Source organism: Wolbachia endosymbiont (group A) of Andrena fulva, from assembly GCF_964026815.1.
GTDB classification, from domain to species: Bacteria; Pseudomonadota; Alphaproteobacteria; order Rickettsiales; family Anaplasmataceae; genus Wolbachia; species Wolbachia pipientis.
On record NZ_OZ034701.1, the window covers coordinates 1265472 to 1323142 of the forward strand.

Annotated in this window: 55 protein-coding genes, 1 other RNA gene and 5 pseudogenes (2 of these 61 cut by a window edge); 33 read left to right on the forward strand and 28 right to left on the reverse strand. The window is 34.8% G+C overall.

Annotated features, from left to right (window positions below; genetic code table 11):
• From AAGD84_RS06400 to AAGD84_RS06410, 3 genes are all read left to right on the forward strand, one after another.
• Positions 1-105 carry the 3' portion of a hypothetical protein gene (locus AAGD84_RS06400; RefSeq protein ID WP_265038075.1) on the forward strand. 360 nt of this gene lie to the left of the window's left edge, so the window shows 105 of its 465 coding nt (coding positions 361-465); the start codon falls outside the window, past its left edge; the stop codon is at positions 103-105.
• A gap of 238 nt (positions 106-343) precedes the next feature.
• Positions 344-1540 (forward strand): cell division protein FtsZ, encoded by a 1197-nt coding sequence (ftsZ, locus tag AAGD84_RS06405; RefSeq protein ID WP_010962790.1) that lies wholly within the window; start codon positions 344-346, stop codon positions 1538-1540.
• On the forward strand, positions 1540-1938 hold the full coding sequence (locus AAGD84_RS06410) for an EVE domain-containing protein (RefSeq protein WP_007549395.1): 399 nt from the start codon (positions 1540-1542) through the stop codon (positions 1936-1938). The genes ftsZ and AAGD84_RS06410 overlap by 1 nt, the downstream gene beginning before the upstream one ends.
• A 228-nt stretch (positions 1939-2166) precedes the next feature.
• Here AAGD84_RS06410 and AAGD84_RS06415 read toward each other — a convergent pair whose 3' ends face one another.
• A complete protein-coding gene (locus AAGD84_RS06415; RefSeq protein ID WP_255322244.1) occupies positions 2167-2298 on the reverse strand; it encodes a hypothetical protein in 132 nt (43 codons plus the stop codon).
• Between the two features lie 24 nt (positions 2299-2322).
• Between AAGD84_RS06415 and ybeY the strand changes: the two genes are divergently transcribed.
• The gene (gene ybeY, locus AAGD84_RS06420) at positions 2323-2775 is read left to right on the forward strand and encodes an rRNA maturation RNase YbeY (RefSeq protein WP_010082473.1); all 453 of its coding nucleotides are present in this window, start codon (positions 2323-2325) and stop codon (positions 2773-2775) included.
• An 86-nt stretch (positions 2776-2861) separates the two neighbouring features.
• A complete protein-coding gene (locus AAGD84_RS06425) occupies positions 2862-3650 on the forward strand; it encodes a succinate dehydrogenase iron-sulfur subunit (RefSeq protein WP_010082472.1) in 789 nt (262 codons plus the stop codon).
• A 3-nt stretch (positions 3651-3653) separates the two neighbouring features.
• Here the strand turns inward: AAGD84_RS06425 and AAGD84_RS06430 are convergent, their stop codons facing one another.
• Genes AAGD84_RS06430 through AAGD84_RS06445 form a run of 4 tightly spaced genes read right to left on the reverse strand, consistent with a single transcriptional unit; the run spans position 3654 to position 7087 of the window.
• Positions 3654-4790 (reverse strand): hypothetical protein, encoded by a 1137-nt coding sequence (locus AAGD84_RS06430; RefSeq protein ID WP_010962793.1) that lies wholly within the window; start codon positions 4788-4790, stop codon positions 3654-3656.
• A gap of 42 nt (positions 4791-4832) precedes the next feature.
• Complete coding sequence (locus AAGD84_RS06435; RefSeq protein WP_006280097.1) at positions 4833-5612, reverse strand: GNAT family N-acetyltransferase; 780 nt, start codon at positions 5610-5612, stop codon at positions 4833-4835.
• Positions 5602-6084 (reverse strand): phosphatidylglycerophosphatase A, encoded by a 483-nt coding sequence (locus AAGD84_RS06440; protein WP_006279290.1) that lies wholly within the window; start codon positions 6082-6084, stop codon positions 5602-5604. The genes AAGD84_RS06435 and AAGD84_RS06440 overlap by 11 nt, the downstream gene beginning before the upstream one ends.
• 19 nt (positions 6085-6103) lie before the next feature.
• Positions 6104-7087: an NAD(P)H-dependent glycerol-3-phosphate dehydrogenase gene (locus tag AAGD84_RS06445; RefSeq protein ID WP_006280098.1), complete on the reverse strand. Its 984-nt coding sequence runs from the start codon at positions 7085-7087 to the stop codon at positions 6104-6106.
• Between the two features lie 325 nt (positions 7088-7412).
• Between AAGD84_RS06445 and AAGD84_RS06450 the strand changes: the two genes are divergently transcribed.
• Positions 7413-8183, forward strand: coding sequence for a response regulator transcription factor (locus tag AAGD84_RS06450; protein ID WP_006280099.1), 771 nt, complete (start codon positions 7413-7415; stop codon positions 8181-8183).
• Between the two features lie 51 nt (positions 8184-8234).
• Here AAGD84_RS06450 and rnpB read toward each other — a convergent pair.
• The 3 genes and pseudogenes from rnpB to AAGD84_RS06465 form a co-directional block, all read right to left on the reverse strand.
• Positions 8235-8584: RNase P RNA component class A (gene rnpB / locus AAGD84_RS06455), an RNA gene on the reverse strand.
• Between the two features lie 157 nt (positions 8585-8741).
• Positions 8742-10769, reverse strand: a complete 2028-nt coding sequence (locus tag AAGD84_RS06460; protein WP_341817964.1) for a hypothetical protein — start codon at positions 10767-10769, stop codon at positions 8742-8744.
• Positions 10770-10784: 15 nt separating this feature from the next.
• Positions 10785-11643 (reverse strand): annotated as a pseudogene (locus tag AAGD84_RS06465) (IS630 family transposase).
• A gap of 376 nt (positions 11644-12019) precedes the next feature.
• Here AAGD84_RS06465 and nuoE point away from each other — a divergent pair.
• The 6 genes and pseudogenes from nuoE to AAGD84_RS06495 all read left to right on the forward strand — a co-directional run bounded on the left by nuoE (position 12020) and on the right by AAGD84_RS06495 (position 16445).
• Positions 12020-12520 (forward strand): NADH-quinone oxidoreductase subunit NuoE, encoded by a 501-nt coding sequence (nuoE, locus tag AAGD84_RS06470; RefSeq protein ID WP_010962799.1) that lies wholly within the window; start codon positions 12020-12022, stop codon positions 12518-12520.
• Positions 12521-13465: pseudogene (gene tgt / locus AAGD84_RS06475) on the forward strand (tRNA guanosine(34) transglycosylase Tgt); the annotation flags it as partial.
• A gap of 63 nt (positions 13466-13528) precedes the next feature.
• Positions 13529-14388, forward strand: a protein-coding gene (locus tag AAGD84_RS06480) for an IS630 family transposase (protein ID WP_341817957.1) whose coding sequence is annotated in 2 segments (ribosomal slippage) — positions 13529-13853 and positions 13853-14388 — 861 coding nt in all. Because the reading frame shifts where the segments join, the coding sequence is not laid out codon by codon here.
• 29 nt (positions 14389-14417) lie between these two features.
• Positions 14418-14684 (forward strand): annotated as a pseudogene (locus AAGD84_RS06485) (tRNA-guanine transglycosylase); the annotation flags it as partial.
• A gap of 73 nt (positions 14685-14757) precedes the next feature.
• Positions 14758-16083 (forward strand): IS4 family transposase, encoded by a 1326-nt coding sequence (locus AAGD84_RS06490; RefSeq protein WP_341817859.1) that lies wholly within the window; start codon positions 14758-14760, stop codon positions 16081-16083.
• Between the two features lie 224 nt (positions 16084-16307).
• Positions 16308-16445, forward strand: a complete 138-nt coding sequence (locus AAGD84_RS06495; protein ID WP_156518007.1) for a hypothetical protein — start codon at positions 16308-16310, stop codon at positions 16443-16445.
• A 227-nt stretch (positions 16446-16672) separates the two neighbouring features.
• On the opposite strand, the gene ffh is transcribed toward AAGD84_RS06495, so the two are convergent.
• The 7 genes from ffh to rseP form a co-directional block, all read right to left on the reverse strand.
• Positions 16673-18016, reverse strand: a complete 1344-nt coding sequence (gene ffh / locus AAGD84_RS06500; RefSeq protein WP_095742798.1) for a signal recognition particle protein — start codon at positions 18014-18016, stop codon at positions 16673-16675.
• Complete coding sequence (locus AAGD84_RS06505) at positions 18001-19560, reverse strand: proton-conducting transporter membrane subunit (protein ID WP_264723470.1); 1560 nt, start codon at positions 19558-19560, stop codon at positions 18001-18003. The genes ffh and AAGD84_RS06505 overlap by 16 nt, the downstream gene beginning before the upstream one ends.
• A gap of 303 nt (positions 19561-19863) precedes the next feature.
• Positions 19864-22767 (reverse strand): FAD-dependent oxidoreductase, encoded by a 2904-nt coding sequence (locus tag AAGD84_RS06510; RefSeq protein ID WP_341817965.1) that lies wholly within the window; start codon positions 22765-22767, stop codon positions 19864-19866.
• Between the two features lie 45 nt (positions 22768-22812).
• Positions 22813-23244, reverse strand: a complete 432-nt coding sequence (gene fabZ / locus AAGD84_RS06515) for a 3-hydroxyacyl-ACP dehydratase FabZ (protein WP_006279640.1) — start codon at positions 23242-23244, stop codon at positions 22813-22815.
• Between the two features lie 4 nt (positions 23245-23248).
• On the reverse strand, positions 23249-23800 hold the full coding sequence (locus tag AAGD84_RS06520; RefSeq protein WP_341817966.1) for an OmpH family outer membrane protein: 552 nt from the start codon (positions 23798-23800) through the stop codon (positions 23249-23251).
• On the reverse strand, positions 23801-26137 hold the full coding sequence (bamA, locus tag AAGD84_RS06525; RefSeq protein ID WP_341817967.1) for an outer membrane protein assembly factor BamA: 2337 nt from the start codon (positions 26135-26137) through the stop codon (positions 23801-23803). It lies immediately after the preceding gene.
• Positions 26138-26145: 8 nt separating this feature from the next.
• Positions 26146-27264, reverse strand: a complete 1119-nt coding sequence (rseP, locus tag AAGD84_RS06530) for an RIP metalloprotease RseP (protein ID WP_341817968.1) — start codon at positions 27262-27264, stop codon at positions 26146-26148.
• 99 nt (positions 27265-27363) lie between these two features.
• On the opposite strand from rseP, the gene AAGD84_RS06535 reads away from it, so the two are divergent.
• Positions 27364-27642, forward strand: a complete 279-nt coding sequence (locus tag AAGD84_RS06535; RefSeq protein WP_006279484.1) for a succinate dehydrogenase assembly factor 2 — start codon at positions 27364-27366, stop codon at positions 27640-27642.
• Here the strand turns inward: AAGD84_RS06535 and AAGD84_RS06540 are convergent.
• The 3 genes from AAGD84_RS06540 to AAGD84_RS06550 form a co-directional block, all read right to left on the reverse strand.
• Positions 27617-27943, reverse strand: coding sequence for a cell division protein ZapA (locus AAGD84_RS06540; protein ID WP_341817969.1), 327 nt, complete (start codon positions 27941-27943; stop codon positions 27617-27619). The genes AAGD84_RS06535 and AAGD84_RS06540 overlap by 26 nt on opposite strands.
• Before the next feature lie 72 nt (positions 27944-28015).
• The gene (locus tag AAGD84_RS06545; protein WP_010963035.1) at positions 28016-28294 is read right to left on the reverse strand and encodes an HU family DNA-binding protein; all 279 of its coding nucleotides are present in this window, start codon (positions 28292-28294) and stop codon (positions 28016-28018) included.
• A gap of 29 nt (positions 28295-28323) precedes the next feature.
• A complete protein-coding gene (locus AAGD84_RS06550; RefSeq protein WP_012673366.1) occupies positions 28324-29976 on the reverse strand; it encodes a 30S ribosomal protein S1 in 1653 nt (550 codons plus the stop codon).
• Positions 29977-30115: 139 nt separating this feature from the next.
• Here AAGD84_RS06550 and trmB point away from each other — a divergent pair, with 139 nt between their 5' ends.
• A complete protein-coding gene (trmB, locus tag AAGD84_RS06555; protein WP_012673367.1) occupies positions 30116-30781 on the forward strand; it encodes a tRNA (guanosine(46)-N7)-methyltransferase TrmB in 666 nt (221 codons plus the stop codon).
• Positions 30782-31239: 458 nt separating this feature from the next.
• On the opposite strand, the gene AAGD84_RS06560 is transcribed toward trmB, so the two are convergent.
• The gene (locus AAGD84_RS06560; RefSeq protein WP_151808123.1) at positions 31240-31887 is read right to left on the reverse strand and encodes a heme exporter protein CcmB; all 648 of its coding nucleotides are present in this window, start codon (positions 31885-31887) and stop codon (positions 31240-31242) included.
• 106 nt (positions 31888-31993) lie between these two features.
• On the opposite strand from AAGD84_RS06560, the gene AAGD84_RS06565 reads away from it, so the two are divergent.
• Both AAGD84_RS06565 and AAGD84_RS06570 read left to right on the forward strand, forming a co-directional pair.
• A complete protein-coding gene (locus AAGD84_RS06565) occupies positions 31994-32386 on the forward strand; it encodes a TraR/DksA family transcriptional regulator (protein ID WP_010963040.1) in 393 nt (130 codons plus the stop codon).
• A 296-nt stretch (positions 32387-32682) separates the two neighbouring features.
• A pseudogene (locus tag AAGD84_RS06570) lies at positions 32683-33818 on the forward strand (transposase).
• A 9-nt stretch (positions 33819-33827) separates the two neighbouring features.
• On the opposite strand, the gene AAGD84_RS06575 reads toward AAGD84_RS06570, so the two are convergent.
• The gene (locus AAGD84_RS06575) at positions 33828-34037 is read right to left on the reverse strand and encodes a hypothetical protein (protein ID WP_015589377.1); all 210 of its coding nucleotides are present in this window, start codon (positions 34035-34037) and stop codon (positions 33828-33830) included.
• A 131-nt stretch (positions 34038-34168) separates the two neighbouring features.
• Here AAGD84_RS06575 and der point away from each other — a divergent pair, with 131 nt between their 5' ends.
• The 5 genes from der (at position 34169) to AAGD84_RS06600 (ending at position 38693) form a co-directional block, all read left to right on the forward strand.
• Entirely contained in the window at positions 34169-35494 is a 1326-nt protein-coding gene (gene der, locus AAGD84_RS06580) for a ribosome biogenesis GTPase Der (RefSeq protein ID WP_012673406.1), read from the forward strand.
• On the forward strand, positions 35491-36012 hold the full coding sequence (locus AAGD84_RS06585; protein WP_015589379.1) for a disulfide bond formation protein B: 522 nt from the start codon (positions 35491-35493) through the stop codon (positions 36010-36012). The genes der and AAGD84_RS06585 overlap by 4 nt, the downstream gene beginning before the upstream one ends.
• Positions 35987-36529 carry a demethoxyubiquinone hydroxylase family protein gene (locus tag AAGD84_RS06590; RefSeq protein ID WP_006279362.1) on the forward strand — a complete coding sequence of 181 codons (543 nt, stop codon included), beginning with the start codon at positions 35987-35989 and terminating at the stop codon, positions 36527-36529. The genes AAGD84_RS06585 and AAGD84_RS06590 overlap by 26 nt, the downstream gene beginning before the upstream one ends.
• A 580-nt stretch (positions 36530-37109) precedes the next feature.
• A complete protein-coding gene (gene mraY / locus AAGD84_RS06595; protein ID WP_341817970.1) occupies positions 37110-38090 on the forward strand; it encodes a phospho-N-acetylmuramoyl-pentapeptide-transferase in 981 nt (326 codons plus the stop codon).
• A 6-nt stretch (positions 38091-38096) separates the two neighbouring features.
• A complete protein-coding gene (locus tag AAGD84_RS06600) occupies positions 38097-38693 on the forward strand; it encodes a ribonuclease HII (protein WP_341817971.1) in 597 nt (198 codons plus the stop codon).
• A gap of 3 nt (positions 38694-38696) precedes the next feature.
• Here the strand turns inward: AAGD84_RS06600 and virB9 are convergent, their stop codons facing one another.
• From virB9 to AAGD84_RS06615, 3 genes are all read right to left on the reverse strand, one after another.
• Complete coding sequence (virB9, locus tag AAGD84_RS06605) at positions 38697-39479, reverse strand: P-type conjugative transfer protein VirB9 (RefSeq protein ID WP_015589382.1); 783 nt, start codon at positions 39477-39479, stop codon at positions 38697-38699.
• Between the two features lie 185 nt (positions 39480-39664).
• The gene (gene mlaD / locus AAGD84_RS06610) at positions 39665-40120 is read right to left on the reverse strand and encodes an outer membrane lipid asymmetry maintenance protein MlaD (protein WP_341817972.1); all 456 of its coding nucleotides are present in this window, start codon (positions 40118-40120) and stop codon (positions 39665-39667) included.
• Between the two features lie 2 nt (positions 40121-40122).
• A complete protein-coding gene (locus AAGD84_RS06615; RefSeq protein ID WP_007548590.1) occupies positions 40123-40437 on the reverse strand; it encodes an NADH-ubiquinone oxidoreductase subunit NDUFA12 family protein in 315 nt (104 codons plus the stop codon).
• Positions 40438-40501: 64 nt separating this feature from the next.
• Between AAGD84_RS06615 and AAGD84_RS06620 the strand changes: the two genes are divergently transcribed.
• Genes AAGD84_RS06620 through purF form a run of 3 tightly spaced genes read left to right on the forward strand, consistent with a single transcriptional unit; the run spans position 40502 to position 44536 of the window.
• Positions 40502-41968, forward strand: a complete 1467-nt coding sequence (locus AAGD84_RS06620; protein ID WP_341817973.1) for a proton-conducting transporter membrane subunit — start codon at positions 40502-40504, stop codon at positions 41966-41968.
• Positions 41969-42021: 53 nt separating this feature from the next.
• Positions 42022-43125, forward strand: a complete 1104-nt coding sequence (gene rodA / locus AAGD84_RS06625; RefSeq protein WP_151807632.1) for a rod shape-determining protein RodA — start codon at positions 42022-42024, stop codon at positions 43123-43125.
• A 25-nt stretch (positions 43126-43150) separates the two neighbouring features.
• Positions 43151-44536, forward strand: coding sequence for an amidophosphoribosyltransferase (gene purF / locus AAGD84_RS06630; protein ID WP_264722942.1), 1386 nt, complete (start codon positions 43151-43153; stop codon positions 44534-44536).
• 19 nt (positions 44537-44555) lie between these two features.
• Here the strand turns inward: purF and AAGD84_RS06635 are convergent, their stop codons facing one another.
• Positions 44556-45065: a DNA-3-methyladenine glycosylase gene (locus AAGD84_RS06635; RefSeq protein WP_264339539.1), complete on the reverse strand. Its 510-nt coding sequence runs from the start codon at positions 45063-45065 to the stop codon at positions 44556-44558.
• A gap of 622 nt (positions 45066-45687) precedes the next feature.
• Here AAGD84_RS06635 and ltrA (AAGD84_RS06640) point away from each other — a divergent pair.
• Genes ltrA (AAGD84_RS06640) through AAGD84_RS06655 form a run of 4 tightly spaced genes read left to right on the forward strand, consistent with a single transcriptional unit; the run spans position 45688 to position 49670 of the window.
• The gene (gene ltrA, locus AAGD84_RS06640; protein ID WP_341817974.1) at positions 45688-47946 is read left to right on the forward strand and encodes a group II intron reverse transcriptase/maturase; all 2259 of its coding nucleotides are present in this window, start codon (positions 45688-45690) and stop codon (positions 47944-47946) included.
• A complete protein-coding gene (gene ltrA, locus AAGD84_RS06645; RefSeq protein WP_341817975.1) occupies positions 47931-48902 on the forward strand; it encodes a group II intron reverse transcriptase/maturase in 972 nt (323 codons plus the stop codon). The genes ltrA (AAGD84_RS06640) and ltrA (AAGD84_RS06645) overlap by 16 nt, the downstream gene beginning before the upstream one ends.
• A 4-nt stretch (positions 48903-48906) precedes the next feature.
• On the forward strand, positions 48907-49230 hold the full coding sequence (locus tag AAGD84_RS06650) for a hypothetical protein (RefSeq protein ID WP_264329539.1): 324 nt from the start codon (positions 48907-48909) through the stop codon (positions 49228-49230).
• 11 nt (positions 49231-49241) lie between these two features.
• On the forward strand, positions 49242-49670 hold the full coding sequence (locus AAGD84_RS06655; RefSeq protein WP_341817976.1) for a hypothetical protein: 429 nt from the start codon (positions 49242-49244) through the stop codon (positions 49668-49670).
• A gap of 6 nt (positions 49671-49676) precedes the next feature.
• On the opposite strand, the gene AAGD84_RS06660 is transcribed toward AAGD84_RS06655, so the two are convergent.
• The 3 genes from AAGD84_RS06660 to AAGD84_RS06670 all read right to left on the reverse strand — a co-directional run bounded on the left by AAGD84_RS06660 (position 49677) and on the right by AAGD84_RS06670 (position 52395).
• A complete protein-coding gene (locus AAGD84_RS06660; protein ID WP_265038356.1) occupies positions 49677-50948 on the reverse strand; it encodes a M16 family metallopeptidase in 1272 nt (423 codons plus the stop codon).
• Positions 50945-51565, reverse strand: coding sequence for a superoxide dismutase (locus AAGD84_RS06665; RefSeq protein WP_341817978.1), 621 nt, complete (start codon positions 51563-51565; stop codon positions 50945-50947). Before AAGD84_RS06665 ends, AAGD84_RS06660 begins: the two co-directional genes overlap by 4 nt.
• Positions 51566-52224: 659 nt before the next feature.
• The gene (locus AAGD84_RS06670) at positions 52225-52395 is read right to left on the reverse strand and encodes a hypothetical protein (RefSeq protein ID WP_213863146.1); all 171 of its coding nucleotides are present in this window, start codon (positions 52393-52395) and stop codon (positions 52225-52227) included.
• Positions 52396-52603: 208 nt separating this feature from the next.
• Between AAGD84_RS06670 and AAGD84_RS06675 the strand changes: the two are divergent.
• A pseudogene (locus AAGD84_RS06675) lies at positions 52604-53782 on the forward strand (cytochrome ubiquinol oxidase subunit I); the annotation flags it as partial.
• Positions 53783-53788: 6 nt separating this feature from the next.
• Here AAGD84_RS06675 and AAGD84_RS06680 read toward each other — a convergent pair.
• The gene (locus AAGD84_RS06680) at positions 53789-55114 is read right to left on the reverse strand and encodes an IS4 family transposase (protein WP_341817979.1); all 1326 of its coding nucleotides are present in this window, start codon (positions 55112-55114) and stop codon (positions 53789-53791) included.
• A gap of 87 nt (positions 55115-55201) precedes the next feature.
• Here AAGD84_RS06680 and AAGD84_RS06685 point away from each other — a divergent pair, with 87 nt between their 5' ends.
• From AAGD84_RS06685 to AAGD84_RS06700, 4 genes are all read left to right on the forward strand, one after another.
• On the forward strand, positions 55202-55450 hold the full coding sequence (locus tag AAGD84_RS06685; protein WP_341817980.1) for a cytochrome ubiquinol oxidase subunit I: 249 nt from the start codon (positions 55202-55204) through the stop codon (positions 55448-55450).
• On the forward strand, positions 55443-56465 hold the full coding sequence (gene cydB / locus AAGD84_RS06690; protein ID WP_341818175.1) for a cytochrome d ubiquinol oxidase subunit II: 1023 nt from the start codon (positions 55443-55445) through the stop codon (positions 56463-56465). Before AAGD84_RS06685 ends, cydB begins: the two co-directional genes overlap by 8 nt.
• A gap of 166 nt (positions 56466-56631) precedes the next feature.
• On the forward strand, positions 56632-57516 hold the full coding sequence (era, locus tag AAGD84_RS06695; protein ID WP_012673254.1) for a GTPase Era: 885 nt from the start codon (positions 56632-56634) through the stop codon (positions 57514-57516).
• On the forward strand, positions 57509-57671 hold the beginning of the coding sequence (locus AAGD84_RS06700; protein WP_065094884.1) for a 3'-5' exonuclease. 659 nt of this gene lie beyond the right edge of the window; 163 of the gene's 822 nt are visible here — the first part of the coding sequence; it begins with the start codon at positions 57509-57511; its stop codon lies beyond the right edge, outside the window. The genes era and AAGD84_RS06700 overlap by 8 nt, the downstream gene beginning before the upstream one ends.

Genomic DNA, 57671 nt, shown 5'->3' on the forward strand with positions numbered 1-57671 from the left:
GCTGCTGTTCTTTATGGAACATATCAAATTGCCTCAAAATTAAAAGATGTTGCGGTTGAAGCATTGAAAGGGGAAGAGAAAGATAAGGGAGCTAATGATCTTTAACAAAATAAAAAGGGATAGGTTTCTGTCCCTTTTTATAAACGTTTTCTATTTTTTGCATCGGTTAAGTGATGTCATCTAAGAATCTAGTTATTATAATTAACGGCACTTATTAGTATAAATGTTAAGAATAAGTAAATCCCGTTTACTGTTTACGCCTATAGAAGTGAAAAGTATTTGCATATTATTAAAAAAGCGGTAACTTATTATCAAGTGAATTCGCTAAATTTGAGTAATTTAAATGTCTATTGATCTTAGTCTGCCGGAGTTACCTATATTGCACCCAAGGATTACCGTTGTGGGAGTGGGTGGTGCTGGTGGAAATGCTGTGAATAACATGATCCAATCTAATTTGCAAGGAGTGAATTTTGTTGTCGCAAATACCGATGCTCAAGCACTAGAAAAGTCGTTATGTGATAAAAAAATTCAGCTTGGCATTAATTTAACTAAGGGGCTTGGTGCTGGTGCTTTGCCTGATGTTGGCAAAGGTGCAGCAGAAGAGTCAATTGATGAGATTATGGAGCATATAAAAGATAGTCATATGCTTTTCATCACAGCAGGAATGGGCGGTGGTACTGGAACCGGTGCAGCACCGGTAATTGCAAAAGCAGCCAGAGAAGCAAGAGCCGCAGTTAAGGATAGAGCGCCAAAAGAAAAAAAGATATTGACTGTTGGAGTTGTAACTAAACCGTTCGGTTTTGAAGGTGTGCGCCGTATGCGCATTGCAGAGCTTGGACTTGAAGAACTGCAAAAATACGTGGATACACTTATTGTCATTCCAAATCAGAATTTATTTAGAATTGCAAATGAAAAAACTACATTTTCTGATGCATTTAAACTTGCTGATAATGTTCTGCACATTGGCATCAGAGGAGTAACTGACTTGATGGTCATGCCAGGGCTTATCAATCTTGACTTCGCTGATATAGAAACAGTAATGAGCGAGATGGGCAAAGCGATGATCGGCACCGGAGAGGCAGAAGGAGAAGATAGAGCAATTAGTGCTGCAGAGGCTGCAATATCTAATCCATTGCTTGATAATGTATCAATGAAAGGTGCGCAAGGAATATTAATTAACATTACTGGTGGCGGAGATATGACTCTGTTTGAAGTTGATGCTGCAGCCAATAGAGTGCGTGAAGAAGTAGATGAAAATGCAAATATAATATTTGGTGCTACTTTTGATCAAGCGATGGAGGGAAGAGTTAGAGTTTCTGTTCTTGCAACTGGCATTGATGGTCGCAATAATAAATCAGAAACTTCACCTATAAGTCAGAGCGAAGACTCAGAGAAAGAGAAATTTAAGTGGCCATATAGTCAAAGTGAAAGTACACAAGACAAAACACTGGAAACAAAACCAGCTGAACAGGTAAGCGAAGGAGCTAAGTGGGGCAGCAATATCTATGATATACCAGCTTACTTAAGAAGAAAAAAATAATGCAATTTTGGCTACTTAAGTCAGAGCCAAGTGAATACTCATGGCAAAAAATGGAAAAGGAGCAGGTAGTTGAGTGGGATGGTGTGCGCAATTATCAAGCTCAAAATTACATGAAAATTATGAAAGCAAGCGATCTTGCGTTTTTTTATCATACAGGTAAAGAGAAAGCAATACTTGGAATCGTTGAAGTATTTAAAGAGTATTATCATGTTAATGATCCCAAGTTCGGATTAGTGAATGTAAAGTTTTTGAAACCTTTAAATAACCAAGTAACGTTAAATAATATAAAACAAAACCCACTTTTGAAAAATATGACTATATTAAAACAACCACGTTTATCAATTGCCCCAGTTTCGGAAATTGAATGGAATGAAATAATAAGGATGAGTGATGTGTAATACCTGTCATTTCAGTTCCTAAATGATGTCATCTCAGCACACAACGCACAGCTGTATGAATATTTGTCTCGAAGGCAGTGCATTAAACGTTATAGCCGATTTTGCATCAAACACAAAGGTGTCATTCCAGTGCTTGACACTGGAATCCAGCCTTAATGCAACCACATTAAAGCCGTTGTGTTTTAATATAAGATTAGCTACTTTTATATTCACTAACTTGATGTCTAATCAAAATTCCTGGATCCCAGTGCCTAGACACTGGGATGACATCCTTCTAGTGTACAATATTCGTACAGTTGTGTACATGACACAAGGGTCTATAACTCTTCTTTTTTGGATTCCAGTGTCAGCTATTTGCATGACACCCTTACTGATGTGTCACTCATGTTAGAAGTAAATATTCTTGACAAGAAATGGTGCAGCATTATAGAAAATCCTAAAAATTTTGTATTAGGTGTCATCAATGCTTCTCTAAAAGAATTAAAAATAGACCACTATAAACCAAATATATCAATAGCTCTGGCTGATGATGACTTGCTACATCAACTTAATTTAAAATTTAGAGAAATGGATAAGCCAACTAACGTACTATCATTTCCGTATGAACAATTGTCTAATGAGTGCGATTTAGGAGACATAGCAATTTCAATAGACACAATAAAAAGAGAATCGCATGAGTATTATATACCCATTCTTGCTCACATTGCACACATGTTAGTGCATGGATTACTGCATTTACTTGGTTATGATCACCAAAAAAAAGATGAAGAAATTATAATGAAAAATCTAGAAAGAGAGATTTTAGCTTCGCTTGGCTACAATATGTGTGCGATTTAAAAGGAATTTAATAAAAATATAGTAGATGATAATAAAATATGTTATCTACAAAGGGTTTTAGCTATAAACAATAAAAGGTAAGTGATATGGTTCAGTTTTCTTTGCCAAAGAATTCTAAAATTAATCAAAAGGGCAAAATTTATCCTATTCCTGCTAGAGCAAAAAACATCAGAAGATTTCAAATTTACCGTTGGTCTGCTGATGACGAGAAAAACCCTAGAATAGACACATTTTTTATTGATATGGATAGTTGTGGCCCTATGGTACTTGATGCATTAATAAAAATAAAGGATGAAATAGATTCGACTTTAACTTTCAGACGTTCTTGTAGAGAAGGCATATGTGGATCTTGTGCCATGAATATTGACGGAACCAATACTCTTGCATGTACTAGATCTATACATGATATAAAAGGTGACGTAAAAATATATCCATTACCTCACATGTATGTAATAAAGGACCTAGTCTCGGATTTGAGCCAATTTTATGAGCAATACAAATCAATTAAACCTTGGTTACAAGCAGATAAGCCTGCCCTACCAAATAAAGAATACTCTCAATCTTCTGAAGATAGAAAAAAATTAGATGGCTTGTCCGACTGTATATTATGTGCTTGCTGTTCGACTGGTTGCCCAAGCTACTGGTGGAATAGTGATAAATTTTTAGGACCAGCAATACTATTACAAGCTTACAGATGGATTGCTGACAGCCGTGATAATAAGACAGGTGAAAGACTTGATGTTTTAAACGACCCATTCAAGTTGTATCGTTGTCATACAATAATGAATTGCACAAAAACTTGTCCTAAAGGACTTAATCCAGCAAGAGCAATAGCGAAAGTAAAACAGCTCATGGTAGAGAGAGAAGGAGTTTAAGTATTATCTTTTGCATTCTTCGTAAGAGAACAGCAAACCTTCCGAAGCGTAGGGTATTGTTAATACCCTGAACGCTTTTCCGTTTGTGAAGTGCATCGTATCATCGTACGATTCAAATAATTTTTTGAACAACTCATGTCTTTGGTTACTAATAGTTTGAAAATCCTCTTTTTCTAAAAGCTTTTTAGATTCGAAGAGGTAAAGCATAACTTCGTGATAAGTTGGGTAAGATGCCAAAAATTTTGGGTCAAATTGAAAGGTTTTTATAAAAGCATTATTATAAAATTTTAGCTTTTGATTCTTACTATATATTACTATAGCAACCGGTAACCTCTCAAGCAAATTTTTCTGTGTAGCTAAATAACTGTTTAATTCAGTATATAATTTCTCTGCATCACTAACATCTTTCCCATACATTACTATGCTACCAGAACCTTGTATTGGAATTTTAACAAAATCGAAAACCTTAGGTTCGTTCTTATAAGTTATGACATGTCTTCCTGGTTTTGTGCTATGAGCGCTACCGGTAATAGCAAATTTCTTAGAACCATCTACATATTTATCATAAAACAAGTTATAAAATTCCACCTTTCTACTCTTGTTATATCTTAGTATTGGAAATGGTAAAGAGTTGAAAACGTTTTTATAGCTCTCCACTTCCTGTGTAAGCTTACTATTTTCTAACTCAAGTCCGTTAGCCTTTATCTTACAGTCTGAGACATTCCTTATCCATAACAGCACACCTATCACATTGTTAGAATCATCTATTATGCTTCTACCGTAACATATGCAATAAACCTCACTGTCTTTTGACTTTAAATCTAGAGTAAAAGATTTATTTATTTCCTTTGCCTCAACAAAATTTTTGATTAAGCTTTCTGATTGCTCAAAAAAATTCACAAACTCATTAAATGAGTAAAAAACAGTATTAAGCAAAATTAGTAAATTGGGAGAGAACTTTTCTATACGTTTTTTTGCATCCCAAATATAAAACCCATCATTCACAGTATCAATTAAATTATTTATGATAACATTTTGATGCTGTAAGTTCTTAATCTTATTACTAATTTTTAATTTAGAATAAGAGAGAAAGAATAATATTAGAATCAATATTAAAACCACTTCATACAAAAAAAACATAGCACTTTTAAAACAAATGTAAAAATTTGTAACCGCTCAGAATTATGCTGAAGAGGTATATAAGTAAAGATTGCCTAACATTTGAAAGCCCAATCTCTTATAAAGGTTCACAGAAGATTTCATACAATGTGCTACTATATATTTGCATTCAAGCTGTTTAGCTATCTTTATTCTTTCTAAAACCATTTGGGTACCTATTCCACGATTCCTGTAAATTGGTAAAACTCCATCACTATAAAAACCAGCTACGCTATCTTGAACATAAAGACCGCATGTCCCAATAATTTCATTATTTAGTGTTACAAGAAAAAATCTTAATCTTGAGTTCTTATCATCATAATTTGATAATCCGCGAAAAAATGTGCTGACAATTCCAACGCCATGATAAAAAATTTTAGAAGTGTGTAGATCTAACTGTTCTAAGAGGTTGCTACCATTCACAGCATTTAACCTCAAGTTTGGAATAACATCAGCAGGTAAAAAGTAATTTTTCATATTAAGTAAAGCTTTTTTTGGTGTGCTAACGTGTTTTATTTCACACTTTTCTAAAATATCTCTTATTTTCATATGTGAATTTATTACCCATGTTGCTTCTATATCTCTTGTTCTGAGATAATCTAGAGTTTTTTGTATAGAAAGCTCGGTACATTGATCTCCACAGAACACAAAATTAAATAATGACTCCCTGGTACCATTTATTGTAAATATGATGTTATCAAATTCATCGTGTACTTCCCACTCAGATAAATTCGCTGTGTACAGTATATAATCCTTTAGATTTTGAACAATTAAGCTTGAATAATAAATTTTTTTATCCTGCATACACCAACAATAAACAATAAAAGGCTCCTATAAGAACACAGGCTAAAATTGCAGCTATAACGTCATCTAGCATAATACCTAAAGGACCTTTGGTATTTTTATCGATTAAATTTATAGGCCACGTTTTTATTATATCAAAAAACCTAAAAGAAAAAAAGCACAACAACAATGAAGAACAATTCATCTCTTGGCTTAACAATATCGAAACTAAAAGTATCGTCAGCAATTGACCAACCACTTCGTCAATTACTACTTCTTTTGGATCACATGAAGTCTTGTAATGTTTTATATAATTACCTGTAGACCATAATCCAATTAAGAATAAAAAAGAAATAATTGCTGCACCTAAAATTTTGTTGCTCAGGATTACAGGAACAAGCGGAAAAGAAGCCAAACTACCCACAGTACCTGGCATTTTTTTTACTGTTCCAGACAGCCACCACGTTGATATTAATTTATATAAAAATTTCACAATATATCCAAATACAAAATTAACTTATAAGAACAGAAATAGTATCCTCTATAGAGGCGCTTTCATACAATAATCTATAGACCGCTTCACATATAGGCATTTTTATCTTTAGCTTTCCTGCTAAATTAAATATGGACTCAGCAGTGCTAAAACCTTCAATCACTGACTTGCCTTCTGACAAAATCTGCTGAACATTAAAGCCATTGTCACTATTACCTATTTTAAACCCAAAAGATAAGTTTCTTGAATTCAAGGATGTGCATGTCATAATTAGGTCACCCAGACATGCTGGCCCAAGTAGTGTATTTATATCCACACTACCGTCACCAATTTTTGCTGAGTATAAAGCCTTAATTTCGCTCATACTTTTCGTAATCAATGCTGCATGAGCATTAAACCCAAGTTTACTACCTAGAACAATCCCACACGCTATAGCAAAAACGTTCTTTAACGCTGCACAAATCTGTACTCCTATAATGTCGTTACTAAACTCCAATTTAACATTTTCTTGTTGCAGCTCTGATACTAGCTTTGAACCTAATGTGTTATTTTGGCATGCAAGAACCATTGAATAGGGTAATTTTCTTGCAACTTCTACAGCAAAGCTAGGACCTGAAAAAATAGCAATAGGATTGTTAGGTAAAATTTCATTTACTATTTCACTAGGTAATTTTAATGTAGACTTTTCTATTCCCTTACAAGCTAAAATTATTGCTACATCTTTTTTCAGATTACAATTATGCAATTGCTGACATACCTTCCTCAGAGACTGAGTGGGAACAGCGAGGATTGTTACTGAAGCATTAATTGTGTCTTCAATAGCCAATTTTACTGACACATTATCAGAAATTCGACAACCGGGTAGCTTGTCACTTTCTCTTTTCCCGTTGATTGATTCAAATGTAGTTTCATTGCGAGTCCACAAAATCACATCTTTCTTACTACCTAATGAAATTGCGATTGCTGTACCCCATGCACCAGCACCTAAAATTGATATTGCCACACAATATTCCTGAAAATATTACTTATACTTTAAAATAGTAGGATAAGTAAATTAAAAATATAACACAGACATATAGAATAGTTAAATATTTATTAACCGAAGTATTCTTTTAATAATAGTAACTTTAATTCAATATTTACTAAAAATATTATTACTATCATGGTATGTCTATTATATTTTAGATCTATTTATATAACTTTGGAACAATATATTTACTATTAATTAATAAGTGTAATTTTGATCATTTGTTAATAAAAATTTGATTTATTACTTTCCTTAGTTATATATATTACTAAAATTATAAATTATTTATGGGGTGTAAAATATGCGTATATTATTAATTGAAGATGATCAAGTAAGTGCAAAGACTGTGGTTAACGCCTTAACTTCTGATGGACATTTCTGTGACGTTGTTACTTCTGCACAAGATTATAACAATAATATGGTTTCCTCAAACGGAGATTACTATGACCTAGTTATTTTAGATATACACTTGCCTGGTGATATTGACGGATATGATATATTGCTAAGACTAAGAAGTGCAAAAATCAAAGTTCCTGTCTTAATACTTTCATGTATATCCGCTGTCAATCACAAAGCTAAAGGACTCGGGTATGGTGCCGATGATTACTTAACCAAACCATTTCATAAAAGTGAGTTATTAGCTCGAATTAAGGCCATAGTGCGTCGTACTAAAGGCCATCCTGAATCGGTGATAAAGATTGGTAATATAAATATCAATTTTGATCACAGGATTGTTGAGGTGAAAGGTAAAACGGTTCACCTTACTAATAAAGAGTATTCTATGATAGAATTGCTAGCACTGCGTAAAGGAACAGTATTAACAAAAGAAATGTTCTTAAATCATCTTTACAATGGCTTAGATGAACCTTCAGATAACAAGATAGTTGATGTTTTTATGTGCAAATTACGTAAGAAACTTGAAAGTGCAAATGATGGAAAAAGCCACATAGAAACCGTTTGGGGCAGAGGCTATGTTCTGAAAGAGTATATTGATGATGATGAATATTCTAATGTTAATGTAGGCGAAAGTAGTGATGGCTATCAAGCAGAACAAGTGAAGGACAACGCATGAAATGCCTACACATTTAAATATAGCATGGCTTATATCGCACGTATCATGTGAACGCCTAGGTGAAATATAAGCCGAGTTCTGTTTATGTAGCTATTTATCTGGAGTAAATGTTACCATTTACCGCATGCGATTTACCCGAGTAGATATGAGGAAAACATAAAATCTACTTCTATTTAATCTTGCTCCTAGTGTTGGTTACTCGACTACCAGTGTTGCCATTGCCATGGTGTGCTCTTACCACACCTTTTCACCCTTACCTAAAAATATTTTAGGCGGTAATTTTCTGTAGCCCTATAACTGGAGTTACCTCCGGCGGGCATTACCCGTCACTATTTTTCCTTGGAGCCCGGACTTTCCTCTGCTATGTTTATCACACAACAGCAGCTACTTATTTCACCTAGGAATTATACTTTAACATGAAAATCACAAAAGCAAAAGACAATTTCCTAACAGTCTACATATTAAAAACATTTAGACAAATAGCTAAAGGTGATATTCCGGCACATCATCACTATCCCAAGATAAGCTTTTTTCACTTTTAGACTCCGCTTCAGTTAGTCAAGAGCCTGGTCCACCGCTTGAAGACGATGAGCTACTTCTTGATCGACTACTACTTTCTACTGATATACTATTTAGCACTGTTTCAGATTGATATATAGTTCGCATTCTGTTACCAGTGGTAAAAATTTCTTCATCGCTACTTGAAGATGATAGCCTTCTATAACCCAAATCAGTTAGTTCTAATACAGGAGCAGCATTACGACCCTTAACATATCTATATGCTATGAATCCTATAATTCCAACAATACCTATTGCTCCAACCAAAGATCCCCCTATCATTCCTGCCTTATTAGACCCTATAGCAAGTTGAGTAGGTTGTGGTGAAGAAGTAGACTGAGGAAGTAAAGTCGTGGTGAATATAGGAGTTGTTGACTCTTTTGTTCTAGTACTTGGTATACTAAATACTGTTTGTGTAGTTTTCTCTGAGCTTGTTGTTGGCGCAGTTGGTTCCACTGTTACTGTGCTTGTTTGAGTCGTTGACTCTGTTGAAGGTTTATTCGTTGTAGAAGTAGGTGCAACGGCTTCTGTTGTTGGCTTCACTGTTACTGTACTTGTTTGAGTCGTTGACTCTGTTGAAGGTTTACTCATCGTAGAAGTCGACGCACCAGTCGCTGCTGTAGGTTTTACAGTACTTGTCTCAGTCCCTGAAGTTACTATCGGCACACTAGTTGACGTTGTAGCAACCGTGGTCGCTTGTGAAGTAGTAGTTGTTTTTGCTACTGTCGTTGACTCCGTTGAAGGTTTACTTATTGTAGAAGTAGGTGCAACGGCTTCCGTTGTCAATTTAGTAGTCTTCACAGCGTCGGTTTCTGCTGTGCTAGTAATTGCAGCAGTCGGCGTTTTCTTAGAAGTCACAACCGTTTCTGCAACAGTTATAGGAGCCACGGTACTACTAGAAATAATATCTGGCGTTAATCGACCGTTAATGATATTAACAAAATCACTGAGAGTTTTGATGCTATTTGCCGGTATTATTGTTGCTTCAGAAGATTTTCCAGAGCCGTTTTGATTAAAAGTTACAATATTTTCTCCACTTACCGCAGTTACGATAAAACCACCCTGACCGTTGCCTTTAATATATAATTGCTCTATAGGATCTGTAAATTGATAGATAGGAAAATCTGACACTGATCCATTTTTAAGTAGAGTTGCTATATGTAACCTCTGCTCATTAGCTGATTGGTCATTTTCAAGAAAAGCAACTAGATCATTTCCTTCCGTTTGTTCAACATACTGCAAAAAGCTTATTTCATGTTCTCTAGAAAGAGATAGTGCTTTATTATCTATTTGACCTTTTCGATTACCAAGTAAAAAGCCATTAACTCCATCCTTCAGACCCTGAATCACTTTAGCCATATCAAATTTAAAAATACGTGTTTTTCTCACCTCTTGATTTTCCTTAGTAATCCTTTTGCTCACTTGCGAATAAAGCATCGTGTTTCCATTTAATGCCAATTGCCCCTGATTATCAAAATTGAACAATTTTCTTTCTGTAACACCTTTTTCTCCAGTCAATACCTTAAATTTTCCGCTCTCGCTTGACTTTAAGTACCAAGAAACTAAAGTTTGATCCTTTAAGTTATGGGCGATTACAATTACGTCACCATTACCAACTTTCACTGCTCTTGGTTGAAAGTAACTATTGCCCACATTTGCAAGACTATTATTATCAATATTCTTTTGTAATTTTCTTTTATCTAAATGTTCAACTGAAGGAGTATTAACTGATTGTTTAATTCCGTAAGTGTTAAAAGATAAGCCTTTAACGCATTTTTCTCCTTCTTCGCTAATTCCTTCTTCAGGAAAGATAACTCCAACTTTATCTATTTCAGCTGAATCTTCTATTAATGTGAGAGATAATTGATCTTTGAATTCATTTGCTACGCTGATATTTGTACCACATTCGTATGTTTTTGATTGATATAATGGACTAATAAGTAATTTTACTTTACTGCTCCCATTACCATTATCTTGATAGCTGAGTCCGTAAGCAACTCCATTCCCCTCAATTATAGCATTTCTCATAATAGTCCGAACAGGTCATAGGAAGGCAGAATCAACAGCACGACGAAAGGATTCGAATAGAGGAATTTTTTCCTGGCTCTGTTTTTTATAGCAAACCAATGATGCTCAATTTTGTTGAAATCTGGAGAATAAGGCGGCAGATACAAAATTTCTGCACCAACCCCTTTAGCAAGCTCGATAATCTTATCAGACTTATGAAAAGTAGCATTGTCAAGAATGACAGTCTGTCCAGGTTCCAAGATCGGTGTCAAAAATTGCTCAAACCATCCATTAAAAACATCCATATTACAGTGGCCTTCAAAGGTTAACGGAACAACTATCTTTCTTCCACTTAAGGCTGCAACCATACTGATTCGTTGAGTTTTCTTTCCAGATTTTAAGGCATAAAACCGCTGTCCTTTCTGGCAATATCCGTAGGGGTAGTCTTCGGTGTTATCAATGCCAGACTCATCTATATACACTAAGTTTTTAGGTTCTTTTGTCGCTATAATTTTCAAAAATTCAGCACGTTTTTCTTCGTTTCTTTCCTTGTATCCATATGTCTTTTTTTGCGCGTAAATCCAATTTTTTTAAGGGCTCGATAGATCGTTTGGATACTAACGTTGTTCCAAAGTTTAGCCATTTCCGATAGAGTCTTTCCTCCGTGTTCTCTGGCAAATTTGGCAAAGGTATCCCAGTCGGTAATTTTGTGATTGTAACCCCCATTTCCAAGTTTTTTTGATTGAAAGTCTCCTGTTTCTTTTCTTCTTTGCTGCCACTCCCATAAAGTAGTTCGTCCAATCTTAAATCTTGCTGCCACTGTTTCTCTGCTTTCTCCTTCGTCTAGCGCTTCCATTGCTTTTTTTCTTAAATCATAACTATATGCTGCTGGCATTCAACCTCCTTATCATCATCTACCCTTATCCTATCACATCCGGACTTTTATGGAAAGAGCTATAATTCTACGTTTGTTGGATTAAAACCTATCGCTTCTTTAATTTCCGGTGTATTTGAGTTGATCCCGAGCAATCTTCTTAATATAGACATAATTTTATTTAAAATATTAATAAAATGCTATTATGATTACTCCTGTGTGTTAATGTCAATGAAAATTTTAACTAAAATTAAAAAATTAATATAATATTTTATACTAAAAGGTAAATATAAGCTTGAAGAGGGCTAAGAAGCTTTATGCTATTTCTCAAAAAACCAACAATTGCAATCATTGGTTCTACAGGTATAATCTGTTAAAGTTTACACGAGTCTCATGAATGATAGAAAAAGAAGAGCAGTTTAGTTTTACATCAGAAAACCTCAAGAAAGCGGGAAAGTTTATAGAGATGTATCCCAAAGGTAGAGAAGGTAGTGCTGTTATGCCTTTACTATATCTGGTTCAAGAGCAATGCGGATGGGTTTCTGAATCTGCTATGCGTTATGTTGCTGATATGCTGCATATTCCACATATTCGTGTATATGAAGTGGCAAATTTTTACACCATGTATAATTTAAAACCAGTAGGCAAATATCTAATACAAATTTGTAGAACAACTCCTTGCTGGTTGTGCAATAGTGAAGAAGTTTTAAATACCTTTAAAAAAAAACTTGGAATCAATATCGGTGAGACTACTAAAGATAATTTGTTCACTTTAAAAGAAGTTGAATGCCTAGGTGCATGCGTTAATGCTCCCGTTGTGCAGATCAATAATGACTTCTATGAAAATCTTACTCCTGAGAAAGTAGAAAACATCATAACAGAACTTTCAGGCAAATAGATGAAAGAAGAATTTTCATTCAAGAGAATCAAGCAATCAGGTTCTGCAAGAGTTGGAACAATTAAAACTCCAAATGGAAGCGTAGAAACCCCCGCTTTTATATTCTGCGCAACAAAAGCTGCAATTAAAGCTGCAGATATTGAAAGAATAAGTGAAGCTGGTACCCAAATCATACTTTCCAATACCTATCACCTAATGCTTCAACCAGGAGAGAATACTGTTGCAAAACTTGGTGGTTTGCGCAAGATGATAGGATGGAATGGGCCAATGCTAACTGACTCAGGTGGATATCAGATATTTAGCTTAGGCCACGGATCAGTTTCGGAAGAGATAAAAGGAATAAGAAAAAAACAAAAAACTTTGATCAAAATTAATGAGGATGGGGCAATTTTTCGTTCTTACATTAATGGTAAAATTTATTGCTTAACTCCTGAAAAATCTGTACAAATTCAACAGAAATTAGGTGCAGATTTAATCCTAGTTTTAGATGAATGCACTCCATTTCACGTAAGCAAAGAATACACAGCAAAATCAATGCTCATGAGCCACAGATGGGCTGAACGTTCTTTAAATGAATTTGAAAAAAACAATAATGGCAAGCAGGCACTGTATGGAATTAGTCAAGGCGGAGTGTATCAAGATTTACGTAGAGAAAGTTGTGATTTTATCAACGATTTGCCATTTTTTGGTCAAGCAATAGGTGGATCACTTGGTCAAAGTAAAGAGCAGATGCATGATGTAGTTTCTTTCACTATGGACCACCTGAAAAAAGACAGGCCTACTCATTTGCTTGGTATTGGTGGAATTGTGGACATCTTTCGCGGAGTAGAGCTTGGAATTGACACGTTTGATTGCGTGCATCCAACCCGCTTAGCAAGGCATGGTGGCGCACTTGTTAAAGTAAAAAACAGAAATTCTATTTCTTCAAAGTGCAAAGAGCATATTATAGCTCTTTCCATAAAAGTCTGGATGTGATAGGATAAGGGTAGATGATGATAAGGAGGTTGAATGCCAGCAGCATATAGTTATGATTTAAGAAAAAAAGCAATGGAAGCGCTAGACGAAGGAGAAAGCAGAGAAACAGTGGCAGCAAGATTTAAGATTGGACGAACTACTTTATGGGAGTGGCAGCAAAGAAGAAAAGAAACAGGAGACTTTCAATCAAAAAAACTTGGAAATGGGGGTTACAATCACAAAATTACCGACTGGGATACCTTTGCCAAATTTGCCAGAGAACACGGAGGAAAGACTCTATCGGAAATGGCTAAACTTTGGAACAACATTAGTATCCAAACGATCTATCGAGCCCTTAAAAAAATTGGATTTACGCGCAAAAAAAGACATATGGATACAAGGAAAGAAACGAAGAAAAACGTGCTGAATTTTTGAAAATTATAGCGACAAAAGAACCTAAAAACTTAGTGTATATAGATGAGTCTGGCATTGATAACACCGAAGACTACCCCTACGGATATTGCCAGAAAGGACAGCGGTTTTATGCCTTAAAATCTGGAAAGAAAACTCAACGAATCAGTATGGTTGCAGCCTTAAGTGGAAGAAAGATAGTTGTTCCGTTAACCTTTGAAGGCCACTGTAATATGGATGTTTTTAATGGATGGTTTGAGCAATTTTTGACACCGATCTTGGAACCTGGACAGACTGTCATTCTTGACAATGCTACTTTTCATAAGTCTGATAAGATTATCGAGCTTGCTAAAGGGGTTGGTGCAGAAATTTTGTATCTGCCGCCTTATTCTCCAGATTTCAACAAAATTGAGCATCATTGGTTTGCTATAAAAAACAGAGCCAGGAAAAACATTCCTCTATTCGAATCCTTTCGTCGTGCTGTTGATTCTGCCTTCCTATGACCTGTTCGGACTATTATGAGAAATGCTATAATTTGCGGAATCAACGATTTGAGCTGGACAACAACCCAATTGAAAGTGACTGTTTATGTTTTACCTGCAGAAAACATTCAAGAGCTTATATACACCATTTACTGAAAGCTAAAGAGCTCCTGGCTTACACGCTCGTTACCATTCATAATATTTTCTTTATGAATAAGTTAATGGCATCAATAAGGCAGGCTATATTAGATGATAGGCTAGATCGGGAGAAAAATAATTGGATTAGTGAGATACCACTACCATACGCGTCAAGTTAAGGAAATAAAGGTATGAAAGAGATAGAATAATAAGGTATAAGTTCTCCCAGATATACTTTTAGTGAGAGAACCAATGAATAAAATAACTTGCTTATCAAAAAAGCTCAAAGAATTTTTTAATGAAAAAGCAGAGAAAATCTCAATTACAACAAGGTTTATAAAAAGAAAGAGAAAGCTAAAAGGTTCATCATTCGTAAAAGCCATGGTCTTGGGTAATATAGGAGTTGATAATTGTAGCGTAGAAACAATGTGTCAATTACTAAACGAGGACTCGATAGATATAACAAAACAAGGTTTGGATTTTAGATTTACTGAAGAAGCAGTGGAATTTATGAAAAGGATGTATAATGAATCTGTGGTTCTCTTTAAAAATATCTTGCAAGTTGATTGCAAAATCTTACAGCAATTTAATAGTGTTAAATTATTGGACAGTAGCTATATTACTCTACCTAACAGTATGGAAGAGATGTATAAAGGTTATGGTACTAGCTACAGTGGCTATGAAAGCAATACTAAGTCTGGAATAAAGTTACAATTAGTTTTCGATTACATGAATCAGATAATAGACCAACTTAATTTAACGGAGGGAATAAGATCAGACCAGGGATATAGGAAACATTTAAGTAATATATCAAGCAATGATTTGCTAATATCTGATCTCGGTTATTTTGTGCCAAGTTCTTTTAAACAAATCAATGAAATAGGAGCTTATTTCATAAGTCGTTATAAATCCGATACCAACGTATATGATGTAGAAACAAATCAAAAAATGGAGTTATTAGAATGTTTAGAGGATAAGTTATTTTTAGAAAACGAGGTATTGTTAGGAAAAGAAGCAAAAATTAGAGTAAGAATTATATGTCAGAAACTAACTGAAGAACAGTCTATAGCCAGAAGAAGGAAAGCTAATAGATTAGCAAGATCGCAGGGATATACATCCTCTAAAAGAAATCAAAAATTGTTGAACTGGTCAATATTTATAACTAATGTTCCAGAAAATAAAATTAGTGCTGAGCAAGTATTAACGATTTACAGAGTAAGGTGGCAAATTGAGTTATTATTTAAATTGTATAAAAGCCATATCAGACTTGATAAGCTAAAAGGAAAGCCATGCAGAGTATTATGTGAACTATATGCTAAATTGTGCGCAATTCTTATATTTCACGGCATAGTTGGTTGCACAGAAGTGAAAAAGAATACAGAACTTAGCTTAACAAAGGCATTTATTGAGCTAAAAAGACGGGTTAGAGAGTTATTTTTAGTATTAACCAAGATTAATAGTTTAAAAGTATTTCTTAAAAAACTCACTATAACTTGGTCGCGATTTTCATTAAAAGACAAACGTAGAAGGGCTAGAGTATCCACTTTAACCTCTCTAAATTTGCTCACAATCTCTTAACTTGACGCGTATGGCTGTCATTCCAGTCTGGAATCCAAAAAAAAGGATGATGTCATCCCAGTGCCCTGACTACTTGGATCCAGTTTTCTTTACAAATTCACAAAAAGTGCTTCATTCTATAACGCAAAACCCATACTCACCAAACCCAATGCATTACTTGCAATTAAGTTTCCTGGATCCAAGTAGTCAAGCTACTCGGATGACACCCTTTTGGATGGAGACCAGTGTCAGCTACTTGCATGACACCATTCTTTTTCCTGGATCCAAGTAGTCAAGCTACTCGGATGACACCTCTGGGCGCTGGGATGACAGGAGAAGGAGGCTACTTGCATGACACCATTCTTTTTTCTGGATCCAAGTAGTCAAGCTACTCGGATGACACCCCACTGGTGGCCCACACTACAATGTTCGTACAGTTATGAAATGAATCGCGGTATGACGTGTTGCTTGGGTCAGCTATAGTATTTCTTAAAATTAATAATAAATTTCTTGGCTAGCAAGAAGCTGTAAATTTTTTTGCGAGACCTAAGCCGCTTTTGATATAGCTAAAGGTTTACTGATGATTTGTCTCATTCCACTACCTGCTGACTTACTTTCTGCTTAGCATATCCATCAAATCAGATTCTTTGAGTTTACTATGGTCAACTTTACTGAACTTATTTACCATAGAGCTCATTTGATTATACTGCTTAATTAGAAGATTAATGTCAGTTACAGTTGTTCCGGACCCCTTAGAAATTCTAAGTCTTCTTTTGCCATTTAAAATATCTGGATTTTGCCTTTCTTTTTCAGTCATTGAGTTTATGATGGCTATATATTTTTTCACTTTATTGTCATCTGGCACACTGCTACTTAGCTTTTTTGTAAATGAACTAGGAATGAATTTCATTATGTTGCTAATGCCATCCATTTTACTCAGAGTTTTTAACATTCCCACTAGGTCGTTTAGGTCGAATTTACCTTTTTTCACTTTCTTTTGTAACTTATCAATTTCTTCCTGACCAACAATCTCAGCAGCTTTTTCAACCAATGATACAACATCACCCATGCTAAGTATCCTTTTTGCAATTCTATCGGGATAAAAATCATCGAGGTCGCTTAATTTTTCACCACAAGCAATAAATTTAATTGGACAATCGGCGATCATTTTCATAGAAAGAGCAGCACCACCACGTGCATCACCATCAACACGGGTGAGAATAATGCCGGTTACACCTATTACCTCATTGAATGATTTGGCAATGTTGACCGCATCCTGGCCTATCATTGCGTCGGCTACTAAAATAACTTCTGCAGGTGAAGCTATTTCCTTTACGGCTTTCAACTCATTCATCATATTATTGTCAATATGAAGCCTGCCTGCAGTGTCTAGTATTAATACATCATAATTATCGTTCTTTGCTATTGCTATTGCCCTTTTTGTAATTGTAATGGGCTTCTCATCTATTACTACAGGTAAAGTTTGCACATCTATTTGTTTACCTAGCACTTCAAGTTGTTTCTGGGCAGCAGGCCTATAAATGTCTAAAGAGGCAAGCATCACTTTTTTCTTTTGCTTTTTTAGTTTTAAAGCAAGCTTTCCTGAGGTAGTTGTTTTACCTGCACCTTGTAAGCCCACCATCATAATCACAGCAGGGGGTTTAACTGCTAGATTTAAGTCACTTTTCTCTGATCCGAGAACTGCAACTAAATTATCCTGTACAATTTTAATTATCATTTGTGCTGGAGAAACACTTTTTATGACTTTTTCCCCAATCACTTTATCTTTAATGTCGTTGATGAATTTTTTTGCAACTTCAAGTGAAACGTCAGCTTCAATTAAGGCTATGCGTATTTCACGCATGGCAAGATTAAAATCATCTTCAGAAATGATTGACTTTCCTCTCAGTTTACTAAATACAGAATTTAAACTTTCAGTTAACGATTTAAACATAATAGCATTAGTAGAATACTCATTAAAAAGAGAGAAGAAGCTGAAACAAAACTCACTGAGTTATAACTCAGCACTTCTTTAAGTTTAGTAATATTATTAAAGTATAAACCAACAAGTGGATTAGTCAAGTTTTGCACTACGCTGGCAAACATTTCTCTAGTTTTAGAGACTAACTGATTGAACAACAAGACAATATAGGGTATGAAAGCTCTAAAAATCCAATCAACATCCATTTTAAAATTTACTCTCGGGTAAAATAACTTGCGTAAAGGAATAAACAATAAAGTGGTACATAGTAACAAATTAAATTGCGACAAAATATTTTTTGTGTTGTACACAAAATCGAAAATCGAAGGTTTATTGTAAATAGGTAAGTAAGGATTGCCAGCGATTACGCATATAAATGCTAAAATAATCATAGTCATTTTGCCTCCTCTCTCTGCTAAAGGTTTTGACTTACTTTTTGCAATAAATAAGTAATAAAGAAACTTTAGCCCCACGCTTAAATGAAGCAGCAAATTTAGAAGCTTATATAAATTTTTATACCCTTTTAAGGCAACAGTGTTCATTTCAATTTCAGCTGTGATATATGATTTACTGATAAATCCAACGGTTCCAGGAAATGCAGCCATTGTAAGTATTGCGATTATAGCACACATGCCTTCCACTGACATCAGTTTACCCACTCCATTAAAACTAATTGTTTTTGTTTGTGAAATAATCGAATTACTGACCACAAACAATAATGATTGATAAACAAGAGAGAAGATTATATGCAGTATCAAAATTGGTATTGCTTTTTCCGAAGGACTGAGCAAACTTCCTGCAATAATCAGCAAGCCCATTTGTCCTACAACGTTATAGCATAAAAATCTGCGAATATTTTGCTCAAGAGAAGCAAATATAATGCTGTAAATTGCAGTGATGGCGCCTACAAGCGCTAATATTTCAGTACAATCTTGCCATAGGTTATAAGTGTGTAAAAGCATCACTAAAAAAGAGACTTTAGTGGTAAATAAAGAGAGATATGTGGTGCCATGTAGCGATGCAGCAGGATATGCATCAACAACCCAAAATGAAAAAGGAAAACAAGCGCAGTTTATCAATAAACCCAAAATTATCAGGTTAGTGCTTTGAAGTGCCAATCCTGCTATTAATATAACTCCAACGAAAAAGTGTACACAAGCGTACCTTATTGCAGGTCCACTATCTCTACAGCTAGCTGCGATAATAAAAAATGCACTGATGGTCATTAATTCACAGAATATTATAACCAATATCATATGTTCAGATAAAACTGCATAAAGTGAACTAATAGTGTAAGCAGCAAAAGATAGCATCTCTGAAAAAGTCAAATTTTGTGCTGGTAGAACAGCTAAAAATGCAACTGATAAAAAAGATATTAGTATGGTACGAAAAGATAAATCAAAATCTAGAATTGGGAGAGACCAATTTACTGCAATGCTCAAATTTTCAGGTAATTTTAGGACTATAACTATTAATACAGTCAGTAGAAGTAACAGTGACGATTTATAAAGTTGCACAATAATTAAAACCAATATGGTTTATGCTATCTCAATATATGAATAAAATCAATTTGCATATTAACCACTAATTAAACTAATTATCATATAATTATATCAGAGTTTAGAGGGTTATAGAGAAACCGGTCAGATTAGGTTTTTAATCTAATCTGACCGATAGCTTTAATAGTGAGGTAAGCTTTAATATAGCACTCCTAATTCATAACGCTACACTCGTGCATAATTTATTTTTAATTTGTGCACGAGCGTTAGTAAATTATTTACTTTTTGAAATAAAATTTGGCATCACTTTAATATTGAGACTTAGTAAACCTCAGTAGGTCTGCCAGTTGGGCCCATAAGAATTATTTGCTCGCCTTCTCTTAAGTGTCTGCATAAATTAGTGGAGCCGCCGATTTCCAGCACAATAGTGGAAATAATTCCTTTTTTTTTGTCTACTTCAGTGCCGGTTACGGCTATACCTTCCATAGCAAGGTTTGTATTATTGGCTTTTCTGCCATTGGTTTCAAAATTTTGCAATCTAAAGAATTGCCCAGGCTTAAAATTCTTTGCCGCAAGTGGTGCTTTGATCACTATTTCCACAACTTTGTCTGTTAAATATTGAACTTTTATAACCTTTGCAGTGAATTGCTCTTTGATTCTATTAAATAATTCTTTATTAGCCAGGTCTTCAACACTTGACCACGCATTTTTTTTCTGGCCCACAACATCACACACTGGAATGACAGAAACGAAGCTATTAACTCCACTCAAAAGCTGAGAAATAATAGGGTAGCCGTTCTTAGCACTTGCCATAGCTTTCACGACGCTGCCACTATACGAAGGGTGAAGATCACCAAAAAAGCTGATTGTTTTATTGCCTTGCTTATACACTAATATTCTATCTTTATTTTGCATTTTAGGAGAAAATATTGGGTCTATTTCTTTTCCTGATGAATTCAAATGAGTAAAATACCCATTACTTAATTTAAAATGCTTTTTATCTTCTGTTGCAATAACTGTATTTGGCTCAGTACCTGCTGCTATAAAAATAGAACGTGCTTTTATACGTTTGATTTCGCCGGATTTTGTGTCTATCAGTTTTATTAATTCAGCATGGTTATATTTATCCGTCACAACTTCAACTGGCTCTAAGTTTTCAATAAAGTAAATCCCTTCTGATAATGCGTTTTGCACCTCTTCGCTATTTAATCGATAACTTGGTGAATCTTTTAGCTCTTTTCTATATATAACTTTCACTCCCCCGAGGCTCTGCATTAACTCTAATATTTTTATTTCTCTATTCTCTTTTTTTGCTAACTCTTGCTCTGCTTGGATCAACTTTGCGTGCGATATGAGCTCATTTGCAATTTTGTGTTCTTCTTCTGTCCAATCTTTTTCAACACAGTCCTTTCCATACTTATCAACTAATATCTCATAACGAAGAAGAAATTTTTCTACTTGAATTGGATAATACGCTAAAGCTTCAGTGGCAGTGTCAATCGCAGTAAGCCCCGCACCTATGACAACTATCGGCATACGAACTTGCAGATTTGCTATAGAATCAAATTTAAGAGCGCCAGTCAGTTGTAACGACATCAGAAAATCAGATGCCATGCGTACTCCACGAGCTAGTATGTTTTTTATTTTAATCATTCGTGGCTTACCAGAGCCAAGTGCTAGGGCGATGTGATCAAAACCCAAGTTGAACGCGTCATCAGCATTAATCGTGCCGCCAAAACGAATGCCTCCATAAAGTACGAAATTCTCACGTCTTTCCAGCAGTAATCTAATAATCTTTAAGTAATTCTTATCCCACCGAGAAGTAATACCATATTCTGCCACCCCACCAAACCCTCCTGCCATGCGTTCACTCAATTTTTCGTGTTTGAAATCTTTAATTAGCTGGAAATTATCGATCAAAGGTTCAATCTTTAGTCCATCAATGGCGATAACGTTATGCCCATCGTTCAACAAATGATGAGCTAAATTAAAACCAGCAGGACCAAGGCCTACAACTAGAACGTTTTTTCCAGTGTTTCCTCTTGGCAATGAACGCTGAAAATTTAAAGGATTCCAACGGCTGAGCAGAGAATATATTTCAAATCCGTACGGTAAACTGAGCACATCATCCAGAATCCTTGTTTCAATTGCTGGCACATTTACGGGTTCTTGTTTTTGATATATGCACGAATTCATGCAGTCATTGCATATTCTGTGTCCAGTGGCTGCGCATAATGGGTTATCTATCATCACAATTGCAAGACTTGCTATGCTGTACCCTTCGCTTTTCACCAGATTCATTTCTGATATTTTCTGCTCTAGTGGGCAGCCGTGCAGTTCAACTTTTAGTGGAGATTGTTTAAAAGTATTGTCGTTATTAATTAGCCCCTTTGAGCAGCTGTCCTTACTTTGCTTATGACAAAATATGCAGTAGTGAGCATTATCTAGTGCTTTATTCAAACTCACCTTTTTGCTTGTTAGATCAAAACCGTATCGTCTTTTTACTTCATTTGAATACAGCACTTCAACTTTGTCCACTTCTTTTTTAGAAAATGGTATGAGGTTTTCGTGGTCAATTTTTTTATGTATGCTAAATAATATGCTCTGTTTATTTTTTACTCTCCACACTGCATATTGTGCCGCAAGTTCTATTTCCTCTTTGTGATTTTCTTTATCTTCAAACCAATGCATCACCTGCTCAGCGAAATTTTTTTCTGTTGTTGGCAAAGTGAGAAAATGACTTAGTTTGTTAGTAATATCTATATTCGCCACATTAGTGTATTTCTTCAATGCATAGCGTTGGACAAATAACCTTTTGCATTTATATATTACAGCAAAGTCGTTGTGCTTTTTCTTTAGCTCTTCTATTTCTTTTTCAATGTTGAAAAGTTTTGCAATAAATTCATCAAGTAAGTACGAAAGGTCTATAATGAGCTGGCTATCTGTCATCCAAGTAGCTGACCGTCCTTCTTGTTTTCTAGATCCCAGTGTCAAGCACTGGGATGACGGGGGGTGACACTGGGATGACGGGGGGTGACACTGGGATGATGGGAGGTGACACTGGGATGACATCGAAGAAGAAGCTGCTTTTTCTCTTGCTTCAATTAATGAACAAAACAAGCTCTCATCACATGATTTAATATAATTCAAAAATGTCTCATCTAATTTTGTTAATCCATTGCGAGTATATAGATTCGAAAATGAGATTTTGAAATTCAGCTTCATTGCTATACTATAAAGTGTACATGCTGTTTCTTACAGATGAAGATTTTATTTATTTTGCAGTACTGCTGAGATTGTTGCTTCTGCAACTTTTTCTTCGCTAACAGATGCAATACACCTAAATTTGTGTACACCTAAACACACACTTTGAATGTTAGCTTGAAGAATCAATGTGTCCCCTGGAGTAACTGGCTTTCTGAATTTTGCATTTTCAATGGATCTCAAGTAAACAACTTTATTTTCTATTGTTTCTTTACCTAGAACACATATAGCAGATGCCTGAGCTAGAGATTCAATTATCAAGACTCCTGGCATTATTGGATGACCAGGGAAGTGGCCAATAAAAAATGGCTCATTGAAAGTCACATTTTTGATTGCTTTTATACTTTTACCAGGATCACACTCTATAACTCTATCTACTAAGAGAAACGGATAAGAATGTGGTAATATTTTTATAATATCACTGATATTAAATTGCATAAGCCTACTCAATGCCTTTCAAAGCAAATTCAGGTATTTTCTTGTTTATATTGTTTAATACCACATCTGATAAATCAACTTCATCCATGGAGTATAAAACTTGGTTCTTTTTTGAAATAAATAGTACCAAATCTATGTTGTTTTTTTCTGCCGTTTTTTTAGCGACTTCTTTTATCTTGTTAAAAACACTCTCTACTGCGTCTCTATAGCTTTCTTCTAAATGTAACATTTTTTTAGCGTAATTATCTCTAGTATTTACAGTGTGCTTATTAAACTGTTCTGTCTTTTCTTTTTTTGCTTCTTCTGACAAAAGTTCAAATTCTTCTTTTGATGGCTTAAGTTTTTCTAACTCACTTTCAAATTCTTGTTGTAATCTAGAATTCTGCTCCTTTATTTGTTGTTGTATATTTTGCAGAGCAAGAGATTCATTGATGACTTTGTCACTATCGATAATTGTAGCTTTTGTGTTCTGAGGTTGATATCCTACAAACTTATACCCCACAAATAAGGAAATAATTAAGGCAATAACTGATATAAATAACTGTATATATTTCATTCAAATCCCCGCTTCAATAGAAAATTTAACATTTGGTGATGGTATTATATCATAAGATTCCTTTACTAAAGGAAACCCGAAATCCAATCTAAGTCTACCAAAAGGAGAAAGCATTGAAAAGCCAAAACCTGGTGACACTCTCACAAGCTTGCTATCATAGTATTTCCCTTCATACTTCTTATTTTTATCATCTAAGCCAAAAAGTGTCGCATAGTCAACAAATAGTGAGCCTTTGATACCAGCATAGTCATATAGTTTTGGTAGAGGAAAATCCACTTGCTGTGTTAGATTAAAATAAGTTTTGCCTCCTAATGAGCTTTTATTTTTGTCTTCTGCTCTTGGTCCAATACCGGAAAGGTCAAACCCTCTAATCTCATTACCCCCTTTAAAAAAGTGCTGGCCAATGTTTAGGTTTTCATCAGTATAAGAAAAAATATGACCTGCCGCCATCTTAAAGCGTAGCGTTATATCATCGTCAATTTTGCTTAATATAGGGTGCGTATAAAAAGATAAGAATTCAGATTTTAGGAAATTCACGTTTCCTCCCAATCCTGAAATATCCTGACTTAAGCGCAGTAAATACCCTTCTTTTGGAGCATATAGATTATCCAGTTTATTATATGCCAACGTGTATCCCACTGATGAAATCTGATGTTTACCTTTTCGGTCCAGTATTATTTCAGAGATATCGGTGTCTTGTCCACCCTTATTATCCATGTGTATATGATTATACTTATAAGAATAGCGAAGGGAATTAGTTAAGTTCTCTGTGACTTTATATGATAACTTTGTAAAAAATCCCATATCGCAACTATCAAAAGTAGTGTTTGGTTTATCTTGTTTTTCATAAAATACACCCATGCCTAGTGACGTATCAGAATCGTTAAAATTATTTTCAACAAACTCTAAATCAGTAGAAAATACGTATTGACTTTTTTCAAGAGCAAAAGAGAGCTCTTTTCCAGTACCAAATAAATTACGGTCTTTGAGGTCAATTTTAATCAATGCTCCACCAGGAAGAGACACACCTCCTCCCAAATACAACGAAGTAGTGTTTTTTTCTTTAACACTTAAGTCAAGATTTACTGCATTATCATTAACTGCATAACTATTTACTTTCACTGTTTCAAAAAAATCACTACTCATTAGTTTTTTACGTGACTTTTGAATCTCAGATATATTGTACGCATCACCTTCTGCTACACTTAGCTTACTTCTGATCACTTTATCTAAAGTGCGATCGTTACCATCAATTGTAATTTGATTTATATAAATCTTTTTACCCGGCAGCACTCTGTAGGTTACATCTACAACGTTGTCACGTTGTGCATACTCTGGATTAACTTTTGCAAATATATATCCTTTTTCATTTAAATATTTGTTTATTTTTTCTACTGTATTATTAATTTTAACTCTATTAAATATCTTATCGTTTTCCTCTGTTATAAAATCCAATATTTCTTCTTTTAGGCTCAAATCCTGAATTTCAGTTTCAATATTAACCTCATTATTTCCAAACAAATACTGCTGTCCTTCGTCAATCAAAAAAGTTAACTCTGTTTGATTGTTATTATCAACCTCAACAATTGGTTGAATATTATTTTGAATATATCCCTTAGACGAATAAAAACGATCGAGCAATTCTGTGTTAATCAATAGATATTGCGGTGAATAATGATTTTCGCCTTTAAAAATGGCTCTAAATAACTTACTAAATATGTCATTACTATGTCTTTTAATAACTTGCTCTAGCTCATTTTCAGAAAAGTTTTTATTGCCTATAAATCTTATATCCTTAATTTTAGAGGTTTTGCCTTCTTTTATTTTGAAAATTAGATTGACCCTATTACTATCGAGCTTCTCCAACTCATATTCAATTTTAACGCCAACCTTACCGTTATTTCTATAAGTAGTGATTAAATTCATTAAATCGTTTTGCAATTTTGTTTCAGTTAAAATAGTTAGCGACTTTGATTGAATCACATTATTTAGCAGCTCTTTGCTGTTAAATAACTTATTGCCTTTTAACACTACCTTGTTAATCAGTGGATTTTCTTGAATTTTTATTACTAAATTTTTTTTATCATCTATGTAAGCATTAACACTAGCAAATAACTTTGTTTTATATAGATCTTTTATAATTGAGTCTATATCATCGTCGTTTATATAATCACCAGATTTTAGTTTTATATAGAACCCTATTGTCTGGTTGCTTACCCTCTCATTACCAATACATTTGACATCTTTCACCTGCACTTTTTCCGCAGTTCCTAAAGCAACAAGCAGGGCAGGAAAAGAAATAAAAACCACTACCAGTATATAAAATAGCTTTTTCATATTTTATTTCAAAAAAGATCCCTGATATCATTTGACATTCCAGTTGCCATAAGCAAAAACAACACTAAAGCACCAAAAATAGCTGCATATTTTTGACATTTCAAGCTTAAATCCCTACGTATAACCGCTTCTACGATATAGTGAAATAAATGCCCACCATCTAGCAGTGGTATTGGCAGCAAGTTAATTGCAGCTAAATTAGCTGAAATGATTGCCATAAAATATAGAACCATAATAAATCCCTTTTTAGCTGATTGTCCTGAATATTTTGCGATTTTTATTGGTCCACCTATTTCATTGATACTCCTTTTACCAACAATAATGTGAAAGAGAGCTTTGATCGTTAAGCACATAGTGTGGTAAGTTTCACTTACTGATAAGCTCACAGCCCCAAGAAAAGACGACTGCTTTAATGTATTGACTGAAATAATCCCTATAGTTTCTCTTTCTATTGTGTTGCCAAAAACGTCTTTGTCCTTGATTATTAATGGAGTTAAACTGGTCCTGTGCTTCTCATTATTTCTGCTATACTCAATCTCCATTCTTGTTTTAGGATTCGACATTATCACACGTGAAATATCTTCAAAGTATTTTATTTTATGCTCATTGATTTGTGTAATAGTGTCACCTGGCAACAAACCAGCTTGCTTAGCTGCACTACCTTCGATTACATTTTCAATCACCGGTGGAGTGCGATAATAACCTGCTATGCTAAAAAATATTGTAAAAGCTATAACAGCAAATACCATGTTTGCAAAAGGCCCTGCAAAAACTACTGCTGCTTTTTTATGACGCGGTTTTGTATGAAATGAATACAATTTTTCTTCTTCCGTTAATTCTTGTTGATCAGCTGGGACACTCGCTGCATTAGTATCTCCTAGCATTTTAACATAACCACCCAATGGAACAGCGCTTAATTTCCATCTAGTTCCAGACTTATCGTTAAAACCAAAAATTTCAGGACCAAAACCTATGGAAAAAGATTCAACTTTAACTTTGCATGCTTTGGCAACAACATAATGCCCATATTCATGCACGAATACTATGACAGAAATTATTAAAGAAAATGATAAAAAATAATATATTCCATCGCTAAATTGATGGATAAGATTAGAAATTAATTCCACCTGTATATTTAGATCTTAACAAAATGTTAAGTATATTAAAATGCGCCTCGCTTGACAAGTATTTAGTTTAACTTTTAAATTAAAAAAAGTTTAATTGTAATGACAGATACCTCACTACTCAGAAGAAAATTAATATATAGAAGCTGGCATAGGGGTTGCAAAGAAACCGATATACTTTTAGGGCATTTCGCATTGAAATATCTTGATAAATTTTCCTTAAGCGAACTAATCGAATACGAAAAAATAGTTGATCTTGATGATTACGAATTATATTGTTACATAACTCGTAAGACAAACCTCCCTCCTGGCTTGAATAGTCAGATAGTCAATTTAATTGCTTGCTTTATTGAAGCTAATCCTTTATGCACTCAAGATTAGTGATAATCTTATTTACCTTATCTAGTACCTCAGTATATTCTATTCTTCTCTCGTTTCTATACTTTTCGCGCTCTTGATTTACTTCATCTAATCGCTTTGTTAATTCTAAAATTTTATCCTCAAGAATTAGTGCTGCAAGTAAGAAATTTAATGCATCCGACCCCTTACCTCCAATTTTTTGAGATACAGAACCAACTAGCTTGTCAAAACTATTAGCAAGGCGTAATAAATGGCTCTTCTTCCCACTTTCGCAAGATATTTTGTATGTGTTATTACGTATAACTATTTCTACTACTTGCATATGGTGCTAAAAATTTCTATCGTACAGTATAAACTCAAACCCCTACTTTCATCTTATTTATGGTATAAATTTTTATTCATTTATCAAATCAGATAATTTTTTACTGCTACGAAAATATGTTTTAAAGTATTGATTCTTTGTAAACTTCTGTAACATTAAATGGCTTGTTTCTTTCAAGTTATAACTTCTAACTGAAAAAGAACCAAACCCCCTAATTTCAACTCTATTATGATGTTTCAATGTGCTTGAAAGTATCCCAAAAAATCTATCAACTATAGCTGCTATAACAATCTTATCTAAAAAAGGATGTCTTTTTGCTACCCTCGCTATTATATCAGACTTTGTTGCCATTTATATGAAGCCAAAATAAGTAAACCTTATCACTTAGCAGATAATGCTATGTTATATTCTTCAACACCCAATACTTCAACTTCTATTTTTTCTGATATAGAGAATTTTTTATTCTCTGGTAAATGCTCTTGATCTATTAGAAGGGTTACATCGTTCTCAACTTCAACGACTAGTCCATTATCTTCTCTCTTACCTACAATAACCTGTATTTTATCACCTACCTTAACTTTCTTTATCAGTTCTTCAAGAGGATCATACTCTATTTGTTTTATTCCAAGATAAATTCTTGCCCGATTCACGTTAGCCCTTATTACTTTTGCTTCTATTTTATCACCTACATTATACTTCTTTATCTCATCTGAACCATTTTTAGACCAACTAAAATCTTTCACATATATTGTCCCTTCTACGTTCTCATCTATTTCAGAATCACCGAAAGCAACAGATACATATGAGCCGGTATTATTCTTCACTTCACCAGAAACAATAGAACCAGGAGGATATTTATTGATAAATACTTGCCAAGGGTTGTCTACACACCTTTTCATGCTTAAACTCATCCTACTCTTAGCAATGTCAATACTGAGAATTTTTACATATACTTCTTGTCCCCTTGTTACGAGACTACTAACTGGTAAATTACTCTTAACCCAAGTTATTTCTGACGAGTGCACTAAACCTTCAATTCCAGGTCTAAGCTCAACAAATAATCCATAATCTTCTATGCTTGTTACATAACCCTTATGCACACTATCAACTGGATATTTTGACTCTGCATCTTGCCAAGGGCTATCTTCTAGCTGCTTCACACCCAAGGAAATTTTAGCATTTTCCTTATCTATTTTTATAATTTTAACTTTTATAGTCTGACCACAAGTAAAAACTGCAGACGGATGACTTACCCTACTCCAAGAGATATCTGTAATATGTAACAATCCATCTATAACTCCCACTACATCTGATTCATGAATACCGACAAATACACCGTAATGAGTGATACTTTTTATTTTCCCTTCTATTATATCGCCTTCATTTAAAGATTCTAAAAATTTAATTTTTTCACCAGCGTGCAATTTTTCTAACACCAGCTTTCTTGATACTACAATATTGCCCTGCTTCTTATCCATTTTAAGCACGATGAACTTTTGTTCAGTTTCAATAAGGTGCTTCGCATCTTTTACTTGCTTCAAATCCACATGACTCAGCGGTAAAAAAGCGCTTATTCCGTCACCAAGATCAACAATAAAGCCACATTTAATTGAGCGTTTAATAACTCCGCTTACTTCAGCCCTTGTAACTGTATCTTCTTCCAACTTATTCCATTTTTCGTCCCTAATTGCTTTTTCACGACTAAGAACAACATTACCATGATAATCTTCAATTCTTTCCACATAAACTCTGATTTTCGAGCCAATAATGACCTCATCATTACAACCGAGTTCCTTGATCAGAATTCTCCCGTCAGATTTTAAACCAATATCAACCACAACGTCGTTAGGGTTTATTCTTGTAATTACACCTTCTACCACATCTCCTTCTTTAATTTTGTTAACAAAAGAATCTTCAAACAAGGTATTATCTTGATCCTCAAATTGGCCTTGACATATCTCTTCTATAAATTTGTTTGATGATAGCTTTCTGATAGTAACCGGTAGATTTACGACTGGATTATTATTATTCATACCTTTAACTTAAACTTTATTAGAACTCATATATTATATAATATTAACAATTATTGACAAGTAATTTTTCATTAACTCATTTCGAGAATTGTTTAAGCTATATAAAATATAGTGAGAAAATTATATATGTATCAAGAATATGCTATTTAAGAATAGCAAGTGGATTAGATCGTTCTCCAGAAGGTCCAGGCTAAAACCTGATGTTGATGAAATATTGGAAAAATATTCTATTCAAAACAGCAAGGAATCTATAGAGAAAATTGTAAATTCACAAAAAAGAATATGGGTAGAAATAGGCTTTGGCAACGGTGAAAATATGCTTTACCAGGTGCTCAATGAACCTGATCTATTATTTATAGGATGTGAGCCCTACTTAAAGGGGGTTTCTCGCTTGCTAACAAACATAGAAATACAGAACATAAAAAATATTTTAATGTGGACAGAAGATGCAAGAGAATTGATTGCAAATTTTCCTGATAACAGTGTTGAAAGATTCTTTATTCTCTTTCCAGATCCATGGCCAAAAAGAAGTCACAATAAAAGACGATTAATTAATACGGAATTTTTAAATTTATTAGCAAAAAAAATACTTATAACAGGGGAAATATTCATTGCAACCGATCATCAGGACTATGCAGAGTGGATAGCATCACATATAAAGCAGTGTAACTCTTTAATCTATAGGGAAGACGATTTCACAAGTTATACTCTTACAAAATACCACAGAAGAGCGCTCAAAGATCAGCGTAAAGTGAGGTTCTTTAAAGTAAGTGTTATTAATAATTTGCAGACTATGGATCAATAGAGTTTTTGCATATCTCTTTTACGTTAACTATAGATTAAAAATAATAAAAAAAGAGGGAGAAATAGAGTAAATTCCTTTAACTACTTCTCCTTATGAAGGAATAGACTTCTTGCATAACCCAAACTAAGTAGAAAAAAGGTATCATCCAAGTAGCCCCTTTCTCGTCATGCCGCCGCGGCGCTAACACGTAGCGGGACGATGAGGCTTATCGTCATGCCACCGCGAACCGTCATACTGTCACGGTATCTCTTAGCCGCCAACAAGTAGCGGGATGACGGTTGTCAGGTTAGCTGTTATCCCAGTTTTTGACACTGGGATGACAACGAAGGGCTACTTGGATGACAGGGAAGGATGCTGGAATGAAGGTTTTTCAAATTGTCGATAAACCTAAATCTATAATAACTATTTGCCTTTTTTCTAGGTTATGCAAGAAGTCTACTGAATAACAGTAAGATTTTTCAATCCTGTTCCACAGCAAATTTTAGTGCCATGTGAGTAGTTATGGTGCTGTTAACAATCAAAATAACAAAAACTAAGATGGTGATTAGTAGTGTATAAATATTCAAGGATAAATTTTCAAATTGAGTTAGCATTTTAAAATACACAAAGGTTGGCATTATCATTGGCAAAACAAGAATTTGCGATACTCCTGATGCTAAGTTGTTTCGACCAATCATCAATGCATTTCCAGTAGCTGAAATATTAATGATTATCAGCGTATTAAATAATAAAGACACTCCAACTGCTATTGAGTGTTCAATACTATTGCCTAGAATTGCAAAGCTGAATATGGAAGAAATTACTGAAATCGGTAACCCAAATAATAACCAGTGAGCGAAAATTTTATAAGCAACTATAAGCCTAGAAGAGAGTGGCTGTACAAAGATTTGCTCTAATATTCCATCATGATAATCAGATGTAAACAAATTATTTGTAGAAATCTGCAAAACAAATGTAGCACATATCCATGTTAATGTTAACATAACTTCTTGTTTATTGTTGTTTTTAAGTGTAAATGAAGATAAACTTAACATTATGATAAAAATACATACTATATAGGTAAAGTTCTTATCATCTATTACTAATTTTTTTACTGAGTCGATCATACTAGGCTTTTAAATGTTTATTATAAATTATAGTGTTTACTTTGAGGTAGTATAATTTTTTGTTCATAAATTATATAGGTTTTATTATTTTTTTGATAATGCAATTATGGAAAAGTTACCAAAAATAAAGTCACCAGAAGATTACACTCCTTCAGAAGATGAAGAATATATGAGCGTAAAACAACTGGAATACTTCAGCTTAAAGTTACAATCAATACTCGCTGAGTTAGAGAAACAAGAACTAGAAGATAATAGTATTGATACATACTATTCTGATGAAGATAGTGGAAACGAGGAATTAATCAAGCGTCGAAAAGATAGAAAAGAAAAAATTAAGGAGGCGTTAGAAAAAATAAAATTAGGCACTTATGGTTACTGCGATGGAACAGGAGAAGAAATAGGAGTCGAAAGACTTAAAGCTAATCCGCTTGCTATATATTGTATTGAAGAGCAAGAGAGAGTAGAAAAAGAAAAGAACGTGTACAACATTAACGATTAATTTACACATAAGTGGTGAGCCCATTGGACTTCAAGAGGAGCAAGAGGCGCTGAAGTATGTTATGCTATAAAGAAAGTGGAAAATTGGACATTCTCAACTTGACTCCTGCAGATTAAAAATTAAGTTGTATCCGTTCAGGCAATGGCGTCAACTTAAGGAAAAATATCAGCGATAGTGTATAAAATTTCTCTCTAAATTTTTTATCATTAAATTATCCAAAGAGTGCAAGAAACAGCACTTTTGTTTCTATTTTATTGCAACAAAAAAGTTTAAAATGTGTCTTTTTTAGGTGAAACATGCAAAAAGGAAAAAACCTTATTCTACAAATTAAAAATATAATATACTCGAAAACTTTTCAGAAAATCCATTGTGTTGAGTTTTACACGAACAAGAAAACTTCCTTTTTCGACAGTATTTTCTATGATTTTAAAGTTAGTTAAAAAAAGTTTGGGAATAGAATGTGAACTTATGGAGCCATTGACATGTACCCTCAAAGCAAGCTTTTTCTAAAGCAAGGTATAAGATTTGCCATACAGGCTTTCAAGAATTTAAGCATCCAAACAGCCTATCAGGATGAACCTGAGTTGGAGAGGCTATAGACTTATTGCAGCAGATGGTTCTGGTATGAGATTACCCAGCTCTGGGGAAATTGTATCCGAGTTTGAACCAAATGGAACAACAGGCACCATTGGCAATTTGTTTGTTGATTTGTGTACTTCATTGATTTGCAGTGCTCGTCTTGCAGCTTGGAATATAGGTGAACAAACGTTGGCGGCAGAGCAATTACCCGAAGTTATCACTCAAATGCGTTTATTAAATCAAGAGAAATTATTATTTATCTATGATCGTCTTCAGTAAAATTCATTCAGCAGCATTATGATTTGGAAGTAGATTTTATTTTTTGCTTGCAAAAAAGAAATTATAGTAAGCTATGGGAACGCTGGCGAATTAGATTTTGATTTTATATTAGAAAATGAAAAGCTAAAAAATAAAATGAAAGGACAGAAAGTAAGAGTTATAGTGCTGACATTAGCCAACTGAGAAACAGAGTTTTTGACCGAGACTTTGGAGCAAAGCTTATGTGTTAAGGTGGCACATAGAGGAAACGACTCAAAGTAGGAGCAGAGTTAGAGAATTTTTCTGGAGAGGCTGTATTACAAGAATTTTGGGCAAACTTGGTCATGTGCAATATATTATCGCTTCATATATGTGATGCACAAGGGCCTTGGAACCCAGATCAAATTACTGAGTATCGTTTAAATTTTTCAGTTTTATTTAGTGTAATGAGACAGAAACTCTATCAGGTACTTATTGCGCCAAAAAACTTTCAAGCCCTTTTTAAGTATACGCGCTAAAGTTAAAATCCGACCGGGACAGCCGCAATAAAGTAGATAAGCCTAAACGCCATCATGTCTTTAGGAGAGTTTGCTAATGAAAGTTCTTAAGTTGACGTCATTGACTGTTCCGATTCGTTATATGACATAAGAGCATCATATATTTCATGCAATGTATTTGAGATGTTTTTTTCCATATGTTGATTAATATGCCCATATATTGTCGTCTCTTCCGAACACTCTGTATCTTTATGTATATGATTTTGTTGCTTTAATTCTTCTCTATCTACACTCTCTATTTGCTCTGACACTAGCATAACTACCTCATATTTTACATAACGAAATAAAAAAATTCTAACTGTAGTATGCTTATATAATCTACGAAGTCAATAGTTAAATTGAAAAGTTTCGGTTATAATTTACTTCATATAGAACATGCCCTTGAATTATGCTAAAAATCGCCATAGTAGGCCTACCAAATGCTGGAAAATCGACCCTATTCAACAGATTAGTAGGAAGAAAAGCAGCAGTAGTGAGTAACATTCCAGGAGTGACAAGGGATAGGCGAGAGGGAATGGGGAGAATTAGCGATTTGGAGTTTAAAGTTATAGATACAGGAGGATGGAACGACCAAACTAGTTTTTCACTGCAAGTTATTGAGCAAATAGAGTTTTCTTTATCCAGTTCAAACATAATTTTCTTTCTTGTTGACGCAAAAGTGCAAAATGAGCGAAATAAAGAGTTTGCAAAGTGGCTGAAGAGAAAAATAAATAAACCTGTGATACTGATAGCAAATAAATGCGAGAGTCATAAATCCGAAAATGTTGATTATTTGCAGTTTTTTGATTTTCTTGGCCCGGTGTATATCTCTGCCGAGCATAATCTTGGCATGGTTGATCTTTATGATGCATTAGCTGGTGTTATTGAAAATTTTAACGAGAACACTGAGTTACCTAACAATGAACTGAGTAGGCTGAGGATCGCGATCATCGGCCGTCCGAATGTTGGAAAATCAACTTTTTTAAATGGTTTACTTGCAGAAAACAGACTAATAACAAGTTCAGAGCCAGGTACCACACGTGATTCTGTGGATATTACATATGATCATGATGGAGAGTTAATTACTCTAATTGACACTGCCGGAATCCGCAGAAAGGCGAATGTTGTAGATGGCTTAGAATCAAGATTTGTTGAGAAAAGCATGGAATCAATCAAGCGCTCTCATGTGGTAGTTTTAATGCTAGACTCCCTAGTTGGTATTGAGCAGCAGGATTTATCAATTGGTGAAGCTGCAATTAAGGGAGGGAAAGGGATTATTGTTGTTTTAAATAAGTGGGATTTAATAGGTAAGGATGACAGAAGCAGGTTAATAAAATTTGTCAAACAACAGGAAGTAACCAGGTTATTCTTGGAAGTGCCAACTATAACAATTTCTGCGTTAAAAGGCATGCGCTGCGGTGATGTGATAGATAAGTGTCTTGAAGTGAGTGAATCCTTGAACAAGAAGATCAGCACTGCAAAACTGAATAAGTGGCTCATAGATGCTGTAGGAAAACATTCTCACCCTCTTGTAAAAGGCAAAGCAGTTAAAATGAAGTATATCGCTCAAATTGGTACTAAACCTCCAGCTTTTTCTTTGATATGTAACATACCTGAAAGTGTTGATGAAAGTTACAAACGCTATTTAATTAACGATCTCAGAAAAAATTTCTTTGCAGACGGTGTGCCAGTTAGATTGCTTTTGAAAAAAAATAAGAATCCCTATGTAAAATGAATACTCTGCTTTATACTTTCAGGGATAATTTACTTAAAGTTATGTGTAATAATTCCAGAATTCCTGCAATCTTTCTGCTGTCGAGTGCCGCTGCTCTAATTTTTGCATATGTGCTAGAATATTTTTTCAACATGCTGCCATGCAAGTTATGTACATACGAGCGAATAGTTTACTATATCGCCGGATTACTTGCAGTAGCGTGCATGCTTAAAGACAACAAAATTCTAATCTATGCAATGTTTTGCAGCTACCTCATAGGTGCAGTAATATCTTTTTATCATATAGGTCTTGAACTCCACTTATTTCATGATGTTTTAGGTTGTACAGAGCAAGCAAGTGGTAACGTTAGTATAGAAGAGCTCAGAAATAATCTACTAAATCCTAATTACTCTCCATCTTGTGACAGACCTCATTACGTTCTAGGTGTTTCCTTAGCAACATGGAATCTAATTTATCTCATAGTAGCTCTGTTCGTATCAGGTAAGGTGTATTGTGGAGAAAGAAAGAAATCTAAATAATTTAAGGTACAGCAACAATCAGTTCTTGCAACAGGCAATTAGAGTAGATCACGCTGGAGAATATGGAGCTATTTGCATTTATTCTGGTCAAAAATTTATTCTTAAGAAATCTTCTATAATCAATGAAATAATTGAAATGGAAGAGCAGGAAAAAAAGCATTTTCACTATTTTAATGAGAAAATCAAAGAGCAAAAAGTTCGTCCTACTGTTTTGTTGCCTGTTTGGCGTGTTTTAGGAGTGTCGCTTGGCGTTGCAACTGCCATTATGGGCAAAAAAGCTGCTATGGCTTGCACTGCTGCAGTTGAAGAAGTTATCGGGGAGCACTACAAAGAGCAAGTTTCACATTTAGAAGATGGGGAATTAAGAGAAACTATAAGTAAATTTCGCGACGAGGAGTTAGAGCACAAAGATATTGCAATTCAGCACAATGCTGAAAGCGCATTTGGCTACAACATTTTATCATCATTCATAAAAACAGGCTGCAAAACTGCTATTTACTTGTCTAAGTTAATTTAACTAAGCAGCTTTCTTAAAGTGTTTTAAATGTTCTGATAACAACAGAAACCAGGAAGGAATTCAAGTGTAACAATTATTTTATAACTATATTTACATATCACCATTATTAATAAATAATTAGTATTTGTAAATTAAATACATCTAAAGTATAGACTGCAAAGGAGGCAAAAGTGCGTTTTAATTTAGAAGAGGGAAATGCTCTTATGTAATACCTGCCACAGGTTCACAACTGTACGAACATTCATTTTTGAAGGTAAATTGCACAGCAAATGGTGTCATTCCAGTCTGGAATCCAGAAATTTTGCTTATAACTGAGCTGATAAGCTAAAGGTAATTGTCTTACACTAAAACAAACGTTTTTAATTAAGTTGCATAGAACCAGTGTCTGGGCACTGGGATGACACCCCACTGGTGGTCCAAACTACAACGTTCGTACAGTTGTGGATTCCAGACTGGGATGACACCCTACTGATGGGCCCAAATCACAATGTTCGTACAGTTGTGGGTCAGGCTATAGGATGACAGAAGTTGACTTTATTAGCTATAGGTGGTATGACACTTAGTCAATTTAAGTAAGCAGATGATCTTAGCTACAAAAGTATTTTTTACCTCATTTGTTTTTGGGTTTATTCTTTTTCCCTATTTTATAAAGCTTCTAAAAAAAATAAGCAAAGATGGGCAACCAATTAGATCATGTGGACCAGAAAGTCATTTAATAACAAAAAAGAATGTACCACCTATGGGCGGAATAATAATACTGATTTCTTCTTTATTACCAATTTTACTCTGGGCTCAGTTAACACCAGAAATTTTGCTGCTGATATTGATAACTCTATTTTTTGCTCTACTTGGATTTATTGATGATTATTTAAAATTGAAGACAAATCACTATCGAGGTTTAAGTGCAAAAACCAAAATACTTGTTCAGTTTATTGTTGCTCTGGTTGGTGTGTTTATACTTAAGCTATACTCTGCTGAATGTTTTACAAAAACGTCCCTATTTAAAGGAGTAATAATAGATTTTGGCTATCTATATGTTCCGTTTGCTGCGTTTGTAATTGTCGGCTCTTCTAATGCTGTGAATCTCACAGATGGTTTGGATGGCCTTGCTGCAACTCAAGTTATCACTTCCTTTGCTTTTTTGGGGCTAATTGCATATATAACTCAGGCAGATATGAATATTACTTTATTCTGCATTGCATTTATAGGAGCTATTCTAAGTTTCTTGTGGTTTAACACACATCCAGCAAAAATATTTATGGGTGATGTTGGTAGCTTGTCGGTAGGTGCGGCTTTAGGGTTAACTAGTGTCCTAATTAAAAGAGAAATGCTTTTTGCCATTATTGGAATAATCTTTGTAATAGAGACTCTATCTGTTATTATTCAGATATCATATTTTAAATATACAAAGTTTAAATATGGAGAAGGAAAAAGAGTTTTTCTTATGGCACCAATACATCATCACTTTGAGAAGAAGGGATGGTCAGAAAATGCAATCGTTATGAAATTTTGGATAATTTCTATTATCTGTTCAGTTTTTACTATAACTTTCTTATTATAAAAACCTATGAAATACCCAGACTTTATATTAGAAAATAAATTATCAGGAGTGATAGCAGGAGTGGATGAAGTTGGAAGAGGTCCGCTAGCTGGTCCAGTAATATCCGCAGCCGTAGTGTTTATTGATAGAAATACAATTATTGATGGAATCAACGACTCGAAAAAGTTGACTCCTCAATGTAGGCAAGTCCTATATGAAAAAATAATATCCGTTGCAAAATTTGGTATAGGAATGGCAAGCGTAGAAGAAATAAATTCATACAATATCTTGCAAGCAACAAAACTTTCAATGAAACGTGCGTTGATAGACTTGGACCTAGAATTAGATTATGTGCTAGTTGATGGTAATCAACCACCTGAAGTGAAATGGCAAGTGAAATCCATAGTAAATGGTGATAATTTGAGTACATCAATTGCAGCAGCTTCAATCGTTGCAAAAGTTACGAGAGATCGGCTTATGCAAGAATTGCACAATAAGCATCCTGAATATAATTGGTATAAAAATAAAGGATATGGGACAAAAGAGCACCTTAACGCTATTGGCCTTTATGGAATTACAGAACATCATAGAAAAAATTTTGCACCCATATCTCGGGCATTATAGCCTTTACCCTTTTTTGAAAGGTATGGTTTCATTAAATAGGCAAACTGTACTCGATCCATTCCTTAAGGTAAACACTGAACTTACCCTTTCGATTATCAGGTAGTTATCAACTGTACGGAAATTTACTAAAGACTCATATCCTGCAGAATCAACCATAAAAACTGCCGGAAAATCAGAGTTTATTTTATTGAATTGTAGATATGTAAATTTTCCGTCATCAAAAACCTTAATTGGTATTATTGACTGACTACCTTTGACGTGCGAGATGGAATAATTAAAATTTAATCCCTTCTTTACAACTTCAATATCATTGATATCAGGAATAATGGTATGACTAGCTTGTTCGAAGATATCACCGTTATTTGTTGTGTAAATCTCATCACTGCTAAATAGTGGATAAAGAAACCTTACTTCATATGCTAATCTTGGATCATCTAGTCCAGTTGCTTCTTCAGCATGAAGTTCAAAGTAATAAACTCTTTTATTGGTAATTATAGTTGCATTAGTATCAGCAATATCATCTATGGGCTTAATAAACAATCTGTTACCTTGAGGAAGAAGTTGCCAACCAGTTGAATCACCCATTGAAAGGTTTTGTATTATCTCCCCTGGTTCAAACAATATACTGGACTGATAACCATAAAAACCCGTATACTTATGTATAGCCTGTGGGTTATAATTTATTACCTTTATGTGATTATCTCCAGCTATTGAACGTGGCTCCTGTTTTGCAAGTGCATCACTACCACAGAGGAACAATAGTACGGCAAACAGTAAACCAATCATAATATCAAAATGAATTAATCTTCATTTTATCATTAATAGACATGCACTGCAACTGTTAAGGCACTTTCTATACTATAAACCCCAAAGCAAGCGGTAGAAAAGGCAAGAAATAAGGCAAACTCCTTAAATACTTTAGAACTACAGGAGGCTTCACCTGAACGGGTACACTTGGAATCCTGCCATTTTCACTTCGTAAACATACCAAGAATTCTGTCCATTATTCCACCCATGTTTGCTTCAGCTTGAGTATACTCTATTTTACCACCATGCAAGATTAGTTTAATATCTGATCCAGGTGATATATTAACAAATTTACTGCCAACAACTCCACTGCTAGTGATCAGAGCTGAACTATCAATTGGCAATTTTATGTCTTTGCTTATACACATATCGATTCGTGCTACGTAGGTAGCTTTGTCAAGTGATACACCAGTTATGCTTCCAACATCTACACCAGAGATCTTGACACTATCACCAACTCCTATACCGTTAGCGTTAGCAAAAAGACCATATATTTTATAGCAATCCTTATAGTTTTTCTTTATGTAAGATAGATTATCAATAGCAAAGAAAATCAGAAAAATAGTAAAAATTAATACAAATAATCCAGCGGTTATTTCAAGTATATTTGACCTTCGCATCTTTAGTTATCAGGACTCCAGCTTTTATAGTAATTTTTCACTTTTTGGTTTGGATAGTATGCATCTTTTGTACCCGTTAAATTAGGAGTATGTTTTACTTTTCTTTTTTTATTATTAACTGGTACTACATTATCAGTATAGTGAAGCCATATATGCCATTCCGGAGGCACTGTTGTAGGCTCAGAAACACTGCTATACATAACCCACCTTTTTCCTTTACTTGATTCATAGTAAGAATTTCCATTTTCATCTCTTCCTACAAATTTATCTTCTCTTCGTAATAGGCGTTTTATTGCATTACAAATTTTAGATAACATAAGGGTATTAAAACAAAAAGTATTATATATACTAATACTTTAACGATATATTAACAACAATTTAATGCAATTACCAATCTTACAAGTTATTATCCCAATAATTGCATCAATGTTTTGCTTTCTTGCCAAGAAACACAAGGTATCTTGGTTTATTTCTTTTATTGCAACAACAATCACTCTTATCATTTCATCAATACTACTCATTAAAACATATAAAGGTGAAATTATAACTTATCACCTTGGAAATTGGGCTCCTCCGTATGGAATAGAGTTAAGAATCGACGTGTTAAATTCCTTAATTCTAACCCTAGTGAATTTTATAGCGCTGATTAGTGTGCTTTATAGCTTTTATATTAACGAAAAAGAGATTAGCAAAAACAAAATCACTGGTTTTTACTCTCTATTTCTACTGTGCTTAAGCGGACTGCTTGGGATTTTAGTAACAAACGACATATTTAACCTTTACGTTTTCTTGGAAATTTCATCTCTTTCTTCTTATGTATTAGTTTCAATGGGAAGGGATAAAAAAGCCTTGGTTGCAGCATTTGAATATCTAATTAGTGGAACAATAGGTGCAACATTTTATTTATTTGGCATCGGGCTCTTGTATTCAATGACTGGAACGCTCAATATGTCTGACATGGCTGAAAGAATAGTTCCATTATACGATAACAACATCATAAAGCTTGGCACATTGTTCATTTTTGTTGGTCTCTCAATCAAAATGGCACTGTTTCCATTAAGCAGGTGGCTGGTTAATGCATATAGTGAGGCGCCAAGTTTCATTAGCATATTCTTTTCAGGCACAGTGACAAAAGTGATGATATATGTTTTCATCAGAATCTTTTATACTGTTTTTTATCAAAATTTTTTCTTATTTAAGCCGCTACTGGACAATGTGATAATTATCCTCGCACTTTGCGCTATTGTATTTGGGTCGATATTTGCAATAACCGCAAAAGACATAAAAAGACTGTTTGCTCACTCTAGTATTAGCCAAATTGGTTATATAATTTTAGCACTGAGTTTTAACTCAAAAACAGGTGTATTTGCAGCAATTCTTCACATAGTAAACCACAGCATAATAAAAACATCTTTATTTATGGCTGCAGGATGTATTTCTTACAAATTTGATACAACAAAAATAGAGAATTTATCGGGACTCAAGAAATCAATGCCTTATACAGCACTTGCGTTCACTCTACTCAGTTTAGCATTAATCGGTGTGCCTTTAACAAATGGCTTTGTAAGCAAGTGGTATATAATGAAAGCAATTATCGAATCTCGCGCGTGGATTTCCCTGATAGCTTTTGCTGCCGGTTCTTTTCTTGCACTAATATACATGTGGAAGATGGTAGAGAAAATGTATTTTGAAAATGATGCAACGTCACGCACTAGAATGACACTAGGCAAAATTAATGATGTGCCATTTCCTATGCTTTTCTGTCTATTGTTTATGGCAGCTTTAACAGTAGTAACTGGAATATATAGCACTCCAATTCGGTTAGTAGTTGAGAAGTTGGTTTTTTGATTTTTATCTTTGTTTCATATTTTACTATACTTTAAGGTTATAAGGTCTTTATTGTGGGTAGGCTGAAGAAGATTCATTGGTTATTAGTCATTAACGTGATAGCGCTGTTTTGCGTTGGCATTGTTGTTCAATACTCTTCTGCTGGAGGAAAGTGGGTGCCATTTGCGATTCACCAACTGGTCATATTTTCCTTCTTTTTCCTACTCGCTATAGCTATGTCATTCATAGAGCTAGATTTTTACTTGAAGTACGCCTACTTTTTTTATATAGCAGCAGCGATTTCACTATTAGCAGTAAATTTTTTTGGCTCACACATAATGGGTGCAACAAGGTGGATAAGAATTGGATCAATTAGTTTGCAACCATCAGAATTTGCAAAAGTAGGCTTAATACTTGCGCTTGCTCGCTATTTTGATAAGCAGAGTATGTATAAAATGATGGAATTTAAAAGATTGCTTAAGGCACTTATAATTATTTTCTTACCCGTGTTCTTGGTGTTAAAGCAACCTAATTTAGGCACAGCTATGATAATGTTATTTATAGGGATATCAATTATATTCACAACAATAATAAAAAGATCTCATTCAGTAATATGTGGAACTCTTGGCATTTTTGCAGTACCGGCTATTTGGCCTTTTTTACGTCCTTATCACAAGCAAAGGATATTGTCATTTTTGGATTCATCAGTGGATCCACTTGGAATAGGTTATAATGCGCAGCAATCTCAAATAGCTATTGGTTCAGGAGGTTTGCTTGGTAAGGGCTTTGTTAACGGAAGTCAAACTCAACTTGGATTTTTGCCGGAGAAACGTACAGATTTTGCTTTTGCAGTGCTGAGTGAGGAATGGGGCTTTTTAGGTAGCATGGCTTTAATTTTGCTTTATACCTCATTACTTGGAGTAATTTTCTCTATCGCTTATAGGTCGAAAAATTATTTTTCTAAGTCGGTATCTATCGGCATTTTCGCCTTTTTTAGCGCTCATTTTTTTGTAAACATTGGAATGTCAATAGGCCTCTTGCCTGTGATAGGCGATCCACTGCCATTTCTTTCCTATGGAGGAAGTACAACTGCTGCAAGCTTGATATGCATAGGATTATTGCTGGCAATAAAAGCAGATGAACAACAAAATGCTTGTATTTTACCTATGCTAAAGTAAAATTAAACTTTACTTAATAGTTTTTATGCTAGATGAAATGCGTGAGGAATGTGGGGTATTTGGCATAAGTTGCAACCAAAGTGCTGCTTTTAACTCTATACTTGCTCTCCACGCTTTGCAGCATAGAGGTCAAGAGTCTTTTGGCGTAGTAACCAGTAACAACGATAAGCTGCACTCTTATCACTTTCAAGGTCAAGTGAGCAGCGTATTTGATGATATAGATGAAATAAAGAAATCCTTACCTGAAGATTGTGCAATAGGTCACGTTCGATACTCAACAAGTGGTAATAAGTTTGGAGTGCAGCCCATGCTTGGCAAAAGTGGCAAATTTGGGGATTTTGCCATAGCACATAATGGTAATTTAATTAATATTTCTCCAATACGCGAACAATTAATTAAACAAGAGTGCGTTTTTCAGTCAGATATTGATACAGAAGTAGTAGTGCATCTGACAGCAAGCGGTGAAAAAGATAGCTTCTTAGAGAGTTTTATATATGCATTAAAGCAAATACAAGGTGCTTATTCTTTTGTGGCAATCAATCAAGAAGTAGTTATTGGAGTACGTGATCCGTCTGGAATCAGGCCTCTTGTTTTAGGGAAGTTAAACGGTTCTTATGTTCTTGCATCTGAAACTTGTGCTCTTGATATAGTAAATGCAGAGTTTGTTAGAGAAATAGAACCAGGTGAGTTAGTCACCATTGATCGAAATGGTAATCTAGCTTCAGCATTTCCTTTCCCACAGCAAAAATCAAGTTTTTGTATTTTTGAATACGTTTATTTTTCAAGACCAGACAGCATAATGGAGAATAGGTCCATATATGATATAAGAAAAGAAATAGGAAGAATACTTGCAGAAGAGAGCCCACCAAAAAACAATATGGATATGGTTGTACCAATACCTGATTCTGGAATACCTGCAGCTATTGGATATGCAAAGCATTCAGGGTTACCTATGGAACTGGGAATAATTCGTAATCATTACATAGGAAGAACTTTTATACAACCAACCGCTGAAGTACGTAAAGTTAGAATAAAATTAAAATTCAATGCTAATAAGCACATTTTGAAAGGTAAAAACATAATTTTAATAGATGATAGTATAGTGCGTGGTAGTACGTTAACAAATATAATAGTTATGTTAAAGGATGCAGGAGTAAAAGAGATTCACCTCAAAATTTCAAGCCCACCAATTAAGCATTCTTGTTTTTATGGAATAGATACGCCAGAGTGCAAAGATTTAATTGCTGCAAATAAATCTGTAGAGGAAATTAAGGAAGTTATAGGAGTAGATAGCCTAGCCTTCTTGAGTATTGATGGACTATATCAGGCTGTTAAAGCAGAAAAGCGTAACAATGCTACACCACAATATTGTGATGCTTGTTTCACTGGTGATTATCCGATTGGCAAATAGTCTACGCAAGGTCTTAAGTTTAGAAAATCTTAAACCGCCAAAATTTCTCTTGGCCTTTACTAATTCCGATTCTCGGGGTGCAAATATAATCTGGTTTGAGGTAAGATTCATAAACACAAAATTCGTGGCTTATAGTAAGGTCCTGTTTGTTATGTTCTTTTGTAATATTTAATCTTTTACACAATATTCCTGGCCCACCTAAATTTGCCTCAAGCGGTTCAATGAGCTTTAATCCCCGTATTAACACTGCTGCTGGGAACCCTTCTGCTTCTGTTACAATATTTAAACAGTAATACATCCCATATATAAAGTACACATATGAAAACCCCGGCATACCAAACATTACTGAGGTTCGGTTAGTATAACCCTTAGCTGCATGACAAGCTGGGTCACTCATTCCTATATAGGCTTCAACTTCGGTTATTATTCCACTAAAGTTAGAAAATTTCAGCATCTTTCCTAGTAACTCCCCGGCTACAACCAAAGTTGGCCGCTCGTAGAAATTTCTTGGTAGTATTGTGTTGCTCATCATAAAAGTATAAGTTACTTGCAGATGCAAGCAACTTATACTGAACTTTCACTACTTTACCTATTTTGAGCAGCAGGAGCCTGATGCTTTTGTGCTGTGCTCTCTGTGACATCTGTTGAAGGTTGCGGCAAAACTTTCACTGCTTCAGAACTTTTTTGTTGCAATTGTGATGCGTGCGATCCGATGTCATGAAATCATGATGGTTAAATTCCATCCACCATAACATCTGGTTGAAATCATAGTTCACATTTTAGGAAATTGGCAATTTTCTAGGGTGCAAGCATGAACTAAAAGGGAGTAATATTAAACCTTATAATAAATCCTCTCGAGAAGAGTTAGATATGGTTACGAAAGAAACTTATGTTTGAATTGTCGTCATTGCAAATATGCGAAAAAAAAGGTTGATACGCATAAACCAAAAGGTACAGAGAATGGATGATTAAAATGCTCACGTTTAATCAAGATGTTTCCGATCTCTCGGCAAAAAGTAAGAACCTAAATCCAACACGAAATGGTTTCATGGAACGGAGTAACCACATGGAAGCTCTTGTTAATCTTTATAAGAGTAACAAGCAGGTAGCCAACCGCAAGTCTCTGTGTGGAGGGATTGTTTAAGAAGCTAATGCCTAGGGTAATGTCTAGGATATGCAGACGTGGACACTGTAATTTGGAAGGTAAAGTTGTAAATAGTAGTGAATATGTTATGAGCCAACAAAATGTTAGGTATGAATGGAATGAAATTCCTTGGCGCAAGCTAGAGAAATTTTCGTTTAAGCTACAAAAACGAATTTACCGAGCTTCACAATGTAATGATATCAAAAAGATGCACAATCTTCAGAGATTATTACTCAAATCAACAAGTGCAAGAACGATAGCAGTTAGAAGGGTAACTCAGGACAACAGAGGGAAAAAAACTGCAGGTATTGATGGAAAAGCTAACCTTAGTCAAAAAGAAAGATTGCAATTGGCAAACTCCTTAGATATAAGGGAGAAAGCAAAGCCATCAAGACGCATTTGGATTTCAAAACCTGGAAAGAATGAGAAACGCCCATTGGGGATACCCACTATATCGTGTCGAGCAAAACAAACACTTGTAAAAATGGCTTTAGAACCTGAGTGGGAGGCAAAATTTGAGCCAAACACTTATGGTTTTAGACCTGGTAGATCATGTCATGATGCCATTGAAGCAATATTTCAAGCGTTGAGTCGAAAGACAGCATTCATCTTAGATGCTGATATATCTGGGTGCTTTGACAATATTAACCATAATAAACTACTTGAAAAGCTCAATACCACACCAACGTTAAAGAAAATATTAAGAGGGTGGTTGAAAGCAGGTGTTATGGAAAATAGAATATATAAACCAACTGAAAGTGGTACTATCCAAGGAGGAACAATTTCTCCATTGCTCGCCTGTATCGCTCTAAATGGTTTAGAAAGCTATTTAAAAGAAACAATGGCAGATCAGATAAGAAGCTATAGAAAAGAAAAACTTGGTAGATCATGTAGAGAAAAGGCAAAAAGATCACTCAGCATAATTACTTATGCCGATGACTTTGTGGTATTTCATGAAAGTAAGCAAATTGTGCTTAAGGCAGAGATTTTAATTAAGGAATGGTTAAAAACCATTGGATTAGAATTAAAGTCATCAAAGACAAAAATTTCTCATTCATTGAATCCTCTAAAGGAAAAAAAACCAGGCTTTGATTTTCTTGGATTTACAATACGACAGCATACAGTAAAACAAGGTAAGAAAACATACAAGTTACTAATAAAACCGAGCCGCAACTCTATAAAACGATATACATTAACCGCTAAGTACAAACTTAAAGAAATGTGTGGAGCACCACAAGAAGCTATTATAAAAAACCTAAATCCACTTATTAGAGGATGGTGTCAGTATTATACTTCAGTGATTTCAAGGAAAGTCTTCGAGTTACTAGATAGCGTTATGTTTAGAAAACTATGGAAATGGGCAGTACGTAAACATACAAATAAAGGCAAATACTGGATAAAGAGGAAATACTTTAAAAGGTATAAGAATGATAATTGGAGGTTTATGACAAGTAATGGAAAATATCTTATCAAACATGGAGACCATGCTATTAAGCGGCATATCAAAGTGAGAGGAGCAAAATCTCCATATGATGGAGACTGGATATATTGGAGCAGTCGTAGAGTACCAGATAAGTCACTAAGAGTGATAAAATTACTGAAGATGCAACAGGGTAAATGTAATTATTGTCAGCTATATTTTAGGTCAGAGGACATAATTGAAGTGCATCATCAAGACAAAAATAGGAACAATAATACCATAGGAAATTTGTCTTTATTGCACGGGCATTGCCAAGGTGCGCCAAGGTGCGCCAAGGTGCGCCAAGAAGTGCTTGGAGAACAGTTGGTGAAAATCCAACACAAACAAAGTCTAGCCAACAGTTTGGAACAGACCACTATGTTGCATGAGGTAACGAGTGTAATAGAGCTAGTGGGATGGACAATGCAGGGCACAACGGAAGTGAAGGAGTGGAGTCCCGAAATACCTGAAGACATAGAGGTCGACATGTTCATGGCCATGGAAGACAGCATGAAGGATAACGTAAAGGCAAGTTATCACTCACTCTATCGGGATCTGAGACCGTGCCATGTATTGAAATGGACTTCAAGTGAACTTGGGAGATCCCATGCATTCCTATTAAGGTACGTTGGAACAAGTCAACAAAGGCAAGAACTAGCGGAAGATGCAGGGGAAGTCGGACTGATTGATAGTACTCAGAATGTGGGAAAGCCACGTACAAGGGGAAGCGATCAGCAATATAGTAACTGGAATAGGGATTGCTATGCCAATACAACGGAGGTAGGAATAACATGCGATATAAACTAAACCAGATAGCAGTAAGAGCAAAGCAAGATAAGCGACTAAAATTCACATCGTTAGTCCATCTGATAAATACAGAGAATCTTGCGAGATGTTATAAAGAACTGAAGCGTAACAAGGCTTGTGGAGTAGACCAGATAACAGTGGAATCATACGGAGAAAATCTGAATGAGAAACTCGAAGTGCTAGTAGAAAGTATGAAGAGGAAGCAATATCAACCACAACCAGTAAAGAGGGTATATATACCGAAAGCTGGAAGTAAAGAGAAACGCGGACTCGGAATACCATCGACCGAGGATAAATTAGTACAGATTATGCTGAAGAAGATATTAGAAAATATTTACGAGGCAAACTTTCTGGACAGCTCATATGGATTTCGACCAGGAAGAAACTGTCATCAAGCGGTAAATGCACTAGATAAAGCAGTTATGTACAAGCCAATAAACTACATTGTAGAAGTGGATATCAAGAAGTTCTACGATAATATACAGCATAAATGGCTAATGAGGTGTCTAAGGGAACGAATAACTGACCCAAATTTGCTGTGGTTAGTAAAGCGGTTTCTCAAGGCAGGGATAGTCGAAGCTGGAAATTATGAAGCAACAAAACAAGGTACACCACAAGGCGGTATAGTAAGTCCTGTATTAGCAAATATATACTTACATTATGTGTTGGATTTATGGATAGAAAAGAAATTTAAACCAAGATCCAGAGGATATATACAAGTAATAAGGTTTTGCGATGATTTTGTGGTTTGTTGCGAAAGTAAGGTAGACGCGGAAGAATTTCTGGAATTACTGAAACAAAGGCTAAATAAATTTGGGTTGGAAGTATCTGAAAACAAGACCAGAGTAGTAAAGTTTGGCAAGAGGGAGTGGCAACGAGCGATAAGAGAGAAACGAAGGACGGAAATTCAATTTTCTGGGGTTTACGCACTATGGTGCAAAAAGTTGTCGTGGTAGATTAATGATGGGACATAAAACCTCTAAGTTAAATCTAGCCAGAAAACTAAAAGAAATCAAGGAGTGGTTGAAAATAGTCCGCGGAAGTATTCGACTTAAAGATTGGTGGCAAGTACTGAAGGCTAAATTAACAGGACACTATAACTACTTTGGTATTAGCGGAAATTATTGGTGTTTGAAACAATTTTACACATCAGTAAGAAAGCTAGCATTTAAATGGATAAATCGGCGTAGTCAGAAAAAGAGTATGACCTGGGAACAGTTTGTACACTACGTAGAAGTAAATCCATTACCAAAGCCAAAAATACATTTTTCTTTATATGCATAAGAGGGACGACTGTGAAAACTAATATTGATGAGCCGTGTGCGGGAAATCTGCAAGCACGGTTCTTTAGGGGGAGTTGTAGTAATAAAACTCAAACGAGAGGAGTAAAGCTACAGCTTCTACCGAACGTTAACAATAAAGAAAAACATCAAATAGCGTTTTGCGTTTCAGCCGTTACATTCTTAGCTGGGTTATCATTAATCGCAACTGCAATTGCAGTGGGTACCGTACCTGCTATAGCTGCTTGTCTAGTGATAGGAGGAATTTTGACTGTCTTGTCTGGTGTGCAAGCAGTAGAAAGCTATTTATTTTTACGAAACAGCGAGAAAACTTTGAATAAACTGATAAGTAATATACGCGATGAACCAGAAAGCAAACTTTTTATAGAAAGGATTTTGCAACCGTTCATTGAACTTTTTAGTGAGCTTAAGCAACATAATTAAAGTACACTAAGCTTTAAGCATAGAAACCACTTTATCGTAACTTGGCAATGATTCAATTTCTCCAATTGCAGCTAGAGTGGTTTTTTCATGCTGAGATAACAATTCTTCTGCTGCTTTTTTTACGTTAGCAGTGGTAACTGCACCAATTTTTTCTATTAATTCATTTTTACTGATGTACCTATTATAGTTACCGTAGTAGTGTCCCAATGTTTCAGCACGTGAGCTAACACTTTCGCGTGACATTAAAATTTGGGATTTTACTCGCTCTTTCACTCTATTTACTTCTTCTTCCTTCAGATCATCTGTAGACAACTTCTTCAACTCTGTCGTTATAGATTTTAAAAGCTTATCTAAGTTACTACTGTCTGTACCAGCAAAAATGGAAAACATTCCTGTATTAGTATAGCTGGAATTAAATGAATAAACAGAGTAAGCTAATCCCTGCTTTTCCCTTACTTCCTGGAATAAACGTGATGACATTCCGCTCCCTAATATAGAATCAAGCACTTGAAACGTGTGATATTTATCGTCATGGCGAGAAACACTAGGTAGACCAATTAGCAAGTGTACCTGATCTAATTTACGATGTTCTAAATACTCACCACCAGTACAGCTCGCATTTTGGCTTTTTTTCAGCTTTTTAGAATGAATCTTTGAGAGAAAATCTTTGGTTAATGCAACAACTTCTTCATGTTCAACATTTCCTGCAACGGCAAATAGCATATTCTCACCAAAGTAATGCTCATTTATGTAATTATCTAGATCTCCTCGAGTAAAAGATTTTACAGTATTTTGCGTGCCTAAGATTGACCTACCAAATGGTTGGTCTTTATAAGCTGCCTCAAAATATTTGTCGAAAATAATGTCACTTGGTGAATCATTAGTTTGAAAAATCTCTTGTATTACAACACCCTTCTCACGTTCCAATTCATCTTCTGGAAACGTGGAATTCATCAATATATCTATTAATATATCAATACCAGTTTTTATGTCTTTCTTGAGGACTTTTGCATAATAGGTGGTGCTTTCCCTACCGGTGCTAGCGTTGAAAACTCCACCTATGTCATCAAAAGCTTTTGCAATTTCAAAGGCAGTTCTTGTCTTCGTCCCTTTGAAAGCCATGTGTTCTAAAAAATGGGATATTCCATTTTGCTTTGCACTTTCTGCTCTACTGCCAACACCAACTCGTATGCTTAAAGCTACGGAATCAATATCACGCACCTGCTCAGTTATTATGCGCAGACCATTATCTAATTTTGTTACCCGGGGTATATTCATCTCATATATTCTTCTAAGTTCTCTTCTGCAAAATCCCAATTAATCAAATGATCAAGGAAAACTTTTATGTAGTCAATTCTACGGTTTTGACAATCTAAATAATAGGCGTGCTCCCACACATCCATAGTGAGTAGTGGCACTTGGCCATAAATTATTGGCAAATCTGCATTTGGAGTCTTGGTGATTTTGAGCTTTCCTAACCTACCTTTTTCGAGCACTAACCATACCCATCCACTGCCAAACTGGCTTACTCCATGATTCGAAAATTCTTCATAAAATTTATCAAAGCCACCGATATCGTCTTGAATTTTTTTTGCTAGAAGACTACCATCTTTAGGCTTACCACCACCATTTTTTTTCATTGAATTCCAATAAAAAGTATGGTTCCAAACTTGTGCTGCATTATTAAATATAGGCAAGTTGCCGCTATTACCATGCACTTTTGTTATTAATTCCTCAATTTTTACATGTTGATAATCCGTATTTTCAACTAGCTCGTTGAGTTTATTTAAATATCCTTTATGGTGCTTATCATAATGAAAATCTAAGGTTTTTGCAGATATATAAGGCTCCAAAGCTGTTTTATCGTATGGTAATTCAGGTAAAGTAAAACTCATAAAAACCTCTTTATTTCTAACCTACTTGGATGGTAGGGCAATATATGCTTTTGTGCAACATATAATTAATAGCTAAAACATTTAGGTATCTATTGCATTATTCTAAATTATACTACAATAACGATTATTATATAAGCCATAGAAATGGATTAAATGCAAAAGTTACTTGACACCCTTCGCCAACCCCCTTATCATGAAACTGAAGCTATTTATTTATCTTCTCTGTACAGATTAAATGACAAAAAACTCACGTATCTGGCGTCTCATGCTTAATTTTTTGCACTATGTGCATCTTATGTCTTATAAAATTTCTACCTACATAAGCTGAAACGCGCTTATAAAGCGTTTAAAACATAAAAAAACGCCAACTTAAAAAATGGATAGTGAATAACTAGCTACCCTAGGGTTTCTTTTGCCTTTTTTTCTGTTTAGTAAATTTCTTAACGTTTATAATTTAGATTAGTTGCGGTTTAAAAGTAGCTGAATCGCGGTTATTAAACGTTTAGAATAAAAAAACGCCATACTTGAAAGTATAATGTAAGTAATTAGCCAACCACGGGGCTTCTTTTGCCTTTTTCTCCGCTTGGTAAATTTCTTAATGTTTATACGGAAGGTGTCATTCCAGCGCGTGACACTGGAATCCCAAAAAAAGGATGATGTCATCCGAGTAGCTGACACTGGGATCCAGTTTTCCATATAATCTCATCGAAAACGTTGTAACCACTTTCTATGCTAGTTTGCTTGTGAGCAACCTGGATCCCAGTGTCTGGACACTGGGATGACAAAAAAAGGAGCACTGGGATGACATCATAGGGGCGCTGGCCTGACAATCGTCATTCCGCTACGTGTTAGCGGGATCTAGAGATACCGTGACGGTATGACAAGGGAGAACAGTTGTATTCCTGCACAATTTATTCTCATGACAAAAACGTCTTAACTTTCTCTCTACTTTTTCTGGGTAAGGTCAATTTTGTGAAAAAATGGATTGAATTATAGGCAGATTTGGCTATTATTTGTAATACATGGGTATTAGGTAAAATGTTTAAATTTGATCCTTTATTATTAGCTCGAATTCAGTTTGCCTTCACAATAGGCTTTCACATTATATTTCCTGCTTTCACGATCGGGCTTGCAAGTTTTCTAGCCTTTTTGGAATGGTGTTGGCTTAAGACTGGTGATACACGTTTCCGTGATGTTTATAAATTCTGGATCAAGATTTTTGCCGTTGCTTTTGGCATGGGAGTGGTATCTGGAGTTGTAATGTCATATCAACTTGGTACCAATTGGTCGATTTTTTCTGACCGCATAGCCAATGTTCTCGGCCCTCTATTTTCCTTTGAGGTTTTAACAGCCTTTTTTCTGGAGGCATCTTTTTTGAGTATTATGCTATTTGGATGGAATAGAGTAAGTTCTCGTATGCACTTTGCTTCTACTTGTATTGTTGCAGTGGGAAGGCTTATTTCAGCTTTTTGGATTATTGCGGCCAACAGTTGGATGCAAACACCCGCTGGATTCACGATTGGTGAGAATGGTCTCCTATATCCAACCAATTGGTTAGAGATTATTTTTAATCCTTCTTTCCCTTATCGCTTTATTCATATGGTAACAGCAGCCTATCTTACAACAGCTTTTGTGGTTGGTGGTGTAGGAGCATTTTATCTTTGGAGAAAACGACATGCTCCTCAAGCAAGAATTATGCTTGGTATGGCAACCATTATGGTAGCTTTAGCTGCACCATTTCAGCTGTTCATGGGAGATAGGCATGGATTAAATACACTAAAGCATCAACCTGCTAAGATTGCTGCAATGGAAGGTATATGAGAAACCGAAAAAGGGGCTGGCTTACTTTTATTTGCTTATCCGGATCAGCAAAATGAAATTAATCACTACGAGATAAAAATTCCTAATCTTGCCAGCTTGATCTTAACACATGATTTTTTAGGAGAAGTAAAAGGATTAAAGGAATGGAAAAAAGAAGATAGACCACCTGTAGTATGGGTATTCTGGTCCTTCCGTATAATGGTTGGAGTTGGAATTTTAATGATCATAATTGGGTCAGTAAGTGTTATACAGTATCTTCGTGGCAAATTATTCCAAAGTTGTTTCTTACATGGATGGTGGATATCAATGATGCCGTCTGGGTTCATAGCGTTACTTGCAGGTTGGTTTACTACTGAAATTGGCCGTCAACCTTACACTGTATATGGAATCATACGCGTCAAGTTAAGAGATTGTGAGCAAATTTAGAGAGGTTAAAGTGGATACTCTAGCCCTTCTACGTTTGTCTTTTAATGAAAATCGCGACCAAGTTATAGTGAGTTTTTTAAGAAATGCTTTTAAACTATTAATTTTGGTTAATACTAAAAATAACTCTCTAACCCGCCTTTTTAGCTCAATAAATGCCTTTGTTAAGCTAAGTTCTGTATTCTTTTTCACTTCTGTGCAACCAACTATGCCGTGAAATATAAGAATTGCGCACAATTTAGCATATAATTCACATAATACTCTGCATGGCTTTCCTTTTAGCTTATCAAGCCTGATATGGCTTTTATACAATTTAAATAATAACTCAATTTGCCACCTTACTCTGTAAATCGTTAATACTTGCTCAGCACTAATTTTATTTTCTGGAACATTAGTTATAAATATTGACCAGTTCAACAATTTTTGATTTCTTTTAGAGGATGTATATCCCTGCGATCTTGCTAATCTATTAGCTTTCCTTCTTCTGGCTATAGACTGTTCTTCAGTTAGTTTCTGACATATAATTCTTACTCTAATTTTTGCTTCTTTTCCTAACAATACCTCGTTTTCTAAAAATAACTTATCCTCTAAACATTCTAATAACTCCATTTTTTGATTTGTTTCTACATCATATACGTTGGTATCGGATTTATAACGACTTATGAAATAAGCTCCTATTTCATTGATTTGTTTAAAAGAACTTGGCACAAAATAACCGAGATCAGATATTAGCAAATCATTGCTTGATATATTACTTAAATGTTTCCTATATCCCTGGTCTGATCTTATTCCCTCCGTTAAATTAAGTTGGTCTATTATCTGATTCATGTAATCGAAAACTAATTGTAACTTTATTCCAGACTTAGTATTGCTTTCATAGCCACTGTAGCTAGTACCATAACCTTTATACATCTCTTCCATACTGTTAGGTAGAGTAATATAGCTACTGTCCAATAATTTAACACTATTAAATTGCTGTAAGATTTTGCAATCAACTTGCAAGATATTTTTAAAGAGAACCACAGATTCATTATACATCCTTTTCATAAATTCCACTGCTTCTTCAGTAAATCTAAAATCCAAACCTTGTTTTGTTATATCTATCGAGTCCTCGTTTAGTAATTGACACATTGTTTCTACGCTACAATTATCAACTCCTATATTACCCAAGACCATGGCTTTTACGAATGATGAACCTTTTAGCTTTCTCTTTCTTTTTATAAACCTTGTTGTAATTGAGATTTTCTCTGCTTTTTCATTAAAAAATTCTTTGAGCTTTTTTGATAAGCAAGTTATTTTATTCATTGGTTCTCTCACTAAAAGTATATCTGGGAGAACTTATACCTTATTATTCTATCTCTTTCATACCTTTATTTCCTTAACTTGACGCGTATGGTATATGGAATTATGCGCACAATTGAATCATTTTCATCTGCGATTACCGGTCCTCAGGTTGCATGGTCTTTGATTGCATTTATCGTTATGTATACCCTTATATTTGGAGCAGGTAGTTACTATATTCTGAAACTTATATACAAAGGAATTCCTGTCATTAAAGAAGAAGAGCAATTTTATAAACACGGTATTGGAGCTTCAGTGATTGATGCTGGTACATCTGGAAAGGACAACAATCATGTTTGATTTTTCTTCCTTAATTAATTTACCCCTAATCTGGGGATTACTAATTGCCATAGATGTTTTACTGTATATTTTAATGGATGGGTTTGATTTAGGTATTGGTATTTTACTTCCTTTTGCACCGTCAGATAAATGCCGTGATCACATGATAAGCTCAATTGCACCATTTTGGGATGGAAACGAAACATGGTTGGTATTGGGTGGTGGAGGGTTGTTTGCTGCTTTTCCTCTTGCATATTCAATATTAATGCCTGCTTTTTATATTCCAATCATTATTATGCTGCTTGGCCTTATAGTGCGCGGAGTATCCTTTGAGTTTCGTTTTAAGGCAGAAGGAAAATACAGGCAATTATGGGATTATGCCTTTCATTTTGGGTCACTTGGTGCTGCATTTTGCCAGGGCATGATTTTAGGCGCATTTATACATGGTGTAGAAGTAAACGGACGCAACTTTTCTGGTGGCCAATTTGATTGGGCAAGTGCTTTTAGTGTAATGACAGGCGTTGCTGTGATATTTGGATATGCACTTTTAGGTTCTACATGGCTCATAATGAAGACAGAAAATATAACACAAGAATGGGCACGCAAGGTTGCTTCTTATACGCTTGGTTTTGTAGGTATTTTCATGGGACTAGTGAGTGTAGTGACACCATTTTTAAATGAACGTATTAAAAACTTTTGGTTTAGTATGCCAAATTTTTATTATTTATTTTCTATTCCATTACTCACATCTTGGCTATTTTTCATGCTGTGGTTTGATCTTCAGAATACTAAACGGGAGTACCGTCCATTCTTTCTCAGTATTGCTATTTTTTTTATGGGATATTTAGGTTTAGGAATTAGTATCTACCCATGGATTATACCTTTTCAATATACCATTCTGGATGCAGCTGCTTCTGGGCCAAGTTTATCTTTAATGCTCATTGTTATAATACCGCTTTTACCAATCATTTTAACTTACACTGGTTATTGCTATTATGTCTTTCGTGGAAAATCAAATTATGAACACACATATTAAGGAGTTAGTGACCTTATGGTTAAAACGTTACCCTTAAATCAAGCAGTCGTTCTGGCAATGGCGTCAACTTAAGAGCCTTCATTAGCAAATCCTCCTATGGATTTTCTGACTTCTTGTCATATAAGTAGCTTGACGCTGACATTCAGTTTTCTTTATAATTTTCTTTGTGAAAGAACAAAAATGCTTATTTGTAACGATAGCTGGCTTACCAAATGCTGGGAAGTCTACATTAATTAACAGCATCATAGGCAAGAAAATTGCAATTGTCACCCCTAAAGTGCAAACAACAAGGACGCAAATAAGGGGTGTTGCAACATGCAACAACACACAAGTTGTCTTTACTGACTCCCCAGGAATTTTCTCAGCAGAAACAAAACTTGAAAAAGCTTTAGTCAAATCTGCATGGTCGGCAGTTAAGGATAGTGACATCACTTTGTTGCTTGTTGATGTAAGCAATTATTTGAAAAATATAGAAAGAATTAAGACTATATTTATGCGGCTGCAGCGCACAAAAGGCAGATGCATTTTGGTTATCAATAAAACTGATTTGGTAAAAAGGCCTGAATTAAAGATGGCGCATGAGCATCTGAATTTGCTTTATAAATTTGAAAAGGTTTTTATGATATCAGCATTAAAGAATGATGGACTTTCTGATTTGATGAATTACTTGTCTGAAGTTGCATCGGTGAGCCCCTGGTTTTATGAAGAAGATCAAATAACCGATTCCTCGACAAATTTTTTATCAGCAGAAATTACGAGAGAAAAATTATTCTTGAACTTGCGTGAAGAATTGCCATACTCTACAGCTGTTATAACTGAACAATTTGAGGAAAAAAAAGATAAGAGTTTAGTCATCAAACAGATCATATTTGTGTTGAAAGATAGTCATAAAAAAATAGTACTAGGAAAAGATGGCAGTAATATTAAAAAAATTAATATCGAAGCGCGTGCTGAACTAGAAAAATTATTTGAGTGCAAGGTACACCTCTTTTTATTTGTGAAAGTGCGACCTTGGATCGACCGTCCGGAGGAGTATATAGGCAATGCTTAATTCTTTATTGGTATTTGATATTGAAACTATACCAGATGTAAATTCCTGCAAAAATTTACTCAATATTAGTGATGATAGTAGTGTAGAAGAGAAGAGGGATGCATTAACAAAATATCATCTTGAAATAACAAACGGGCAAAACTCTTTTCTGCGTC

What these genes read in the sequence shown, in the direction of transcription:
- ftsZ (WP_010962790.1), top strand. Translation starts at nt 344, where the DNA reads ATGTCTATTGATCTTAGTCTGCCGGAGTTACCTATATTGCACCCAAGG.
- AAGD84_RS06410 (WP_007549395.1), top strand. Translation starts at nt 1,540, where the DNA reads ATGCAATTTTGGCTACTTAAGTCAGAGCCAAGTGAATACTCATGGCAA.
- AAGD84_RS06415 (WP_255322244.1), bottom strand. Translation starts at nt 2,298, where the DNA reads ATGCAAATAGCTGACACTGGAATCCAAAAAAGAAGAGTTATAGACCCT.
- ybeY (WP_010082473.1), top strand. Translation starts at nt 2,323, where the DNA reads ATGTTAGAAGTAAATATTCTTGACAAGAAATGGTGCAGCATTATAGAA.
- AAGD84_RS06425 (WP_010082472.1), top strand. Translation starts at nt 2,862, where the DNA reads ATGGTTCAGTTTTCTTTGCCAAAGAATTCTAAAATTAATCAAAAGGGC.
- AAGD84_RS06430 (WP_010962793.1), bottom strand. Translation starts at nt 4,790, where the DNA reads ATGTTTTTTTTGTATGAAGTGGTTTTAATATTGATTCTAATATTATTC.
- AAGD84_RS06435 (WP_006280097.1), bottom strand. Translation starts at nt 5,612, where the DNA reads ATGCAGGATAAAAAAATTTATTATTCAAGCTTAATTGTTCAAAATCTA.
- AAGD84_RS06450 (WP_006280099.1), top strand. Translation starts at nt 7,413, where the DNA reads ATGCGTATATTATTAATTGAAGATGATCAAGTAAGTGCAAAGACTGTG.
- AAGD84_RS06460 (WP_341817964.1), bottom strand. Translation starts at nt 10,769, where the DNA reads ATGAGAAATGCTATAATTGAGGGGAATGGAGTTGCTTACGGACTCAGC.
- nuoE (WP_010962799.1), top strand. Translation starts at nt 12,020, where the DNA reads ATGATAGAAAAAGAAGAGCAGTTTAGTTTTACATCAGAAAACCTCAAG.
- AAGD84_RS06490 (WP_341817859.1), top strand. Translation starts at nt 14,758, where the DNA reads ATGAATAAAATAACTTGCTTATCAAAAAAGCTCAAAGAATTTTTTAAT.
- ffh (WP_095742798.1), bottom strand. Translation starts at nt 18,016, where the DNA reads ATGTTTAAATCGTTAACTGAAAGTTTAAATTCTGTATTTAGTAAACTG.
- AAGD84_RS06510 (WP_341817965.1), bottom strand. Translation starts at nt 22,767, where the DNA reads ATGAAGCTGAATTTCAAAATCTCATTTTCGAATCTATATACTCGCAAT.
- fabZ (WP_006279640.1), bottom strand. Translation starts at nt 23,244, where the DNA reads ATGCAATTTAATATCAGTGATATTATAAAAATATTACCACATTCTTAT.
- AAGD84_RS06520 (WP_341817966.1), bottom strand. Translation starts at nt 23,800, where the DNA reads ATGAAATATATACAGTTATTTATATCAGTTATTGCCTTAATTATTTCC.
- bamA (WP_341817967.1), bottom strand. Translation starts at nt 26,137, where the DNA reads ATGAAAAAGCTATTTTATATACTGGTAGTGGTTTTTATTTCTTTTCCT.
- AAGD84_RS06535 (WP_006279484.1), top strand. Translation starts at nt 27,364, where the DNA reads ATGACAGATACCTCACTACTCAGAAGAAAATTAATATATAGAAGCTGG.
- AAGD84_RS06540 (WP_341817969.1), bottom strand. Translation starts at nt 27,943, where the DNA reads ATGCAAGTAGTAGAAATAGTTATACGTAATAACACATACAAAATATCT.
- AAGD84_RS06545 (WP_010963035.1), bottom strand. Translation starts at nt 28,294, where the DNA reads ATGGCAACAAAGTCTGATATAATAGCGAGGGTAGCAAAAAGACATCCT.
- AAGD84_RS06550 (WP_012673366.1), bottom strand. Translation starts at nt 29,976, where the DNA reads ATGAATAATAATAATCCAGTCGTAAATCTACCGGTTACTATCAGAAAG.
- trmB (WP_012673367.1), top strand. Translation starts at nt 30,116, where the DNA reads ATGCTATTTAAGAATAGCAAGTGGATTAGATCGTTCTCCAGAAGGTCC.
- AAGD84_RS06560 (WP_151808123.1), bottom strand. Translation starts at nt 31,887, where the DNA reads ATGATCGACTCAGTAAAAAAATTAGTAATAGATGATAAGAACTTTACC.
- AAGD84_RS06565 (WP_010963040.1), top strand. Translation starts at nt 31,994, where the DNA reads ATGGAAAAGTTACCAAAAATAAAGTCACCAGAAGATTACACTCCTTCA.
- AAGD84_RS06575 (WP_015589377.1), bottom strand. Translation starts at nt 34,037, where the DNA reads ATGCTAGTGTCAGAGCAAATAGAGAGTGTAGATAGAGAAGAATTAAAG.
- der (WP_012673406.1), top strand. Translation starts at nt 34,169, where the DNA reads ATGCTAAAAATCGCCATAGTAGGCCTACCAAATGCTGGAAAATCGACC.
- AAGD84_RS06585 (WP_015589379.1), top strand. Translation starts at nt 35,491, where the DNA reads ATGAATACTCTGCTTTATACTTTCAGGGATAATTTACTTAAAGTTATG.
- mraY (WP_341817970.1), top strand. Translation starts at nt 37,110, where the DNA reads ATGATCTTAGCTACAAAAGTATTTTTTACCTCATTTGTTTTTGGGTTT.
- AAGD84_RS06600 (WP_341817971.1), top strand. Translation starts at nt 38,097, where the DNA reads ATGAAATACCCAGACTTTATATTAGAAAATAAATTATCAGGAGTGATA.
- virB9 (WP_015589382.1), bottom strand. Translation starts at nt 39,479, where the DNA reads ATGATTGGTTTACTGTTTGCCGTACTATTGTTCCTCTGTGGTAGTGAT.
- mlaD (WP_341817972.1), bottom strand. Translation starts at nt 40,120, where the DNA reads ATGCGAAGGTCAAATATACTTGAAATAACCGCTGGATTATTTGTATTA.
- AAGD84_RS06615 (WP_007548590.1), bottom strand. Translation starts at nt 40,437, where the DNA reads ATGTTATCTAAAATTTGTAATGCAATAAAACGCCTATTACGAAGAGAA.
- AAGD84_RS06620 (WP_341817973.1), top strand. Translation starts at nt 40,502, where the DNA reads ATGCAATTACCAATCTTACAAGTTATTATCCCAATAATTGCATCAATG.
- purF (WP_264722942.1), top strand. Translation starts at nt 43,151, where the DNA reads ATGCTAGATGAAATGCGTGAGGAATGTGGGGTATTTGGCATAAGTTGC.
- AAGD84_RS06635 (WP_264339539.1), bottom strand. Translation starts at nt 45,065, where the DNA reads ATGAGCAACACAATACTACCAAGAAATTTCTACGAGCGGCCAACTTTG.
- ltrA (WP_341817974.1), top strand. Translation starts at nt 45,688, where the DNA reads ATGCCTAGGGTAATGTCTAGGATATGCAGACGTGGACACTGTAATTTG.
- ltrA (WP_341817975.1), top strand. Translation starts at nt 47,931, where the DNA reads ATGCGATATAAACTAAACCAGATAGCAGTAAGAGCAAAGCAAGATAAG.
- AAGD84_RS06650 (WP_264329539.1), top strand. Translation starts at nt 48,907, where the DNA reads ATGATGGGACATAAAACCTCTAAGTTAAATCTAGCCAGAAAACTAAAA.
- AAGD84_RS06660 (WP_265038356.1), bottom strand. Translation starts at nt 50,948, where the DNA reads ATGAATATACCCCGGGTAACAAAATTAGATAATGGTCTGCGCATAATA.
- AAGD84_RS06665 (WP_341817978.1), bottom strand. Translation starts at nt 51,565, where the DNA reads ATGAGTTTTACTTTACCTGAATTACCATACGATAAAACAGCTTTGGAG.
- AAGD84_RS06680 (WP_341817979.1), bottom strand. Translation starts at nt 55,114, where the DNA reads ATGAATAAAATAACTTGCTTATCAAAAAAGCTCAAAGAATTTTTTAAT.
- AAGD84_RS06685 (WP_341817980.1), top strand. Translation starts at nt 55,202, where the DNA reads ATGGTATATGGAATTATGCGCACAATTGAATCATTTTCATCTGCGATT.
- cydB (WP_341818175.1), top strand. Translation starts at nt 55,443, where the DNA reads ATGTTTGATTTTTCTTCCTTAATTAATTTACCCCTAATCTGGGGATTA.